Origin of the sequence: Streptomyces sp. NBC_01341 (assembly GCF_035946055.1) — a bacterium.
Classification (GTDB): domain Bacteria; phylum Actinomycetota; class Actinomycetes; order Streptomycetales; family Streptomycetaceae; genus Streptomyces.
In genome coordinates this window covers 1426528-1483366 of the sequence record NZ_CP108364.1, presented here as the reverse complement: position 1 = coordinate 1483366, position 56839 = coordinate 1426528, and the positions used below count along the sequence as shown (strand labels likewise).

The following is a 56839-nucleotide window of genomic DNA, read 5'->3' as shown; positions in this document are numbered from 1 at the left end:
TCGGTAAGCCCCGGGCGCACGCCGAGCGGTGGGTCGCCGGCTCCGACGAGCGCAACGCCCGGCTGGTCGAGCGGTACCGCGACCGCGCCGACCTCGTCGTGCGACGTCCCTGAGGCCGTGCCGCGCACTCGCGCCCATACTCGCGTCCGCCCGGGCGGACGGGCAGGATGCTGTGTGCCGCATCGCCCCGCCAGGAGGTCCCATGTCCAGCCCCGACCAGCCCGCGCCCTTCACCGCCGAGGACTACCGCGCCCGGATGGCCCGCGCGGCGGAGTCCGCCGACGCCGCCGGCCTGGCGGGTGTCCTCGTGGCCCCCGGCCCCGACATGGTCCACCTCACCGGCTACCGGCTGCCGGCCGAGACCGAGCGCCTCACCATGCTGGTCCTGCGCGCGGGACACGAGCCCGTCCTCGTCGTCCCGGCACTGGAGGCAGCGGACGCTGAGCGCGCCCCGGGCGCCCCCGCCCTCACCCTGCGGGAGTGGACCGACGCCGCCGATCCGTACGCCCTGACAGCCGCGCTGCTCGACCGCAAGGGCCGGTTCGGGATCAGCGACAACGCCTGGGCGCTCCACCTCCTGGCGCTGGGCAAGGACCTCCCCGACGCCTCCTACGCCTCGCTCACCGACGCCCTGCCGATGCTCCGCGCGGTCAAGGACGCGGCCGAGCTTGAACGGCTCGCCGCGGCCGGGGCGGCTGCCGACGCCACGTACGAGGAGATCCTGAAAGTCCGGTTCTCGGGGCGCCGGGAGAGCGAGGTGGCCACCGACCTCGCGGCCCTGCTGAAGCAGCACGGCCACGCGCAGGTCGACTTCACCGTGGTCGGCTCCGGACCGAACGGCGCGAACCCCCACCACGAGGCCGGCGACCGGACCATCGAAGCGGGCGACATGGTCGTCCTTGACTTCGGCGGGCTGAAGCACGGCTACGGCTCCGACACCTCCCGCACGGTCCACGTCGGTGAACCGACCGCCGAGGAGCAGCGCGTCCACGACGTCGTGCGGGAGGCGCAGGAGGCGGGCTGCCGCGCCGTCCGGCCGGGCGTCGCCTGCCAGGAGATCGACCGGGCGGCCCGCGCCGTCATCACGCAGTCCGGTTACGGCGAGCGTTTCATCCACCGCACCGGCCATGGCATCGGCGTCACCACCCACGAGCCGCCCTACATGATCGAGGGCGAGGAGCAGCCGCTCGTGCCCGGGATGTGCTTCTCCGTCGAGCCGGGCATCTATCTCCCGGGCCGGTTCGGCGTCCGCATCGAGGACATCGTGACCGTCACTCAGGACGGCGGCAGGCGGCTCAACACCACCTCGCGCGAGATGGCGATCGTGGAGTGACGGCCCGTCCGGCCCTACCCCGGTGCTGAGGACCGAGGTGGCGGCGCCCCCGGTTCGGTCCGGCGCGCCCCAGGGTGACGGCCCTGTTCAGTCGTCGGACAGCACCACGCAGGACTCCGGCGCAAGGTGCAGCAGCCCGTCCGGCCCCGGGGCGCCGGCCGGCTCCCACGCGGCCAGCACCCGGCCCCCACCCCGGCGCCGGCCCGCGCCGAGCGGAATCGCGGCGGGCTTGCCCGACAGGTTGACCACGACCCGCAGGTCCCCCCTTCGGCAGACGAGCCAGCGCGCCTCCTCGTCGAACGCCGTCCTGACCGAGGCGAGATCGGGGTCGGAGAGGTCGGGCAGGGCGTGGCGGAGGGCGATCAGCTCGCGGTACCAGGCCAGGAGCCTGGAGTGCGGCTCCCGCCCCGCTTCGCTCCAGTCCAGGCAGGACCGGCCCCGGGTGTCCGGGTCCTGCGGGTCCGGGATCTCCTCCTCGGCCCAGCCGTGCTCCGCGAACTCCCGCCGCCTGCCGTCCCGCACGGCGCGGGCGAGGTCCGGATCGGTGTGGTCGGTGAAGAACTGCCACGGCGTCCGGGCGCCCCACTCCTCGCCCATGAAAAGCATCGGGACGAACGGCCCGGTGAGCACCAGCGCCGCCGCACACGCCTGGAGCCCGGTCGGGAGCGTGGCGGCGAGCCGGTCGCCGAGGGCGCGGTTGCCGATCTGGTCGTGCGTCTGGGCGTAACCCACGAAGCGGTGCGCGGGTGCCCGGGTGACGTCCACGCGGCGGCCGTGCGTGCGGCCCCGGAAGCTGGAGTACGTGCCGTTGTGGAAGAACGCGCTGGTCAGCGTCTTGGCCAGGGCGGCCAGCGGGGCGGTCGCGAAGTCGGCGTAGTAGCCCTGGGATTCGCCGGTGAGAGCGGTGTGCAGGGCGTGGTGGAAGTCGTCGTTCCACTGGGCGTGCAGGCCGATGCCGCCCTCGCCGCGGGGCGTCGTCGTCCGCGGGTCGCAGAGGTCGGACTCGGCGATCAGCGCGAGCGGCCGCCCCAGCTCCGAGGCGAGCGCGTCGACGGCCGTGGACAACTCCTCCAGGAAGGTGAGCGCACGGCTGTCCGCCAGTGCGTGCACGGCGTCCAGGCGCAGGCCGTCCAGCCGGTAGTCCCGCAGCCAGGCGAGGGCGCTGCCCAGCAGGTACGCCCGGACCTCGTCCGACCCCGGTGCGTCCAGGTTGACGGCCGAGCCCCAGGGCGTGTGGTGCGTGTCCGTGAAGTACGGGCCGAAGGCCGGGAGGTAGTTGCCCGAAGGGCCCAGATGGTTATGGACCACGTCCAGGACGACGGCGAGACCCAGGCCGTGCGCCGTGTCGACAAAGCGCTTCAGTGCGCTCGGGCCTCCGTACGGCTCGTGCACCGCCCACAGTGACACTCCCTCGTACCCCCACCCGTGGGTTCCCGGGAACGGGCAGACGGGCATCACGGACACATGGGTGATGCCGAGGTCCACGAGATGGCCGAGCCGCGCGGCCGCGGCGTCGAAGGTGCCCGCGTCCGTGAAGGTGCCGACGTGGAGCTCGTACAGGACGGCGCCGGGCAGACCCCGCCCCGCCCACGTGGTCCGCCAGGCGTGGGCGTCCTGGTCGACTACCGCGCTCTCGCCGTCCGGCCCGTCCGGCTGGCGCCGCGACCGCGGATCGGGCAGCACGGGGCCGCCGTCCAGCGAGAAGCCGTACCGGTCGCCGTCCCCGGCCTCCGCCTCGGAGGTCCACCAGCCCGGCCGCAGAGGGTCGCGCTCCATCGGGCCGCGCCCGCCCGCCGTGCAGAGCGCCACGGACCCGGCCTCGGGAGCCCACACCTCGAACTGCATTCACCACTCCTCGTCCATGAACCGGATGCCGCGCCGGAGGCCCCATGATCGGCGGAATTCGCGTGCACGGCCCCGGGACACTGGAGCGAGCCCGCACCTGACGATTAGGGTCTGGTCCTGATCATTGCCCTGCCGGGTTCCGCTCATTCGCGGCGAGCCCGGGCAGTAATACAAGGTCCCTCTTACGGCTGCTGGAGGCCGAGATGACCGTGCCGACGTTCCCACCCGGATTCCTGTGGGGTGCCTCCGCCTCCGCTTTCCAGACGGAGGGGGCCTTCGACGCCGACGGGAAGGGGCCGTCCGGCTGGGACGCCTTCGCCGCGCAGCCCGGCCGCATCAAGGACGGCACCGACACCACCCGGGGCACCGGCTTCCACGAGCACTACCGCGAGGACGTCGCCCTGCTCGCCGGACTCGGCGCGGACGCCTTCCGCTTCTCCATCAGCTGGCCCCGTGTCGTCCCCGGCGGGAGCGGCTCCCTCAACCCCGCCGGGCTGGACTTCTACGACCGGCTCGTCGACGAGCTCTGCGCGCACGGCATCACCCCGGCCCCGACCCTCTACCACTGGGACACCCCGCTCCCGCTCGACGAGGCGGGCGGCTGGCTGAACCGGGACACCGCCTACCGCTTCGCGGAGTACGCGGGAATCGTCGCGGAGCGCCTCGCCGACCGGGTGCCCATGTGGATCACCATCAACGAACCGGCCGAGGTCACCATGCTGGGCTACGCGCTCGGCGAGCACGCCCCCGGCCGCACCCTCCTCTTCGACGCCCTGCCGGCCGCCCACCACCAGCTCCTCGCGCACGGCCTCGCCGTGCGGGCGCTGCGCGCCGCGGGCGCGGACAACATCGGCATCGCGCTCTCCCACTCGCCCGTCTGGACGGCGGGCGACTCGGACGAGGACCGCGTGGGCGCGGAACTCTACGACACCCTGACCAACTGGCTGTTCGCCGACCCGGTCCTCACCGGCCGCTATCCCGACGAGGGCTTCGCCGCCCTGATGCCCGGGCCGGTCGAGGACGACCTCAAGGTCATCTCGGCTCCCCTCGACTGGTACGGCGTCAACTACTACAACCCGACCCTCGTGGGCGCCCCGCGGCCCGAGGCACTCGACTCCTTCTCGGGGTACGCCATGCCCGAGGGGCTGCCGTTCGGCATCAGGGAGATCGAGGGGTACGACACCACCGACTTCGGCTGGCCCGTCGTCCCCGAAGGACTCGCCGAGACGCTCGGCCAGTTGCGTGACCGCTTCGGCGACAGGCTGCCGCCCGTCTACATCACGGAGAACGGCTGCGCCGTCGACGAGCCCGTCGCCGACGGCCGCCGCATCGCCTTCCTGGAGGGACACCTGGAAGCCCTGCGGACGGCCATCGACGCGGGTGTCGACGTACGCGGCTACTTCACCTGGTCACTGACCGACAACGTCGAGTGGACCGAGGGGGCGAGCAAACGGTTCGGCCTGGTCCACATCGACTACGAGACGCTGCGGCGCACCCCCAAGGAGTCGTACGCCTGGTACCGCGACGTGATCAGCGCGCAGCGCACCGGGAGCACGCAGGAGACGACGCTCACACCAGGTGGACACGCTCCCGCGTGACGCGGTGGCCGGCCGGGTGGGCACGTCCACCGGTCTGCCCGCGCACCGGCTCCCAGCGGCCCGCGAGCGGCAACCCTGTTTCCCGAGACGGGATTTGCGGGCTCCGGTGCAGGTCAGGAGCACTGATACCGGGGTTCTTCTGGACACCCCCGGGCTGTCGGCCCGACAATCGGCAGTGTGACGTCCTCCTTCGAGTCCCACACGTACCCCGCGCGGTTGTCCGACGCCCAGCGCGACCGTGTCCTCGGTGTGCTCAGGGACGGCGCGGCCCAGGGCAAGCTCTCCCACGACACCTTCCTGCGGCGCATGGAACTCGCCCTGGTCGCCCGGCGCCCCGAGGACCTGGCGGCGCTCACCTCCGACCTGGAGTCCGGCGGGCGCTGGACCCGTGGGCTCTTCCGTGCCGTGGGCGGCGTCTCCGCCTTCCCCGCACGGGTGCGCAGGGCCTGGCAGTCGGAGCGGCTGCCCAAGCTGATGCTGCCCGTGCCCGGCCCGCACCCCCTGCTCATCGGCCGTGATCCGGGCAACGGACTCCGGCTCAGCCACGAGACGGTGTCACGGCTGCACGCCGAACTGACCGCACACGGCAGCCGGTGGATCCTGCGCGACCTGGGCTCGACGAACGGCACCTGTGTCAACGGACAGCGGGTCGTCGGGTCGGTCGTGGTGCGCGACGGGGACCAGGTGAGCTTCGGCCGGATGACCTTCCGGCTCACCGCCTCGCTCCCGGCCCCCCCGGCCTGAGCCCGCCCCACCCCGGTCAGCCGCCCCCGGGGGTGCCAGAACCGCCCGTCCGCACGAGGAGCGCCACGGGACGCTCCGCGAAGAGTTCCGCCACCGGGACGTCAGGACCGGTGAAATCCCCGCCCGGTGACAGGAGGTCGGTCCACGGTCCCTCGCCGGGCAGCGTGAGCACGGTGTCGCGCCAGCCGCCCTCCTCGTCGAGCCGCAGCGCCAGCCGCGTCACCGCCGTGACCACCTCGCCGGACCGGCAGAACGCCAGGCAGTGGGCGGCCGCAGGACCCCGCGCGGACACCGGGGCGTAGGTGCCGGACTCGCCGAAGACCTCGGGGCGTTCCCGGCGCAGCCGCAGCGCGGCCACCGTGAGCGCCGCCTTCTCGTCACCGCCCTCCGAGGGCCTGCTGAACGGCCGCCGGTTGTCCGGGTCGACCAGTGCGATGTACTCCCGCTCCGTGCCCTGGTAGAGATCGGGGACGCCCGGCATCGTCAGGTGCACCAGCGCCGCGCCCAGGACATTGGCCCGCACGAAGGGCGCGAGTTCCTGCGCGAACCGGGTCATCAGCACCCGTGCCTCGCCGGCGTCGCTGGCCGGACCCGCCCCGACGAAGTCGGTCACCGCACGCTCGTACGCAGGATCCGGCTCGGTCCAGCTCGTGAACAGACCCGCTTCCCGCACGGACTTCAGCAGCGCGGGCTCCAGCCGCCCCGCCATCTCACCCACCGGCAGGCCCGCGCAGCCGTACGCCGACTGCCAGGCCTGCCAGGCCAGCTGCGGGTCGGGCGCCGGCACGGGCGTGGCCCTGGACAGCTGCTCCACCAGGGAGGACCACCTCTCCGGGCACTCGGACAGGACCGCGATCCGGGCCCGCACGTCCCCGCTGCGTTTGGTGTCGTGCGTGGTCAGCACGGTGCCGGTGCCGGGCCAGTCACGGCTGAGGCGGGTGCCGAAGGCATGGAACTCCTCGGGGCTCACCGCCGGCTGCCCCGGGTCGCCGCCCACCTCGGTCGCCGAGATCAGCGGGACGTACCGGTAGAACGCCGTGTCCTCCACGGACTTGGCGTGCAGGGCGGAGGCCGTCTGCGCGAACCGCGCGCAGAACGACGCGTGCTCCGGCCCGTCGCCCAGCCGACCCAGCGCCAGGCCCCGCACCACGTCCACCGCGTCCGCCTCCTGGGGGACGGAGAACGCGGCCTTGGCGTCCCGCACCGCCTCGGCCGGCAGCGTCGACTCCGCGATCTCCGTGAGCGGCCCGCCGGCCGTGACGTACGGCCGGTAGACGGGCACCCGTACCAGCAGCTCGCGCACCGCCGTGTGCAGCGCCCACGGGGCGTGGTCGCGCGTCGAGGGATCCCCGGCGCAGACCTGGACGGCGAGACGTGTCAGCCATTCCGTCTCGGCGGCCAGTTCGTGGGTGACGACGCGGTACGCCGCCCTGCGGACGGTGGCGGTCCAGTAGCCGCCGCGATCGCCCTGGGGGCCCGCGAAGTCCCGGTAGCGGCCGAGCAGGTCCGCCGCGCCCATCGGGTCGGTGAACAGGCCGTCGATCCGGTGCAGCGCGTCGTACCCGGTCGTCCCCGCGACCGCCCAGCCGGCGGGCAGGGCCTCGGCGCCGGTGAGGATCTTCTCGACCACCGTCCAGCGTCCGCCGGTGGCCTCGCCCAGCTGCCGGAGATACGCCTCGGGATCGGCCAGCCCGTCCGGGTGGTCGATGCGCAGCCCCTCGACGACCCCGTCGCGGACCAGTTCGAGGATCTTGCCGTGAGTGGCGGCGAACACCTCGGGATGCTCCACCCGGACCCCGATCAGGTCGGAGATGGTGAAGAAGCGCCGGTAGTTCAGCTCGGTCCTGGCCAGCCGCCACCAGGCGAGACGGTAGTGCTGGGCGGCCAGCAGTTCGGGCAGGGGGAGGTCCGCCGTGCCGTCGCGCAGGGGGAACTCCAGATCGGCGTAGCGGAGTACGGGCGTGCCGTCGCCCCGGGCGCCCCGCTCGAAGCGGGCGCTCTCCTCGCCGACGCGCCCCCCGAGCACCGGCAGCAGGACCTTCCCGCCTCCGGCCGCCCAGTCGATGTCGAACCAGCGGGCGTACGGGGAATCCGGACCCTCGCGCAGCACCTCCCACAGCGGCAGGTTGTGGCGGGGCGCGGCGGCCATGTGGTTCGGCACGATGTCCAGGACGAGCCCGAGGCCGTGGGCCCGCGCTGTGGCGGACAGTTCGCGCAGCCCCTCCTCACCGCCGAACTCGGCCCGCACCCTGCCGTGGTCGACGACGTCGTAGCCGTGTCCGGAGCCGGGCACGGCCTCCAGGACGGGCGAGAGGTGCAGATGGGAGACGCCGAGCTCGGCGAGATACGGCACGGCGTCCGCGGCGGCGGCGAACGGGAAGTCCGGTTGGAGCTGCAGCCGGTACGTGGCGGTGGGCGTCATGGACTCGTACGTACCCAGCCGGGCGGCTCTCTCCCCACCTTCTCGGCCACCCGGCACCCACCGGCGGGGCGCCATCGCGTCCCCGGCACCCCATCGGCCTACGCCGGACGTTTGAGCACGCTGAGACTCCGGCCGACGAGAGTCACCCGCTCACCCGCGGACACCTTGGGCCCCGCGCCCGGCGGCACCCCGTCCGGTACGGCGGTGTCCACGACGACCTGCCACTGCTTGCCGTGGTTCATCGGCACGGCGAACTCCAGGGTCTCGGCCCCCGCGTTGAACATCAGCAGGAACGAGTCGTCGGAGATCCGCTCGCCGCGGGGCCCCGGCTCGGAGATCGCGTGGCCGTTCAGGAAGACCGTCATCGCCTTGGCGTGGGCGGCCTGCCAGTCCCGCTGGGTCATCTCCTCACCCCTGGGGGTGAACCACGCGATGTCGGACAGCTCGTCGTGCGTGCCCTCCACCGGACGGCCGTGGAAGAAGCGCCTGCGCCGGAAGACCGGGTGGTCGCGCCGCAGCCAGACCATCGCCCGGGTGAACTCCAGCAGGCTCGTGTCCGTGCCGCCGCCGTCATCGTCCTTGTCCTCGGCGCGCGCGGCGGCGGCCGGGTCGGGCCAGTGGACCCAGGAGAGCTCGTTGTCCTGGCAGTAGCCGTTGTTGTTGCCCCGCTGCGTGCGTGCGAACTCGTCGCCGTGGCTCAGCATCGGCACGCCCTGGGACAGCATCAGCGTGGCGATGAAGTTGCGCATCTGACGGCTGCGCAGCTCCAGGACCTCCTTGTCCTCGGTCTCGCCCTCCGCGCCGCAGTTCCACGAGCGGTTGTGGCTCTCGCCGTCCCGGTTGCCCTCGCCGTTGGCCTCGTTGCGCTTGTCGTTGTACGAGACGAGGTCGTGCAGCGTGAAGCCGTCGTGGCAGGTCGTGAAGTTGATCGAGGCGAGCGGGCGCCGCCCGTCGTCCTGGTAGAGGTCGGACGAGCCCGTGAGGCGGCCCGCGAATTCGGCGAGCGTGCGCGGCTCGCCCCGCCAGAGGTCACGGACGGTGTCGCGGTACTTGCCGTTCCACTCGGTCCACAGAGGCGGGAAGTTACCGACCTGGTAACCGCCCTCGCCCACGTCCCACGGTTCGGCGATCAGCTTCACCTGACTCACGACCGGGTCCTGCTGGACCAGGTCGAAGAACGACGACAGCCGGTCCACCTCGTGGAACTGGCGTGCGAGCGTGGCCGCCAGATCGAAGCGGAAGCCGTCCACATGCATCTCGGTCACCCAGTACCGCAGCGAGTCCATGATCAGCTGCAGGACGTGCGGGGACCGCATGAGCAGGGAGTTCCCGGTGCCCGTGGTGTCCATGTAGTACTTCTGGTCATCGGCCAGGCGGTAGTACGAGGCGTTGTCGAGCCCCCGGAAGGAAAGCGTCGGGCCGAGGTGGTTGCCCTCCGCCGTGTGGTTGTAGACCACGTCGAGGATCACCTCGATGCCCGCTTGATGCAGTGCCTTGACCGCCTGTTTGAACTCCAGCACCTGCTCGCCCCGGTCGCCCCACGAGGCGTAGGCGTTGTGCGGCGCGAAGAAGCCGATGGTGTTGTAGCCCCAGTAGTTGGCGAGGCCCGCGTCGGCCAGCCGGTGGTCCTGGACGAACTGGTGGACCGGCATCAGTTCGATCGCCGTCACCCCCAACTCGGTCAGGTGGGCGATGATCTCCGGGTGCGCGAGTCCCGCGTACGTGCCGCGCAGTTCCTCGGGCAGGCCCGGGTGGAGCATGGTCAGGCCCTTCACGTGGGCCTCGTAGATCACCGTGCGGTGGTAGTCCGTACGGGGGCGGCGGTCGTCGCCCCAGTCGAAGTAGGGGTTGACCACGACCGAGCTCATCGTGTGCGGCGCCGAGTCGAGGTCGTTGCGCTCGTCCGGCTTCCCGAACGGATAGCCGTACACCGCCTCGCCCCACTCGATCTTTCCGGAGATCGCACGTGCGTACGGGTCGAGGAGCAGTTTCGCCGAGTTGCAGCGCTGCCCGTGCTGCGGCTCGTACGGGCCGTGCACCCGGAAGCCGTAACGCTGCCCCGGCATCACCCCGGGCAGATAGGCATGACGGACGAAGGCGTCGGTCTCGCGGAGTTCCACCGCCGTCTCCGAACCGTCGTCGTGCAGCAGGCACAACTCGATCCGGTCGGCGGCCTCGGAGAAGACCGCGAAGTTGGTTCCGGCGCCGTCGTAGGTGGCGCCGAGGGGATAGGCGTGTCCCGGCCAGACCTGCATAGATAGGACTCTTCCACTTCTGATCCGGGTGCTGGGGGTTTTCGCCCCGATACTCCCCGAAAGACGGTCCTGTACCTAGTACGTCGGCCGGTGCGGCCGGGTCCCGTCGACGCGATCCCGTCGGGCCGGTCAACCTGGGACACTTCCGTGTCGCCCGGACAGGGGGCACGGGCCGCCCGACAGCTCCTCCGTCCGGTATGCGGCATGCGAGAGGGTGCGCAATCACTATGAACCATCTCACTCCATCCGATCTCGTCGCAAGGAACAGGCCGGATTCATAGGGGAGTTGAGTGAGGAGCATGTGCATCCTGCTGCACCGGCTCCCGCTTGCGGAGTACCCTTCCTTGATCGTTGGTGGGGGAGTGGAAGGCGGTACGCGGGTGAGCTCGGGAGGATTCGAGCTGCCCCCAGGTGACGCAGGTCACGAGGGGGAATCGACCGATGCCCAGCCGGGGGCGGTCTCCCTCGCACAGCCCATGGAGATCGGCGCCGAGCTGGACTGGGGCGCGGACGCCTGGAACGAGGTGCGTACGCGCGCCCAGCGGGCGGGGCGTGCGTACATCTGGCTGAATCTGGTGGAGCAGCGGCTGCGCGCCGTGGTCTCCGCGGTGATCCGGCCGATCTACGAACCGGTGCACGGCGAGGACTGGGTGGTCGCCGCCGCGGGGCCCGCCGGGCAGGAGTGGGTGCAGCGGGCCGTGGCGGTCCGTGAGGTCTCCCGCCGCAAGGGCTATCTGCTCGACCCGGCCGACGACAACGTCCTCAGCTTCCTGACACTGCCGCAGCTGCGCGAGCTGATGGTCCAGCACTGGCCCTGTTTCGAGCCCTACTTCGACGACCGCCGCGAGGTCGAGCTCGCACTCGACGAGCTGGAGGTGGCCCGCAACGTCGTCTCCCGCAACCGCGCGCTGAACGAGGCGGTGCTCGCGCAGGCCGAGCGGGCCTCCGCCCGGCTCCTGGAGATCCTCGGCAGCGGGGCCGCCGTCCCGTCCGCCGACCGGCTGCCCGTCGACGCGGTGGAGGAGCTGGTCGGCGACCGCTACGCCGACGTGGTGTCGGTCCACCCCGACCGGGTGCGGCTGCAGCGCCAGCTGCCCGCCGAGGACCTGTTCGGCGGCGCCCGCCGGCTGGACGCGATCGGCATCGGTCTCAACCTCCTCACGCAGAACTTCTCCGGGCGCCGGCTGGTCCGCCTCGCCGAGTCCGGCTGCCGGGTCAGGCTGCTCTTCATCAACCCGGCGAGCAGCGCGGTCAAGCGCAGGGAGCGCGAACTGGGCCTCAAGAAGGCCGAGCTGAGCCGCTCGGTGGAGATGAACATCCTCCACATGCGCCGGGTCCGCTCCAAGCTCCGGGACCCCGACGCCTTCCAGATCCACGTCTTCGACGAGACGCCGCGCTTCACGGCGTACCTGGTGGACGGCGACGGTCCCGACGCCGTCGGGGTCGTCCAGCCCTATCTCCGGCGGGCACGCGGCATGGAGGCGCCCGTGCTGGTGCTGCGCGGCGGCGGGCGCGCGGTGGTCCGGGCGGGGCAGGACAGCGAGCACGGACTCTTCGAGACCTACCGCGAGGAGTTCGAGTCGGTCTGGACGGACTCCAGGCCCGTCTCCTGACGCCCCCTCCTCCCGTTGTCAGTGGCGCGTGCGAGGGTTGGTCATCACTCGGGGGAACGCACCACAGGAGGAGGCAGGGGATGAGCTGGCACCAGGAGCGCCTGGTCGGTTTCGACCTGGAGACGACGGGCACGGACCCGTCGGAGGCCCGGATCGTCACCGCCGCGGTCGTCGCGGTGGACAGCAGGCACGGCGAGCCGGTCCGCAGCGGCACCTGGCTGGCGGACCCCGGCATACGGATTCCCGAGCAGGCTTCCGCCATCCACGGCATCAGCAGCGAGCGGGCGGCGGCGGAGGGCCGCCCGGTGCGCGAGGTGGCGGACGAGATCGCGGGGACGCTCGTGGAGTACTGGCGCGAGGGTGTGCCCGTGGTGGCCTACAACGCGGCGTTCGACCTGACGCTGCTCTCCGCCGAGCTGCGGCGCCATGGTCTGCCGTCCCTGGGTGACCGGCTGGGCGGCCGGGAGGTCGGACCCGTCATCGACCCGTACACCATCGACCGCGCCGTCGACCGGTACCGCAAGGGCAAGCGCACCCTGGAGGCGGTCTGCGTGGAGTACGGCGTGGTGCACGGCGGGGCGCACGACGCGGCCGCCGACGCGCTGGCGGCGGTGCGCGTGGCCTACGCGATAGCGGAGCGGCACGGCTCGGTCGCCGCCCTGCCGACGGCCGAGCTGCACGAGCGTCAGATCGCGTGGTATGCGGACTGGGCCGCCGACTTCCAGGAGTTCCTGCGCCGCAAGGGCACGGCTGACGCGGTGATCGACGGCCGCTGGCCGCTGCGGGAGCCGGCCGCGGCGACCGCCTCCTGACGCCGCCCGCTCAGAAGGGGTACCAGCGCACCTCGGGGTCGTCCTCGCGCAGTGACGCCACCCTGCGGCGGAATTCCGTCAGTGCCCTGGGGTTCACGGCGGCGTGCTGGGAGACCCAGGCGCAGCTCGCCGTCTCGCGTGCGCCGCGCAGCACCGCGCATCCCTCCCAGGCGCGTACGTCCCAGCCGTACGCCTCGGTGAAATCGTCGTAGGCGTCGGCGGGCAGGCCGTACCGGTCCCGGGAGAGTGCGAGGACCACCAGATCGTGCTCGCGCAGATCGGCTGAGAAGGTCTCCAGGTCGACCAGGACCGGCCCGTCGGGGCCGATGTGGACGTTCCGGGGGAGGGCGTCGCCATGAATGGGGCCCGGTGCCAGGTGGGGGGCCAGGGCAGCCGCTGCCTTGGCGAAACCGTCGCGCCGGCCCCGCAGGTAGTCCGCGTCGGCGGGGTCGATCGCGTCGCCCGCCAGTCGCAGCCAGCGCTCGACCCCGCCGAGCAGCTCGCGGCGCGGAAGCGTGAAGTCCTCGGGTGCGGGCAGGGCGTGCACCTGCGTGAGCAGCGGCGCCAGATCGCGCGGCAGCGGCGGGCGTACGGCGTCCGGCAGCCGGTGCCAGAGCGTCACCGGGTGCCCCTCCACCAGCCGGGCGTCCGGTTCGGCGGCACGCACGGCCGGCACGCCGGACGCGGCCAGCCAGCGGGCCACGGCCACTTCACGCGCAGCCCGGTCCCGCAGCTCCGGGTGGTGGGTCGCGTCCCGGCCGACCTTGATCACCACGTCACCGTCGGCGAACACCGCGTTCTCGCCCAGCGCGAGGAGCTCGGCGCCGCCCGGCAGTCCGGCGGCGGTCAGAACCTCGCGTGCGCGCATCTCGTCCATGGCCGGATTTTCTCATCCCCGCAGGCCACCTTGACGAACGGGCGGCCCGTCAGCACGATGACGGAGGCCGCCCAGGCAGCCAGACGGATATGAAACCGATCCAATCGGGCAAAGGGGTCGAATTCATGGCACTGGCGACCGCAACGACGCGGTCCGGGCGCAAGGTCCCCCAGGAGGGGCCGCGCGTGCGCCGGAGGCGGGACGCGGCGACGTGGTTCCTGGTACTGCCCGCGCTGATCCCGATCCTGATCCTGAGTGTCGGCCCCCTGCTCTACGGCATCGCACTGGCCTTCACGGACGCGCAGTCGGGGCGTACCCGCTCCACGCAGTTCATCGGCGTCCTCAACTTCCAGGACCTGCTGCACGACGGCCTGTTCTGGGAGTCCTTCCGGATCGGGCTGCTGTGGGCCGTCGGCGTCACGGTGCCGCAGTTCGTCCTCGCCCTCGGCCTCGCACTGCTGCTCGACGCGAACCTCCGGATGCGCTGGCTGGCCAGGGCGCTGGCGATCATCCCGTGGGCGATGCCCGAGGTGGTCGTCGGCATCATGTGGCGTCTCGTCTACAACCCCGACGCGGGCATCCTGAACGAGACGATCCGCGATCTCGGGCTCGGGGACGGCAGGGACTGGCTGACCGGCCTCGCCACCGCCCTGCCCGCCGTGATCGTCGTCGGCGTCTGGGCCGGCATGCCCCAGACCACCGTCGCGCTCCTCGCCGGACTCCAGAACACCCCGCACGAACTCCACGAGGCGGCCGCCCTGGACGGGGCCGGCGCGTGGCGCCGTTTCCGGACCGTCACCTGGCCCGCCCTCAGACCGGTGGCGCTCGCCATCAGCGCCCTCAACTTCATCTGGAACTTCAACTCCTTCGCCCTGGTCTACGTCCTGACCAGCGGCGGCCCCGGCGGACGAACCCGGCTGCCGATGCTCTTCGCCTACGAAGAGGCGTTCCGCTACGGACAGTTCGGCTATGCCGCCGCCATGGGATGCGTGATGGTCGCCGTCATCTCGGTGATCCTCGCGGTCCACCTCGTCGGCCGGCTCAGGGGAGGCGAGGACGCATGAGCCTCCGTACGGGCAGAACCGCGCGCGCCGGCCAGTACACCGCGCTCCTGTGCTACCTCGTCTTCCTGGCGTTCCCCTTCCTGTGGCTGATCTCCACCGCCTTCAAACCGGCCCGCGAGCTGGGGTCACTGCACCCCACCTGGATCCCCCGGGACCCGACCCTGGACAACTTCCGGCAGGCCTTCGACGAGCAGCCGCTGCTCAGGGCCGCGGCCAACTCGCTCACCGCCGCGCTCTGTGCGGCGCTGATCGCCGTGGTCATCGCCACACCCATGGCCTATGTGATGGCGCGTCACCGGGGACGCATGGCCACGGCCGCCACCGGGTGGGTCGTGATCAGTCAGGCGTTCCCCTTCGTCCTGGTGATCATTCCGCTCTTCCTCGTCCTCAAGAACCTGCACCTGATCAACTCCTTGTGGGGGCTGATCCTGGTGTACGTCGTCTGGTCGCTGCCCTTCGCGCTGTGGATGCTGGCCGGCTACGTACGTGCCGTGCCGCCCGAACTCGAGGAGGCGGCGGCGGTCGACGGCGCAGGGAAGGCGCGCACCCTCCTGTCCGTCACCGCACCGTTGCTGGCCCCCGGGATCGTCGCCACGGCGCTGTTCGCGTTCATCACCGCGTGGAACGAGTTCTTCTTCGCCCTCGTCCTCCTCAAGACACCGGAGAAGCAGACCTTGCCGGTCGTACTCACCCATTTCCTCGGCGCGGAAGGGGTGGCCGACCTCGGACCCCTCGCCGCCGCCGCGTTCCTCGCCACCCTGCCCTCACTCGTCCTCTTCGCGGTCATCCAGAAGCGGATCACGGGCGGTCTGGCGGCCGGGGCGGTGAAGCACTGATGCGGCTCCCCACGACGGCCGCGGTGCTCGCCACCGCGTTCGCTCTCCTGCTCTCGGGCTGCTCCGGCGACGGCGGAGGCGGCGCGGACGCCGACGGCACGGTCCGGCTCAGCTTCCAGTCGCTCGCCTGGCAGAAGGAGTCCGTGGAGGCCAACAGGCAGCTCGTCCAGGAGTGGAACGCCGCCCACCCGGACATCCAGATCGACTACGTCCAGGGCAGCTGGGACAACGTCCACGACCAGCTGCTCACCTCCTTCGAAGGCGGCGAGGCGCCGGACATCATCCACGAAGCCTCCGACGACCTCGCGGACTTCGCGTACGGCGGCTACCTCGCCGACCTGCGCGCCCTCCTGCCCGGCAGGCTGACCGAGGACATCCCGGAGCAGTCCTGGGCGACCACCACCTTCGGCGGCGGCGTCTACGGAGTCCCGTTCCTCCAGGAACCCAAGGTCCTGATCGCGAACAAGGAGATCCTCGACTCCTCGGGCGTACGGATCCCGACCCCCGAGAAGCCGTGGTCCTGGACCGAGTTCCGGCAGGTGACCGCCGAGCTGACCGGGAAGGGGCGGTACGGCGTCGCCTGGCCGCTCAAGGAACCGGTCTCCGTCACCCTCAACCTCGGCCTGTCGGCCGGCGGGCAGCTCTTCCACCGCGGCGCGGACGGCACGGTGGAGATCCGCTTCGGCGAGGGGGACGGGGTCATGCCGCGTACGGTCCGCGACCAGGTCGGCTCCGACGGCAGCGCGGCGCGGACGGCTCTGGGCATGGGGGGCTCGGACACGCTCCCCGGATTGTTCGGCGGCAGGTACGCCATGGTCCCGCTGGGCTTCTCCTACCGCCAGCAGGTCGTCGAGCAGGCGCCCGAGGGCTTCGAGTGGACAGTCCTCCCCACACCGTCGGGCAGCGGCGGGCTCGCCCAGGGCGTCAGCCCGCAGACCCTCTCGGTCGCGCAGGACAGCCCGCACAAGAAGGAAGCCGCGCAGTTCATCGACTTCATGCTGCGCCCGGACAACATGGTGCGCCTGGCCAAGGGCGACTGGATGCTGCCGACCGGGACCCGGGCGCTCGCGGACCCGGCCCTGCACGTGGCGGAGAACGGCTGGGCGACGGGGACGGCCCTGGCCCGCGCGCTGCGCCCGGCTCCCGCGCAGTCGGTGCGCGGTTACCCCGAGTGGAAGGACAAGGTGGCCACCCCCGCGCTGCAGGAGTACTACAGCGGGGCCATCGGCGCCGAGGAGCTGAGGAAGCGCCTGGTCGAGGACGGCAACCGGGTGCTCGACCGCTACCAGCGCTGATCCGAGGCCGAGGCGCTGCCGGTACTGATCCGAGGCCGGCGGTGATTTCCGGCATCGCGGGTTCGGCCGAACCGCTGGACCCGAACCAACTGGACGAGACGTATCGTCTCGTTTATCGTCGATGGCATGACGCCGACGCCGCGTGCCCACATCGCCATGTTCTCCATCGCCGCCCATGGGCACGTGAACCCGAGCCTCGAAGTGATCCGTGAACTCGTCGCCCGTGGGCACCGTGTCAGCTACGCCATCCCCGCCTCCTTCGCCGACGCGATCGCCGCAACCGGCGCGGAGCCGGTGATCTACACCTCCGTGCTGCCCACCTCGCCCGAGGGCTGGGGCAGCGAACTCATCGATCATCTCGAGCCGTTCCTCACCGATGCCGTCCAGGCCCTGCCGCGGCTGGCCGAGGCGTTCGAGGGCGACGAGCCGGATCTCGTCCTGCACGACATCACCGCGTACCCGGCCCGGGTGCTCGCCCACCGATGGGGCGTGCCCGCCGTCCAGCTGTGGCCCAACCTGGTCCCGTGGGAGGGGTACGCCGAGGAGGTGGGGGACCCTGCGACCGCCGGGCTGAAGCAGACGGAGCGGGGCCGCGCGTACTACGCGCGCTTCGCGGCCTGGCTCGCCGGAAACGGCCTCGGCGGCCTCTCGTCCGACGACTTCGTGGCCCGGCCGCGCCGGGGCCTGGTGCTGATCCCGGAAGTGCTCCAGCCGAACGCCGACCGCGTGGACCACGACAGGTTCACCTTCGTCGGGGCCTGCCAGGGCGACCGTGCCGACCAGGGGGAGTGGGAGCGGCCTGCCGACGCCGGCAAGGTCCTGCTCGTCTCGCTCGGCTCGTCGTTCACGGGCGAGCCGGCGTTCTACCGTGCGTGCGTCGAGGCCTTCGGTGACCTGCCGGGCTGGCACGTCGTGCTGCAGATCGGCGCCCACGTCGACCCCGCCGAACTCGGGCGCGTACCGGGGAACGTCGAAGTGCACCCCTGGGTACCGCAGTTGTCCGTGCTGAAGCAGGCGGACGCCTTCGTCACCCACGCGGGTGCGGGCGGCAGCCAGGAAGGACTCGCCACCGGTACACCGATGGTGGCCGTCCCGCAGGCCGTCGACCAGTTCGGCAACGCGGACATGCTGCAGTCGCTCGGAGTCGCCAGGCGCCTGCCGAAGGAGGAGGCGGACGCCGCGGCCCTGCGCGCCGCCGTCCTCGCTTTGGTGGACGACCCCGAGGTCGCCGGGAGGCTCGCGCGCATCGGGGAGCGGATGCGGGGTGAGGGCGGCACGCGGCGGGCGGCCGACCTCATCGAGGCCGAACTCGCCCGGTAGGTACGCGCCCGGCGCTGCGGCGCTGCCCGGCGTGTGCCTTTCCCGGACCGCTTCCGGCGGACGCCGGAAGCGCCGTCAACGAGGTGAGGCGGGGGTGGACCGCCCCGGCCGCCTTGAAGTGCCGGGCCCGGGGAGCGCCGGGAGTTCGCGGGAGGCTTCGGGGCGCGGCAGCCATCGCCCGAAGGGCCGCCGGAACTCGTCGGTGCACGACCTGAAAGGGTGCAGGGGTGTTGGCCGACGACCGGACCGAGGCTCCGGACGTCCCCGTTCCAGGTGCCCCCATGGGCGAGCGCAAGCCGGGCTTCAGTGTCCGATAACGCCTGGTGTGCGGCAGTTTTCTGTGGCGAAAGCTTGCCGACTGCGTGACGGCTGCATGAAGGTCTTGATCTGCGCGCGTCAATCGAGCAGTGTTTCGACCCAACCCCCGGAGATCTTCCGGCCGAGGGTCAATCCCCCCACAAAGAATGACGAGGAGACCCCTCTTCATGGCAACTCACAAGCGCACTCGCTCGCTCAAGCTCACCGCGTCGATAACAGCCGTGGCGGCTGCCGCCGGCGTCACCCTCTTCACCACCCAGTTCGCGGGAGCCGCTCCGGCTCCCGCGACGGGCACCGTCTACGGCGCCGACGCGGCCTCGGCCGTCTCCGGCAGCTACATCGTGATGCTGGACGAGAAGGCCGACAAGGCCGAGCTCGCTCAGGAGTACGGCGGCAAGCTGAGGCGCACCTACAGTTCCGCCATCAACGGGTTCTCCGCCAGCGGCCTTTCGGACACCGAGGCCAAGCGCCTCGCCGCCGACCCGGCGGTGGCCAAGGTCGTCCAGAACAAGAAGTTCCACATCGACGCCACGCAGGACAACCCGCCGTCCTGGGGTCTGGACCGGATCGACCAGGCCGAGACCGCCGGGGACGGCGCCTATACCTATCCGGACGCCGCCGGTGACGGCGTCACCGCCTATGTCATCGACACCGGTGTCCGTGTCACCCACACCGACTTCGAGGGCCGGGCCACCTCGGGCTTCGACGCCGTGGACAACGACGACGACGCCAACGACGGAAACGGACACGGCACACACGTGGCCGGGACCATCGCCGGTGCCGCGCACGGCGTCGCCAAGAAGGCCGAGATCGTGGCCGTCAGGGTGCTGGACGACGCGGGCTCGGGAACGACCGAGCAGGTCGTCGCCGGCATCGACTGGGTCACCGCGAACCACAAGGGGCCGTCCGTCGCCAACATGAGCCTGGGCGGGGGCGCCGACCCGGCACTCGACGCCGCGGTGCAGAAGGCCGTCGCCTCCGGTGTCACCTTCGCGGTGGCCGCCGGCAACGAGTCGAGCGACGCGGGGGAGGGTTCGCCCTCCCGGGTCCCGGAGGCCATCACGGTCGCCTCGTCCACGAAGGACGACGAGCAGTCGTCGTTCTCCAACTTCGGCTCCGTCGTGGACATCTATGCCCCCGGCTCGGACATCACGTCCGCCTGGAACGAGAGCGACGACGCCACCAACACCATCTCCGGGACGTCCATGGCGACCCCGCACGTCGTCGGCGCGGCCGCCGTGTACCTGGGCGGACACCCGGACGCGACTCCCCAGGCGGTAGCCACCGCGCTCACCGGGGGCGCCACCTCGGACGCCATCAGCAACGCGACCGAGGGCACGGCCAACAAGCTCCTGAAGATCGTCGAGTAGCGAGACGCGACGGCCGCCGTGCCCTCCCCCACGGGGCGCGGCGGCCGTCGGCAGGGCCTTCCGGCCCGACGCGGACCGGACGCCCTAGGGTGGGGACATGAGCACGATGTACGCGGCGCTGCTGCGCGGGGTCAACGTCAGCGGCCACCGGCGGGTCCCCATGGCGGAACTCCGCACGCTGCTCGGCGAACTGGGCCACGAGGACGTCGCGACGTACCTGCAGAGCGGCAACGCCGTGTTCCGCAGCGCGACGGGCGACGAGAACACCCTGGCCGCCGGGCTCCAGCGGGCGATCGAGGAACGGTTCGGCTTTCCTGTCGACTGCCTCGTGCGCTCGGGCGCCTATCTCGCGGCGGTCGCGGACGGCTGTCCCTTTCCCGCCGCCGAGCTGGAACCCAAGCAGCTGCACGTCACCTACTTCGACCAGCCCGTCGACGCCGCCCGTTACGCCCCGCTCGACGCCGAGGCGTTCCTCCCCGAGGAGTTCCGGGTGGGTGAGCGGGCCCTGTATCTGTACGCACCCGAAGGGCTCGGCCGCTCCAAGCTGGCCGTCGCGCTGGGCCGCCCCGCGCTCAACCGGGGCCTCGTGGCGACCAGCCGCAACTGGAACACCGTGGTCAGGCTTGTGGAGATGACGCGTGACTGAGCCCTCGCCCGTCGTGGCCGCGGCCGTGGCGGGCGAGCCGCGATGCTCACGGATCCCGGCGCGTCGCGTCCCGGACCCCTCACCGCGTCCCGTGTGAGGGCGACCGGCTCGCTTCCGGTCTGGTGCACCTCACCTTCGACACAGAGTCCAGGGGCCCGCCCTCGCACCGCAGTTCGTCGCGGCGGCTGACGACGCACGGCTGGCTCCTCTCCTTCCATCAGGCCACGCCGTTCGTCGACGATCCGTTCGCCGAGGTCTGAGCGTCCGCTCCCGGAGCCTTCCGGCCACCTCCTCAGCACAGGCCGTGCTCGCCTCGCAAGAGTGCGCGTCCGGTCCGATTCGCGCGCCGGGCGCGGCCGGTTCTCGCCGGAAAGTCTGATTCAGGCCAACTGGGATGCCTGGGCAAAACGCTGGTAAAGAGCCTGAACGGACAGGGTGCCGAAGGCTCCGCTCCGGGCTGCCGAGTGCCTCGTGCGCCCGGCTCCCGGGCCCTCGTGGTGTGTGTGAACGCGATGCGCGTAGACAGCAACCGACGTCCGCTCGCCGCTTCACGCTTTGCTGCAATTCGCTGGCCCGCTCCGTTCGATGAGCGGACGCCGGCGTTCGGAAGGCACCTCCACGCATCGCGGGGTTCACGGTCCGTTCTCCGCCACGGTCCGGAAGGGGGCCTTGCCACCGGCCCAACCGGAGCCGAGGATTCGGGGCGTGCGGTTGGCAGGTCCACGACCAGACCCACCTGGCCGCGGAGAACCGCACAGCACTCGGTCCGCCCACCCAGCTGACCGGACACCCCCCAATACGGAGGATCCTGTGACCTTCAAGCGCTTCGCCCCCCTCGGTTCGCTCTCCAGACGCGCTCGCCTCATCGCCGCGACCTCAGGTCTGGTCACCGCCGTGGCGCTTGCGGCCCCCACCGCCGTGGCCCAGGCCGCATCGGACACCGTGACGAAGGCGGAACTCAGCTCGGCCAGCTCGGCCGTGCGCGGCGCCGACATCGCCGGCACCGCCTGGTACACCGACGCGAGCACCGGCAAGGTCGTCGTGACCGTCGACAGCACGGTCAGCGCCGCCGAGATCGCCACGATCAAGAAGTCGGTCGCCGACTCGGGCGCGAAGGCCGACGTCAAGCACACGGACGGCACGTTCAACAAGCTCATCGCGGGCGGCCAGGCCATCTACGCCGGCGGCGGACGCTGCTCGCTGGGCTTCAACGTCCGCAGCGGCAGCACCTACTACGCGCTGACCGCCGGGCACTGCACCGAGATAGGCAGCACCTGGTACACCAACTCGGGCCAGACCACCCTGCTCGGCACCCGGGCCGGCACCAGCTTCCCGGGCAACGACTACGGGCTGATCCGGCACTCGAACTCGGCTGCCGCCGACGGCCGTGTCTACCTCTACAACGGCAGCTACCAGGACATCACCTCCGCCGGCAATCCCAGCGTGGGGCAGTCCGTCAGGCGCAGCGGTTCCACCACCGGTGTCCACAGCGGCACGGTCACCGGTCTCAACGCGACGGTCAACTACGGTGGCGGTGACATCGTCTCCGGTCTGATCCAGACCAACGTCTGCGCCGAGCCCGGCGACAGCGGCGGCCCGCTCTTCTCCGGTAGCACGGCACTCGGCCTCACCTCGGGCGGCAGCGGCAACTGCAGCTCGGGCGGCACCACGTTCTTCCAGCCCGTCACCGAGGCGCTGAGCGCCTACGGCGTCAGCGTCTTCTAGGCACCACCCCTCCCCGACGGGCCGCGCTCCCCGAGCGCGGCCCGTTGCCGTTCCCGCTCCCGCTTCCCGGGGGCGCCGGCACTGTGCGAGGCTCGTCCGCATGCGCTACATCATCGTGGGAACGGGAGCCGTGGGCGGCGCCATCGGCGGACGGCTGGCCGAGGCGGGCCACGAGGTGGTACTCGTCGCGCGCGGGACGCAGTACGCCGCTCTGCGGGACGGCGGGCTCAGCCTCACCACACCCGAGGGAACACGTACGCACCGTCTCCCCGTCGTCGACGGGCCGGCCGGGCTGCGCCTGGAGAGCCACGACGTCCTCGTCCTCGCGGTGAAGACTCAGGACGCCACCGACGCGCTCGACGCCTGGAGCGCCGCCCCGGTGGAGGGCGGCGGGACCGCGGGGGAGCGCCTGCCCCTGATCTGCGCGCAGAACGGTGTCGAGAGCGAGCGGCTGGCCCTGCGCCGCTTCCGCCGTGTCTACGGCTGCTGCGTCTACCTTCCCGCGAGCTTCGTCGAGCCCGGCAGGGTCGTCGCCGCCGGAGCCCCGCTCACCGGCATCCTGCACCTCGGCCGCTATCCGTCCGGCACCGACGACACCGTGCGAGCGGTCGCCGCTGACTGGGAGAAGGCCAGGCTGGAGGCGCCGGTCGTCCCCGACGTGATGCGCTGGAAGTACGCCAAGCTGCTGTCCAACCTCGCCAACGCGATCGAGGCAGCCACCGGTGTGCTCGACAGTCCCGAGGGACGCGCCCTGTTCGGCCGCGCGCGGGCGGAGGGGCGGGCGGTGCTCCGGGCCGCCGGTATCGAGGCCACCGGGAGCGAGGAGCAGGAGGCGGCGCGCGGCGGCAGGATCCGCTTCGACCCCTTCGACGGCTCCGAACGGCGCGGCGGGTCGTCCTGGCAGAGCCTCACCCGGGGCACGGGGACGATCGAGGCCGACTACCTCAACGGTGAGATCGCCCTCCTCGGGCGGCTGCACGGTGTCCCGACGCCCGTCAACGACGTCCTGCGGCGCACCGCCAACACCTTCGCCCGCGAGCGGCGCCCGGCCGGGTCCATGACCGTCGCGGAACTCACCGCGCTGGCCGACGCGGAGTCCTGAGCCCGAGGGGAGCCGGGTGTCGCGTTCCTTCAAGACCGGCGGTCCCGTGCGGACCGAGGATGAGCGGCACGAAGAACGCGTACGCCTGTGCGGGCACCCCGGCCCGGACCGGGACAGCCCTTAGGCGCTCATCGACCCCTGCACCGCGACGCGCGCCTCGTCGTACCGGGCGAGCAACAGCCGGGCGAGCGCGGGGGACGGTCCCAGTACTCCGGCCAGCACATCGGCCCCCGTCTCCTCCGCGCCCGCGGCGATCCGGTCCGGAAGACGGCCGGGGGCGATCACGTACGGGGCCACAGCGACCCGGCCGACGCCGTCGGCCCGGAGCGAGCGCACCACGTCGGCGGTACCCGAGAAGCCCTCGGCAGTCACAGCGGAGGCGAACGCAGGCCGCACGGCGCACCAACCGGTGTGCCGCAGCTCCCGCGCGATTTCAGCGATCACTGCGCTCGCCTCCGGGTCCGTGGAACCCGCCGACGCCAGGACGAGCCCGGTCGTGGACCTGTCGGCGGGCGAAAGTCCCGCTTCGGCGAGCCGCTGCTCCAGCGCCGCGTTCAGCAGGGGGGACGGGCCGAGGACACCCGCCTGGGTGATCCGCAGCCTCGGGAGCCGGGTCCGTGCCTCGTGCAGCACGGCGGGAATGTCCGTCTTGGCGTGGAAGGCGCGGGTCAGCAGCAGCGGGAGCGCGACGACCTCGTCCGCCCCCTCCGAGGCCATACGCTCCAGGACCCGGGGCACGGACGGGGCGTTGAACTCCAGGAAGCCCGTCTCCACACGCAGACCGGGCCGCAGCGACCGTACCCGCGCGGTGAGCGCGTGCACGGTCGCCGCGTGCCGCGGGTCACGGCTGCCGTGGGCGACGACGAGGAGCACGGGTGAAGGCATCGTCGCTCAGCTCTTGACCAGGAGACCGCGGCTGCGCAGGACGCGCCGCTCCAGCGGGCTGAAGATCAGCAGGTCGATCGCGATGCCGACGAACAGGATGAGGAGGATGGCCAGGAAGATCCCCGGCATGTCGAAGTTGTTCCGGCCGTTCTCCAGCAACTGGCCGAGCCCCAGGCCCAGGTCGGGCGAGGAAGCGATGATCTCGGCGGCCATGAGGGAACGCCAGGAGAACGCCCAGCCCTGCTTGAGGCCCGCCAGATAGCCGGGCAGCGCGGCCGGCAGCACGATGTGGATCGTCCCCCGGAGTCCCGTCGCCCCGATCGTGCGGCCCGCGCGCAGGAACAGCGGCGGCACCTGGTCGACACCCGAGACCAGACCGTTGGCCACGGACGGGACGGCACCGAGCAGGATCACCGCGTACATCGTCTTGTCGTCCAGGCCCAGCCAGATGATGGCCGGGGCCACCCACGCCACCGACGGCAGGGACTGCAGCCCGGACAGGATCGGGCCGATCGCCGCCCGGACCACCCTCACCCGGGCCACGAGCAGACCGAGCGGTGTACCGATCGCGACAGCCATCACGAAGCCGAGCAGACCACGCGACACGCTGGTCCAGATGACCTCCAGGAGTGTGCCCTGCGCCCACATGTCGGTCAGGCTGTCCCAGACCGCAGCCGGCGGCGGGAGCTTGTAGTCGTCGGTGACCTTCGCCCAGACGAGCAACTGCCAGACCAGGACCACGAGGACGACCGCGGTGACCGGCGGCAGGACCTTGTTGAGCAGGATCTCGCGGGCCGGCGTCCTGCGCACCTGCACGGCGTCGAGCGCGTCGAGGCCCGCTTCGAGACCTGCCAGGTCGTCGGCCTTCGTATCAGTGCTGGCCATGTCGGCGGATCTCCCCACGCAGTTGTTCGGTGATCTCGACGGACAGCTCCGCGACGGCGGTGTCCTCGATGCGGCGCGGCTGCTCGATGTCCACCGTCCACTCGCGTGCGATCCGGCCGGGGCGCGACGACAGCAGGATGACGCGCTGCGCGAGCCGTACGGCCTCGCGGACGTTGTGGGTGACGAAGAGGACCGACGCGTTCGTCTCGTGCCAGATCCTCGTCAGCTCGTCGTGCAGCACGTCCCGGGTGATGGCGTCCAGGGCCGCGAACGGCTCGTCCATCAGCAGCAGTTGACTGTCCTGGGCGAGCGCGCGGGCCATCGCCACCCGCTGGCGCATGCCGCCGGAGAGTTCGTGCACCCGCTTTCCGTACGCCCCGCTCAGGCGCACGAGTTCGAGCAGCCGTTCGGCCTCCGGGCGGCGGTCCGCCTTGGGCACCCCGCGCAGCCGCAGGGCCAGTTCGATGTTCTTGCCCGCGGTCAGCCACGGGAAGAGGGCGTGCTCCTGGAACATCAGGGCCGGTCGTCCGCCGGGGGTCTCGATGGACCCCGCGGTCGGGCGGTCGAGTCCCGCGACGAGGTTGAGCAGGGTGGACTTACCGCACCCGGAGGCTCCCAGGAGGGTGACGAACTCGCCCGGAGCGACATCGAGCGTGATGTCGTCCAGGACGAGCTGCTGCCCCGAGGGTCCGGCGAAGGACTTGGAGACGTGCGTGATACGAGCGGCGTAGTCGACCGCTGCACGGTCCTCGGCCTTGGTGAGGGTGGTGGTCGCCATGGTCGTCACCTCCTGGGAAACGTCAGGAATCCTGGTGCGGTCGGGTGGACTACTTGGCGCCGAGACCGGCGTCGGCGACCTCGGGCCGGCCCGCGGCCTTGAGGATCTTGTTCAGCGGCCTCAGGTCGTAGATGCCGGCGAGGTCGGGCTTCTCCAGCAGGCCGGCCTTCACCGCGTGGTCCGCCTGCGCCTGGAGGGTCGCGGCCAGCGGGTCGTCGGTGATCTGGATGGACTTCCACGCCGGGTCGAGGACCTCGGCGGGGAGCGCCTTGCCGCTGAGCTTCTCCAGGGCGCTGTTGGCCGAGGCCTTCGCCTTGTCCGGGTTGGCGTTGATCCACTCGTTGGTGTTCACCGTGCCGCGCAGCACCGCGTCCACGACGTCGGCGTGCTCGGAGAGGAACTTCTGCGACACGATGATGTTCGTGATGACGAACTTGTCGTCCGGCCACAGCTTCGACTCGTCGAGCAGGACCTTGCCGCCCTCGGCGACCAGCTTGGACGCGGTCGGTTCGGGAACCCAGGCGCCGTCCAGGGAACCCGACTTGAAGGCGTCCGGGGTGACCTTGTTGTCCGAGCGGACGACCGAGACGTCGCCCTTGCCGCTCTGGGCGTCGACCTTCCAGCCCTTCTCGCCGATCCAGTTGAGGAAGGCCACGTCCTGCGTGTTGCCGAGCTGCGGGGTGGCGATCTTCTTGCCCTTGAGGTCGTCCAGGGTCTTGATCTTCTTCGGGTCGACGACCAGCTTCACGCCGCCCGACGCCGAACCGCCGATGATGCGCAGGCTCTGGCCCTTGGACTTGCTGTAGCCGTTGATCGAGGGGGAGGGGCCGATGAAACCGATGTCGATCGAACCCGCGTTGAGCGCCTCGATCTCGGAGGGCCCGGCGTTGAACGTCGAGGGCTTGACCGTGGTACCGCCCAGTTCCTTGGCGATGAGGCCCTCCTGGATGCCGACCAGGGCGGTGGCGTGCGTGAGGTTCGGGAAGTACCCGATCTTCACGGTGTCCGTGGAGAGCTTCTTCCCGTCGGCGGAGACGTTCGACTTCTCACCGTCGTCGTCCTTCGCCTCGGAGCCGTAGCCGCAGGCGGTGAGCGCCACGGCGAGCAGCGGCAGTGCGGCGGCAGCGGTGAGGCTGCGGCGGATCGTGGTACGGGTGGCAGGCACGGGAGGCTTTCCTCTCGTTGGCCCGGTTCTCACATCCCCCGGAAACCGGGTGGCGCGGCCGGGCGGTCGGCAGGTCTTCGTCTGAACTGGCGGTGCGGGCGGTACGAGCGGGCGCGCGGGCAGTGCGCGTACGTCATCACGCACATCGCCCGACCCCGCCCAGTCCTCCCCCGAGCTCTCGGCTTCGCTCGACCAGGGGGCACCCCCACCCGAGGGCGCCGCTGCCGACACGGCCGCCCTCCTTCGCGAAGGTCGAGAAGAAGTCGTTGATCATCAGAAGTCCCACTCCGCGTCCTGGGCGGCCGAGTCCGCGTCCGCCTCGGTGACGGCGCCGAACGACGCGCCCGCCATGCCGGCCGACAGCGTCGTGCCGTCGGCGGGGTCGATCAGCAGGAAGGAGCCGGTGCGCCGCGAGTCCGCGTAGGCGTCGAGCGCGAGGGGCTCGGCGGTACGGACCACGACCCGGCCGATGTCGTTGGCCACCAGCTGCCCGGGTGCCGGGTGCTGGGACAGGTCATCCAGCGTCAGGCGCGAGGGGATGTCCTTCACGATCGCCTTGACCGTGCGCGTGGTGTGCTTGAGCAGCACGCGCTGGCCCACGGCGAGCGGGCGGTCGGCCACGTGGCAGACCGTCGCCTCCACGTCCTGGGTGACGGCGGGGGCGTCGCCCACCGGGGCGATCAGGTCACCCCGCGAGACGTCGATGTCGTCGGCCAGCCGGATCGTCACCGACTGCGGCGCCCAGGCGGCGTCGACGCTCTCCCCGAGCGCGTCGATCCCCTCGATCGTCGTCGTGCGTCCGGACGGCAGCACGGAGACGCTCTCCCCCACCCGGAACACCCCGGCCGCGATCTGACCGGCGTATCCCCGGTAGTCGCGGTGCTCCGCGGTCTGCGGGCGGATCACGTACTGCACCGGGAAACGCGCGTGGCACTCGGTGAGGTCGTGGCTGACGGGTACCGTCTCCAGGTGCTCCAGCACCGTCGGGCCGCCGTACCAGTCCATGTGGGCGGACGGCTCCACGACGTTGTCCCCCGCCAGCGCCGAGATCGGGATCGCGGTGATCTCCGGGACGCCCAGGGAGGCGGCGTACGCGGTGAACTCCTCGGCTATCGCGGCGAACACGGGCTCCGCGTAGTCCACGAGGTCCATCTTGTTCACGGCGAGGACGACGTGCGGGACGCGCAGCAGGGCGGCGACCGCCGCGTGCCGGCGGGTCTGCTCGACCACGCCGTTCCGGGCGTCGACCAGGACGACGGCCAGCTCGGCGGTGGACGCGCCCGTCACCATGTTGCGGGTGTACTGCACGTGCCCCGGGGTGTCGGCCAGGATGAAGCGGCGCCGCGGGGTGGCGAAGTAGCGGTAGGCCACGTCGATCGTGATGCCCTGCTCGCGCTCCGCGCGCAGGCCGTCGGTCAGCAGAGCCAGGTCGGGTGCTTCCTGGCCGCGGTTGGAGGAGGCCAGCGCGACGGCTTCCAGCTGATCGGTGAGGACCGACTTGGAGTCGTGCAGCAGACGTCCGACGAGGGTGGACTTGCCGTCGTCGACCGAACCGGCCGTGGCGAACCGCAGCAGGGTGGTGTCCGACAACTGCTCTGTGGTGGTGGTCATGTCTAGAAGTACCCCTCGCGCTTGCGGTCTTCCATCGCCGCCTCGGACATCTTGTCGTCGGCGCGGGTCGCGCCCCGCTCGGTGAGCCGGGACGCGGCGATCTCGGTGATCACGGCGTCCAGGGTCGTGGCGTCGGAGTCGACGGCGCCGGTGCAGGACATGTCGCCGACGGTGCGGTAGCGCACCTGACGCGTCTCCACCTTCTCGTGGTCCTTGGGCCCGCCCCAGTCGCCGGCGGTCAGCCACATGCCGGACCGGCTGAAGACCTCGCGCTCGTGGGCGAAGTAGATCTCCGGGAGTTCGATGCCCTCACGCTCGATGTACTGCCAGACGTCGAGCTCGGTCCAGTTCGAGATCGGGAAGACCCGGACGTGCTCACCGGGGGCGTGGCGGCCGTTGTAGAGCTGCCACAGCTCGGGGCGCTGGCGGCGCGGGTCCCACTGGGAGAACTCGTCGCGCAGCGAGAAGACCCGCTCCTTGGCCCGTGCCTTCTCCTCGTCGCGGCGGCCGCCGCCGAACACGGCGTCGAAGCGGTGCTGCTGGATGGCCTCGGTGAGCGGGACCGTCTGCAGCGGGTTGCGCGTGCCGTCGGGCCGCTCGCGGAGCTTGCCCGCGTCGATGTACTCCTGGACGGAGGCGACGTGCAGGCGCAGCCCGTGTTTCTCGACGGTGCGGTCGCGGTAGTCCAGGACCTCGGGGAAGTTGTGCCCGGTGTCCACGTGGAGCAGCGTGAACGGGACGGGAGCCGGGGCGAACGCCTTCAGCGCCAGGTGGAGCATCAGGATCGAGTCCTTGCCGCCGGAGAAGAGGATCACCGGCCGCTCGAACTCACCCGCCACCTCACGGAAGATGTGCACGGCCTCCGACTCCAGGGAGTCCAGGTGGCTCAGCGCGTACGGGTTGACGGTGCCTTCCGGCACGGTGGCGACGCTGCTCACGCCAGGCCCCTCTCGGTGAGCAGCGCGCGGAGCGCCGCTGCGGACTCCTGCACGGTCTGCTGGTGCGACTCGATCCGCAGGTCCGGGGACTCAGGGGCCTCGTAGGGGTCGTCGACCCCGGTGAGTCCACTGAGTTCGCCCGCTGCCTGCTTGGCGTACAGCCCCTTCACATCGCGCACGGAGCACACCTCGACGGGTGTCGCGACGTGCACCTCCAGGTAGGCGGTGCCCTCCTGCTGATGACGCTTGCGCACCGCGTCACGGCTGTCGGCGTAGGGCGCGATGACCGGAACGAGGGCCTTCACACCGTTGGCGGCCAGCAGTTCGGCGACGAAACCGATGCGCTGCACGTTCGTGTGCCGGTCCTCGCGGGAGAATCCGAGTCCGGCGGAGAGGAACTCCCGGATCTCGTCGCCGTCGAGCACCTCGACCCGGTGCCCGTCCGCGCGCAGCCGGCCCGCCAGTTCATACGCGATGGTGGTCTTGCCGGCGCTCGGCAGACCGGTGAGCCAGACGGTGGCTCCCGTCTCCGTCACGCTCATCGATATCTCCTGATCAGTCGTCATCAGCCGTGCAGCCCGCATTCGGTCTTGCCGCGCCCGGCCCAGCGGCCGGCCCGGGCGTCCTCGCCCTCCAGCACCCTGCGGGTGCAGGGCGCGCAGCCGACGGAGGCATAGCCGTCGTCGAGCAACGGGTTCGTCAGCACGCCGTGTTCGGCGACGTACGCGTCCACGTCGTCCTGTGTCCACCGGGCGATGGGTGAGACCTTGACCTTGCGGCGCTTCTCGTCCCAGCCCACGACCGGCGTGCCGGCCCGGGTGGGGGACTCGTCGCGGCGTAGTCCGGTCGCCCAGGCCGCGTACCCGGTAAGTCCTTCCTCGAGCGGCTTCACCTTGCGGAGCGCGCAGCAGAGGTCGGGGTCCCGGTCGTGCAGCCGCGGGCCGTACTCGGCGTCCTGTTCGGCGACCGACTGACGCGGGGTCAGCGTGATGAGGTTGACGTCCATCACGGCGCCGACCGCGTCCCGCGTGCCGATGGTCTCCTCGAAGTGGTAGCCGGTGTCCAGGAAGACGACGTCCACGCCGGGCAGGACCCCGGAGGCCAGGTGGGCGACGACAGCGTCCTCCATGGAGGAGGTGACACAGAAGGCCGTGCCGAAGGTGCCGGCGGCCCACTTCAGGATGTCGCTCGCGGAGGCGTCCTCGAGGTCGCGCCCCGCCTGTTCGGCCAGTTCCCTCAGGGCCTCGTCGGTGAACCGGCCTGCTCGCAGAGTGTCCGTCATGTCCCCTCCCCTTCAACGTCGTCGCGCCGCAGCCCCTGGGCCAGGAGGCCCAGGAACTTCAGCTGGAACGCGCGGTTGCAGGAAGCACATTCCCAGGCGCCGTGCCCCGCCTCGTGGGGACGCAGGTCCTCGTCCCCGCAGTACGGGCAGTAGAAGGGTGCCGCTCGCTCGCTCATGACAGCGACTCCGCACTGGCGCGGGCCGCCCAGGTCGCGAAGCGCTCGCCCTCCTCGCGCTCCGCCTGGAAGTTGCCGAGCACCCGCTCGACGTAATCCGGCAGTTCGTCCGACGTGACCTTCAGGCCACGGACCTTGCGGCCGAATCCGGCTTCCAGGCCGAGGGCCCCGCCCAGGTGCACCTGGTAGCCCTCCACCTGGTTGCCGTCACCGTCGAGCATGAGCTGGCCCTTGAGGCCGATGTCCGCGGTCTGGATGCGGGCGCAGGCGTTGGGGCAGCCGTTGATGTTGATGGTGAGCGGCTCCTCGAAGTCCGGCATGCGGCGCTCCAGTTCGTCGATGAGCGCGGCGCCCCGCGCCTTCGTCTCGACGATCGCCAGCTTGCAGAACTCGATGCCGGTGCAGGCCATCGTGCCGCGCCGGAAGGGGGAGGCGTGCACCTGGAAGTCCAGCGCCTCGAGCCCTGCGGTCAGGGACGCGACCCGGTCCTGCTCGACGTCGAGGATGAGCATCTTCTGCTCGACCGTGGTGCGCACCCGGCCCGAGCCGTGCGCCTCGGCCAGATCGGCGATCTTCGCCAGGGTGGAGCCGTCGACCCGGCCGACGCGCGGCGCGAAACCGACGTAGAAGCGGCCGTCCTGCTGGGGGTGCACACCGATGTGGTCACGCCAGCGCGACGAGGGCTGTGCCGGGGCCGGCCCGTCCAGCAGTGGGCGTTTGAGGTACTCGTCCTCGAGGATCTGCCGGAACTTCTCCGGACCCCAGTCGGCCATCAGGAACTTCAGGCGGGCACGGGTCCGCAGCCGGCGGTAGCCGTAGTCGCGGAAGATGCCGACCACACCGGCCCAGACGTCGGGGACCTCGTCCAGCGGCACCCAGGCGCCCAGGCGCTCGGCGAAGCGCGGATTGGTGGAGAGACCGCCGCCGACCCACAGGTCGAAACCGGGGCCGTGCTCGGGGTGGTCGACGCCGACGAAGGCGATGTCGTTGATCTCGTGCACCACGTCCTGGACCGGCGAGCCGGAGATGGCGGTCTTGAACTTGCGTGGCAGGTTGGAGAATTCCTTGCTGCCGATGTAGCGCTCGTGGATCTCGTCGACCGCGGGTGTGCCGTCGATGATCTCGTCCGCGGCGATGCCGGCCACCGGCGAACCGATGATCACACGGGGGCAGTCGCCGCACGCCTCCGTGGTCGAGAGGCCCACGGCCTCGAGCTTCGCCCAGATGGCCGGGACGTCCTCGATGCGGATCCAGTGCAGCTGGACGTTCTGCCGGTCGGTGATGTCGGCGGTGCCGCGGGCGTACTCCTCGGAGATCTCACCGATGACCCGCAGCTGTGCGGTCGTCAGTCTGCCGCCGTCGATGCGCACCCGGAGCATGAAGTAGCGGTCGTCGAGCTCCTCCGGCTCCAGCACGGCGGTCTTGCCGCCATCGATGCCGGGGCGCCGCTGCGTGTACAGGCCCCACCAGCGCATACGCCCGCGCAGGTCGTTCGGATCGATGGAGTCGAAACCGCGCTTGGAGTAGATCGTCTCGATACGTGTCCGCACATTGAGACTGTCGTCGTCCTTCTTGAACTGCTCGTTCCCGTTGAGCGGCGTGAAGTGACCCATGGCCCACTGACCTTCACCACGGTGACGTCCGGCCTTGCGGCGGGGCGTGGCGGTAGCAGGCTTCTCGGGGATGGCGGCCATGGCTATACGTCCTTCGGGACTGCAGGAGGGCGGCTCTGAACTGCACACCCGCGTGAGGCGCGGCGGTGCGCAGGGATGGAGCGGAATCAGGAGATCGCGGTGCTGGAGACTCTCAGCGGACCGGACAGATGGCGCTGGACATGCGGCCGAGGTCGACGTGCCGCCGACTCACCAAGGCAATTCCAGTTCCGGACATGACGGAAGCGTGTCACGCGGATCTCGGGCCAGTCCACCACGATCCACCATGTGGACGAGATGGTCCCGGGATGCGAGACGTCGTGGTTGGGGCCACGCGGCCGTGTCCGCACAGTGCTTTGCCGGACGCGCGGTCAGGCGTGCGCACCGGGCCAGGGACCCGGGTTCGCCACGTCGGCCTCCCGCTCGGTCCGCGTCTCCGCCAGCCGGAACCCGCGCCTGAGGTAGTTGTCCATCGCGTGCGGGCCGTCGTCCGAGCACGTGTGCAGCCACACCCGTTCGGTGGGCTTCCGTCCCGGGTGCCGCTCCACCAGGTCCCACGCGCGCGCCACGCCGTACGACAGAAGGTGTCCGCCGATCCGGCGGCCCCGGAAGGCCGGGATCAGCCCGAAGTAGGCGATCTCCACCACACCGCCCTCCTGCGCGTCGAGCTCGATGAACCCCGCCGGGGTCCCGTTCTCGTACGCCACCCAGGTCTCCGCCCCCGGACGTTCCAGGATCTCCCGCCACCCCGCGTACGAGAGGCCGAGCCGGTCCGTCCACCGGACGTCCCCTCCCACCGCCGTGTAGAGGAACCGGCTGAACTCCGGCAGCGGCGTCTCCGAACGCGTGACCGTCACCCCTGCCGCCGGGGCGGCCGAGGGCTTCAGATCGGCGGGCGAGGTCTGTTCCAGATACCAGACGGTGACGTCACGGAGTGGGGCTGCGGAGTCGCTCATGGCCGTCAGGGAACCACGGCCGGGGCCCCGCCCCCAAACCCGGCGGTTTCAGGCCGCCCCCGCCGGCGCACGCGCCCCGACCACCACCGGAGCCGTCGAACGGGGCAGCAGGTCGGCGGGCACCTCCGGGAGCACCACCTCCACCTCCACGCCCTCGCCGAAGCGGTACGGACGGTGGCACAGCACCTCCGCGAGATGCCGCCGCATCCGCGATATCTCGGCCCGCACCGTCACCGTCCGGGTCGCGTCGCCGAACACGTCCTGAGCCAGCTCCGCGGCGGTACGCCCCTCACGCCGCAGGGCGAGGGCGTACAGCAGCTCGGCGTGGCGGGGCGAGAGCCGACGCGTCCACGTGCCCACGGGACCCGTCACGTGGACCGTGAGCCCCCGCTCCCGGCTCAGGTCCAGCACCACCCGGCGGGGCGGGCCGTCCTGCGTGCCCTCCGCGACCTGGACCAGCCAGCCGCCCGGCAGGGGCTCCACCCGGCACATCCCGAGCGCTGCCAGCCACACCGGCCCCGGGCGCAACGACTTCGGCAGCGGCAGCCGGTCCACGGGCGGCATGCCGCTCACGGCGGCCAGCCAGCCGTGGGTGTCCACGACCAGGGCGCGGCCGCCCAGCCGGCACAGGATAGGGGCGGCCACGGACCGCAGCCGCTCGATCGCGACAAGATGCCTGCCGCGCAGCTCGCTCTCCGCGAGCGCCGCCACCGAGCCGACCAGGGCCAGCGTCGCCGGATGGAAGGTGGACGCGGGGCCGCTGACGTCGACGATGCCCATCAGCCGCCCGTCCCGGGGGTCCCGCACCGGAGCGGCGGCGCACGTCCAGCCGTGCAGGGCGCGGATGAAGTGCTCGGCGGAGTGGACCTGCACCGGGGTGCGGACGGCGAGGGCCGTGCCGATCGCGTTCGTCCCGGTCGCCGACTCCGACCAGGCCGCGCCCTCCTCCAGGCAGATGTCCTTGGCGCGGCGCATCACCGCCGGGTGACCCTGACGCCACAGGACCCGGCCCTCGGTGTCGGTGACCACCATGATCTGCTGCGCCGCGTCCGCGATGCCGGCCAGCCCCTCGCGCAGCAGGGGCATGACCTCGCCGAGTGCCGAACAGGTGCGCCGGTGCTCGATCTCCCCCGTCTCCAGGAGTCTGCTCTCCGGCGACTGCTCGGGATCGATCCCGCTGCGCATCACCCGGTCCCAGGACGCGTCGATCTCCGCGCGCGGGGCCGCCACCGGGCGGGCGCCCGTCAGCCGGGCCTCCCGCGCGAGGTGCACCGACCGCTCGGTGAGCGCGGGACACGGGGCGTCCCCCGGCCCCGGCGGTGCGACGGGCCTTGCGTCCATGAGCGTCCCCCAGCACAACGTGGGTCCCGCCCGGAAGGGAGAGGAACCCGGAGGACCCATCCTGCCGTGCCGCAGGCACCGCCACCCCGGACTCCGCACAATGTTGCAACCCCTTGCAACTCTGGTGACCGGACGCTGACCGTACGACCATGGCGGAACGCCGCCCGACGCGTCCTCGACCCGCCGTGCGGTCAGCACAAGCGTGGGGGTGGTGCCGTGTCGGCGCAGCACCACCCCCGTCGTTTGCGTCCTCAGCCGGTTCCGACCCGCGCCCGTTCCACGACCGAGGCCAGGTCGAGGCTGTGCGGCAGCGTCCCGAAGGCCGCCCCCCAGTCCCGGCCGAGCCGTGAGGCGCAGAACGCGTCGGCGACCTCCGGCGGCGCCCAGCGCAGCAGCAGCGATCCCTGGAGCACGAGGGCCATCCGCTCCACCAGCCGCCTGGCCCCCGCCTCGGCACCCTCCAGGTCGGCCAGCCCCGTCAGCAGGTCCTTGATCGCCGCGTCGAGCCTGTGGTCCGCGCCGCGCGCCTTCCCGACCTCCCGCAGGAAGGCGTCCAGTGCCTGAGGCTCCCGCCGAAGCGCCCGCAGCACGTCGAGGGCCTGCACATTGCCCGAGCCCTCCCAGATCGAGTTGAGCGGTGCCTCGCGCAGCAGCCGGGGCATGCCGGACTCCTCGACGTAACCGTTGCCGCCGAGGCATTCCAGGGCCTCGCCGACCACCGCGGTGCACCGCTTCGTCACCCAGTACTTGGCGGTCGGCACCGCGATGCGCAGGAAGGCCCGCTCCGCCTCCGTGTCCGCGTCGTACGCCGCGGCCAGCCGCAGCGCGAGCGTCGTGGCCGCCTCGGACTCGAGCGCCAGATCGGCCAGGACGTTGCGCATCAGGGGCTTCTCGATCAGCGGCCCGCCGAACGCGCTGCGATGGGCACTGTGGTGCGCGGCCTGCGCCACCGCCTGGCGCATCAGCGCCGCCGAGCCCACCACGCAGTCCAGCCTCGTCGCCGCGACCATCTCGATGATGGTGCGGACCCCGCGACCCTCCTCGCCGACCCGGCGGGCCCACGTCCCGTCGAACTCGACCTCACCCGAGGCGTTGGACCTGTTGCCCAGCTTGTCCTTCAGCCGCTGGATCGCGAACACGTTGCGCACGCCGTCCGGCAGGACCCGCGGCACGAGGAAACAGCTCAGTCCGCCGGGCGCCTGCGCCAGCACGAGGAACCCGTCGGACATCGGGGCCGAACAGAACCACTTGTGTCCGGTGAGCAGGTACTCCCCGTCGCCGGCCAGCGGCTCGGCCCGGGTGGTGTTGGACCGTACGTCGGTGCCGCCCTGCTTCTCGGTCATGCCCATCCCGAACAGCGCGCCCGCCTTCTGCGACGCGGGCCGCAGACCCTCCTCGTACACGTGCGAGGTCAGCAGGGGCTCCCACTCGGCGGCGAGTGCCGGATCGGTCCGCAGCGCGGGTACCGCCGCGTGCGTCATCGACAGCGGGCAGCCGTGGCCCGCCTCCGCCTGCGTCCAGACCAGGAAGCCGGCCGCGCGCCGCACGTGGCCGCCCGGTCTCCCCCAGGCGTCCGTCAGCCCGGCAGAGACGGCGTGCCCCAGCAGCCGGTGCCAGGACGGATGGAAGTCCACCTCGTCGACGCGGTTCCCGTAGCGGTCGTGCGTCCGCAGCGTCGGCGGGTTCTCGTTCGCCCGCGCACCCCACGCCTGCGCCTGGACGGAGCCGGCGGACCGGCCGAGCTCACCGAGTTCCCGGCGCGCCTCGTCGAGGACCCCGGGGTCCAGATGCCGTTCCACGGCCTCCGTCAGCGCGAGGTCGGCCGAGAAGACGTCGTAGCCGGCCAGTGGCGGAACCTGGTTGGTCACTGTGTGGGTGCTTGCTGCCATGCCGATACGGTAAGGACGTGCAGGCAGCAAATGAAACACCCGAGCGGCCACCGGGGCGGCTCCACCGGGCCCGAGTCCTCTACCGCAACGTCTCGAAGCGGCAGATGGCGTGGCAGTTGCTCAAGGACACGGTCAATTCGTGCATCGAGTACCGCATCCTCGGTCTCGCGGCGGAGGCGGCGTTCTTCACCCTGCTGTCACTGCCCCCGCTGCTGCTCGGACTGATCGGCCTGCTCGGTTACGTCGACGACTGGACGGACACCACCACGGTCGCCTCCATCGAGCGCAACATCCTCGGTGCCGTGCAGACGGTGCTGTCCCAGCGGGGTGTCAACGACATCGCCAAACCGCTCATAGCCGACGTCACCACCGGCGCGCGCCCCGACGTCATCTCCATCGGCTTCGCGATCGCCCTCTGGTCGGGGTCACGCGCGGTCAACGTCTTCATCGACACCATCACCGTGATGTACGGCCTCGACGGCCACCGCGGCATCGTCAAGACCCGGCTGCTCGCCTTCCTGCTGTACGTGGTCGCGCTGCTGCTGGGCGCGGTGGTGCTGCCGCTGCTGGTGGTGGGTCCCGACCGGGTGGTGCACTTCGTCCCGTGGGGGACCGAGGTGCTCGCGGTCATGTACTGGCCGCTGGTGATACTCCTGTCCATCGCGTTCCTCACGACGCTCTACCACGTGTCCGTACCCGTGCGTTCGCCGTGGATAGAGGACGTGCCGGGGGCCCTGGTCGCCCTCGGGATGTGGGTGCTGGGGAGTTTCCTGCTGCGGATCTACCTCACCAGCACGGTCGAAGGCCCCACCATCTACGGCTCGTTGGCCGCGCCCATCGCCGTCCTGCTCTGGATAGGCATCTCCGCCTTCGCGGTACTCGTCGGCGCCGCCGTGAACGCCGCGATCGACCGCGTGTGGCCCTCGCTCGCCACCGCCGCGGCCCGCGCCGCCAGCGACCGGATCAAGGCCGCCCAGGCGGCGGAGCTCGTCGCCCGTACGCAGGCGGCCAACTGGGACGCGTACGCGGACGACGAGGACGAGGACGTGTGCATGCCGTCGGAGTTCCCGGAGCGCTGGTCACGCTTCCTGCCCCCGGACGACGTGAAGTCCCGGCTGCACGGCAACCGGGACAAGGACGCCCCGTAGCCTGGTAGGCATGGGCGCACGGTACGAGGAGCGGCTGTCCCGCTTCGGCGGCGCGGTCCTCTGGACCTGGACCGGGCGGCGGGACCCGGCACGCCCCGTGCTGCCCGACGGCTGCATGGACCTGCTCTGGACCGGGGGGCGGCTGCTGGTCGCAGGCCCCGACACCCACGCGTTCACGCCCGCCGAGGCACTGTCCGGCACCTGCGTGGGCATCCGATTCGCCCCCGGCACGGCCCCCGCCCTCCTCGGCGTGCCCGCGCACGAGCTGCGCGACCGGCGGGTCGCACTGGACGCGCTCTGGCCCGGCGGGGAGGTACGCCGGCTCACCGAGCGGACCGCCGAGGCCGACGACCCCGCAAGCGCGCTGGAGGGCATCGCCCTCGGCAGGGCTGCCGTCGCCGGGCAGGCGGACCCGCTCACCGCCGCCGTCGCCTCACAGCTGCGGCAGGGACGCTCCGTCGCCGCCACGGCGCAGGCCGTCGGCCTCGGGGCCCGCCAGCTGCACCGGCGCTCCCTGGCCGCGTTCGGTTACGGCCCCAAGACGCTCGCCCGGGTGCTCCGGCTGCAACGCGCCCTGGCCCTCGTACGCGCGGGAACGCCGTACGCCGAGGCCGCCTGCGCGGCGGGCTGCGCCGACCAGGCGCATCTGGCCCGGGAGATGCGGGACCTGGCCGGTACGACGCTCGGCGGCTACCTGGCCGCCACGGGTCACGACGGGTCGGCGGCGAACAGCGACACCGCGCAGCCGTCGGGGTCCAGGACGACGGCGTAGCGCTGCCCCCAGACCGCGTCCCAGGGCTTGAGATGGCCCCGGTATCCGGCGCCGGTCAGATCCGCGAACACGGAGTCGACCTCGGCAGGGCTGTCGCAGAGGAAGGCGAGCCCGAGGCGTTCGCCGCCCTCGGAGCCCTTCCACCCGGGATCGAAGGAGCGGACGACGTCCTCGGTGTCCCAGAGCAGGCGCTGCCCGCCGGGGAGGGCCACTTCGACGTGCGGGGCCGATTCGGCTCCGGCGGGGATGTCGAGACCGAGCCGGCGGTAGAACGTCAGAGAAGCGGCCAGGTCGGAGGTGGTGACGGACAAGGCGTCGAGTCGTGGAGTCATGGAACGACCGTATGCGCGGGGCCGTGACCGGGTCTTGTACGAAACGGTCACGGGCCCGCGCGGCGGCGGTCATCGGGAGGCGCGGGCCCCGTCGCGCGGCGGCTCAGCCGTGGACGCAGGCGTCGGGTGACGTGCCCGGATCCGTCAGGGGCAGGCCCAGCTGGGCGCGCTCGGTGAGCCACCGCGTCGGCCGGTACCGCGGGTCGCCGGTCGTGGCGTGCAGGGCCCGCTGGAGTTCCAGCACGCGCCCGGCCCCGACCCGGTCGCCCCAGGCCAGTGGCCCCACCGGGTAGCCGAGACCGGTTGTGACGGCGAGGTCGATGTCGGCGGGGGTGGCCAGCGAGCGCTCGGCGATCGAGGTGGCGACCGACACCACCGAGGCGAGCAGCCGCTGCGCGACCGAACCCGCGGTGTCCCGCACCACGGACACCGCGAAGGGCTCGCCGCCGTCCGCCGCCCGGGCAAGGACCGCCCGCGCGTCCCGCGCCGCTGCCGGGTCGGCCGCGGGGGTCACCGCGAGCACCCGGCGGCGGCCGGCGGGCGGCAGCGGGTCCGCCCCGAAGGCGCGCTCGGCGGGCAGCCCCAGCGACGCCACGGCGGCCGCCACCGTGGTGCCCCACACCGGCACGAGGACGACGGCTTCCGCCGAGGGCGCGAAGCCGCTCTCGACCGTGGCCCCCGCCGCGCTCAGCGCGCTCCGCAGCGCCTCGCCGTCCTCGCCGGCCACGAATACCGGCCGGTCCGCGTCCCCCGTCACCGGCGGTTCCGGGGTCTGCGCGGGCGCGTCCGGGCCGTACGCGAACCAGCCCCGGCCGGTCTTGCGGCCGTGCAGCCCGGCCGTCACACGGTTGGGGGTGAGGGAGGAGGGGCGGAGCCGGTCCTCGTGGCGGAAGCCCTGCCAGATCGAGTCGATGACCGCCGCCGTGACGTCGAGTCCGGTCAGGTCCATGAGTTCGAACGGGCCCATGCGCAGCCCCAGCACGTCCCGGGCGATGCGGTCGATGCCCGCGGGGTCGGCGACCGACTCCTCCAGCAGCGCCAGCGCCTCCGTCACGAGGCCCCGGCCGGCGTGGTTGACCAGGAAGCCGGGGGCGTCGGCGACGGTGACCGCACGGTGTCCGCAGCTCTCCACCAGCGCGGTCAGGGCCGGCGGGATCTCCGGCCGGGTGGCGGCGCCCGGCACGACCTCGACGATCTTCATCAGCGGGACGGGGTTGAAGAAATGCAGCCCCGCCAGCCGCCCCGGGTCCCGGAGCGACGACGCGATCCGCGTCACCGACAGGGAGGAGGTGTTGGTGGCGAACACCGCGGAGGCGGGCAGGGCCGCCTCCAGCTTCCCGAAGACCTCCGCCTTGGTGCCGAGGTCCTCCCGCACGGCCTCGACGACCAGACCGACCTCGGGGCCCGGCGCCCACGGATCGTCCAGCGGGACGAGCCTGGCCAGAGCAGCGGCGGAGTCCCCGGCCGGCATCCGGCCCTTCTCCACGGCCCGGTCCAGCATGGACCGTACGAAGTCCACGGCCGCTGTCACCGCCTCGGGCCGTACGTCGCAGAGCTCGACGGTGTGCCCGCCCGTGACGGCCCACTGGGCGATGCCGCGGCCCATGGCTCCGGCTCCGACGATCCTGATACGCATGGCGGTGACGTCCTCTCGGCAGGTGCGGTCGACAACAGCGAAGGTAGACGCCGGCCGCCCGGCGGGTGCGGGCGGCCGGCGGGAAGCGGGGGAGGTCAGCGGAGGTAGACGCGGTCGGGGTCGACGTCCTCGCGCAGGAGCCGCAGTTCCGCCCCGGTCGGCGGGGGCACGGTGTCCACCGAGTCGGCCACCGCCAGGTCCCAGCCCGTCGCAGCGCGGACCTGTTCGACCGTCACCCCCGGGTGCACGGCGACGAGTCGCAGCTCCTCGCCGACGCCCGAGCGGGCCAGGATGCCCAGTTCGGTGATGACCCGGGTGACCCCGGCACCCAGTGGGCGGATGCCCTCGGCGAGCGCCCGGTCAGGACCCGGGGTCGTGCAGAAGTCCAGCTCGGCCGTGAAGGAGCGGGGGTCGTGGCGGCGCATCACCACGAACACCTCGCGGGAATTGGCCATCACCTCGATCCCGCCCCCGGAGCCGGGGAGCCGCACCTCGGGCCTCTCCCAGTCGCCGATGACGGAGGTGTTGAGGTTGCCCCACCGGTCGATCTGCGCGGCGCCGAGGAAGCCCACGTCGATGTGGCCGCCCTGCAGCACGCAGCCGAACAGCGCGGGCATCGACAGGACGGCCTCCGCGCCCGAGATGAGCACGGCGTCGGCGATGGTCTCGGGCAGATGCGAGGGATGCGCCCCGCAGACCCCGGACTCGTACACCACCTCGATCCGGGGCGCGACCGTCAGATGGGCCAGTTCGGTCGCCAGCGTGGGCAGTCCGATACCCGCGAACACCGTCCGCCGAGCTGCCAGTTCGCGCGAGGCGACGACGGAGAGCAGCTCCGAGGAGGTCGGGGTGCCCGTCGCTGTGGTGGTCATGGCCGACTCCTCGTCGAAGGGCGCGTTCACAGACGCCGCCCGTAGTTCACCGGTTCGCTGAGTGCCTCGCCGACCGCCAGGCCGGCCCAGAACTCCTCGCCCTGCCGTGCGGTGTACTCGGCGTGGTCCGCCGTTCCGTACACCCACTCCGCCAGCCACTCCCGCAGCCGCTCCGGGTCCTTGCTGATGTGCGACCACGCCCGGTAGAAGGCGTTGTCACGGTCGTAGTAGCCCTGCGCGAAGGACGGGTGCGCGCCGCGCGGGCAGACGACGACCGCGTCCACGGCATGGGCCGGGACGAGCGTGCGGTTGGGGTCCGAGCGGATCACCTCGTCGTCGACGACCTCCTCCACCACGACGACCGCCCGGTCCGCCGCGTACACCGCCTCCGCCTGAACACCCGTCAGTCCCCAGATCTGGGTGTTTCCCCGGCGGTCGGCCCGCTGGGCGTGGATGACCGTCACATCGGGGTTCACCGGCGGCACGACGTAGATCTGCTCCGGCTCCCCGTCAGGGCCCGGGTACGGCGACGTCACCTTGCGCAGATCACTGTTGACCGCGGGCAGGTCGCTGCCGCCGTAACTGCGCAGGGGATAGAAGGGCAGCCGCTGCGAACCGGCGAGGTAGCGGCAGATCATCCCGTAGTGGCTGTACTCCTCGAAGGCGAGCGGCGCCGGATCGGCGTGCTCGATCCGGCGCCGGAGCTCACCGAGTGAACCCGCCGAGGAGTTGCCCACGAAGGAGGACACCAGCCTCGACACGCAGCCGGCGGCGATCATCTGGTCCACCACGATGTCCGCCGTCATCCGTACGACGGTGAGGTCCTTGCGGCCCTGGCGGATGATCTCGTGCCCGGCGGCGGTGGGGATGAGATGGGTGAAGCCCTCCAGACAGACGGTCGCCCCGTCGTGCACGAAGGCGGCGATCGCCTCCCTCATCGACATGACCTTGCTGGGCCCGTCGGCCGTATCCGTCCGCTCCACGGTGCTCCTCGGCGAGTGCGTGTTGGTCGATCCACCGTCTCAGCGCCCATTGATTGCTGTCCAATATCAAATTAAGGTCGAACCGAGACCGCTGATTAATGAATGGATGACCTCGTGGAGCTGCGCCATCTGACCGCCTTCACCGCCGTGGCCGAGGAACTGCACTTCGGCCGGGCCGCCAAGCGGCTCCAGATGGCTCAGCCACCGCTCAGCCAGCAGATCCGCCGGCTGGAGAAGGAACTCGGTGTCGCGCTCTTCGAACGCAACACCCGGTCGGTGCGGCTGACCAGCGCGGGGGAGTCCTTCCTCGAGCCTGTCCGCACGGTGCTGGAGGACCTCGACACCGCCGTCCGTGCCGCGCGGGCCGCAGGGCGCGGAGAGTACGGGCGCGTCACCATCGGCTTCGCGGGCGCCTCCAGCCACGGGACGCTGCCCCTGCTCACCCGGGCCGTGCGGGCCGCCCATCCCGCGCTCGAACTGGTCATGAAGGGGCAGACCTATGCCAACGTCGCCCTCTCCGGGGTCGCCGACGGCACCCTCGACCTCGGCTTCGTCCGCCTCCCGGTCACCCGGCCGGGAGTGTCCTTCCGGGTGATCGACGAGGAGGAACTGCTGTGCGCGCTGCCCTCGGACCACCGGCTGGCCGGTCTGGAGAGCATCCCGATCGGGATCCTCGCCGACGAACCCTTCGTCTCCTTCCCCGCCAACGCGGGCTCCACCGTGCGTGACGCCATGGTCCAGGCGTGCGAGGCCACCGGCTTCAACCCCCGTGTCGTGCAGGAGGCCCCGGACTCCTACACCATCCTGGCCCTCGTCGCCGCCGGGGTCGGGGTGACACTCACCGTCTCCTCCGTCCAGCACATCCAGCAGACCGGGCTGGTCTACCGCCCCCTCGCCGGTCCGCCCATCCGTCGCCAGGCCGCGCTGGCCTGGCGCGCGGACAACCCGTCGGCGGCGCTGCGGACGGTGCTCGCGGTCGCCGAGGAGGCCCTGCCGACACCCGGGGCCGATTGAGACGCCTGGCGTCCTGAACACCCGCCAACTCGATATTGGACCGACTCGGCGGTCCAGTGCGAAGGTCACCCCACACACCCGAACCCGCCGAAAGGTGTTCCGCCGTGCCCGACCCGACCGATGTCGTCATCTGCGAGCCGCTGCGCACACCCATCGGGCGATTCGGCGGCGCCTTCGCCCGGCAGACGCCCGCCGCGCTCGCCGCACGCGTCATCGCCGAGGTCGTCGCCCGCACGGGCATCGACCCCGAGCGGATCGACGAGGTGATCCTCGGACACGCCTACCCCACGTCCGACGCCCCGGCGATCGGCCGGGTCGCCGCCCTCGACGCCGGGCTTCCCGAGACCGTCACCGGCGCCCAGACCGACCGGCGCTGCGGATCGGGGCTGCAGGCCGTCCTCGACGCGGCGATGCAGATCCGGGCCGGTTTCAGCGAGGTCGTCATCGCGGGCGGCGTCGACGTCATGAGCGCCGCCCCCTACTACACGCACGACGGACGCTGGGGCATCACGGGCCCCGGCCTCCAGCTCCACGACTCGCTGGCCCGGGGCCGCGTCACCGCCGGAGGCGTCAACCACCCCGTGCCCGGCGGCATGATCGAGACCGCGGAGAACCTGCGCCGCGCCTACTCCATCAGCCGGGCCGACCAGGACGCCCTCGCGCTGCGCTCCCAGGCACGGGCCGCCCGCGCCGCGCAGGAGGGGCGTTACGACGCGGAGACGGTCCCCGTCACCGTACGCACCCGCAAGGGCGAGACGGTCGTCACCGCCGACGAGCACCCCCGTCCCGACACGACCGCCGAGCAACTCGCCGCGCTGCGGCCCATCATGGGCGAGTCCGACCCGGAGGCGACCGTCACCGCGGGCAACGCCAGCGGCCAGAACGACGCGGCCGCAGCCTGTCTCGTGACCAGCGCCGCCACCGCCGAACGGCTCGGGCTCACCCCGCTCGTCCGTCTCGTCTCCTTCGCCCGCGCCGGTGTCCCCGCCGCGACGATGGGCATCGGCCCCGTCCCGGCCACCCACGCGGCCCTCGGCCGCGCCGGGCTCACCCTCGCCGACCTCGACCTGATCGAGATCAACGAGGCGTTCGCCGCTCAGGTCCTGGCCTGCACCCGGGAGCTGGGGCTCGGTGAGAAGGACCACGAACAGCGGATCAACGTCAACGGATCCGGTGTCTCGCTCGGCCACCCGGTCGGCGCCACGGGCGCCCGCATCCTCGCCACGCTCAGCCACGAGATGCACCGCAGCGAGGCGCGCTACGGCCTGGAGACGATGTGTATCGGCGGCGGTCAGGGCCTCGCCGCAGTCTTCGAGCGCATCACCGTCTGACCCCCGCCGGTGTCACCCGCACGCACGGAAGGGCCGTCCCGGCAGCGCCACGCTGCCGGAACGGCCCTTCCCGCTCGTTCCGCTAGTTGCGCGAACCGCGGGTACGGCGCATGAGCACCGTGCCACCCAGCAGCAGCGCCGCACTCGCACCGGCGGCCAGGCCGATGTCGCCGGCGCCGGTCTGTGCCAGCTGCGAACCGGGTGTGTTCGGACCGGGGTTACCGGCCGGCGGCTGGTCCACCGGGGGCTTGGAGGTCGGCGGCACCGACGTGGGCGGCTCCTCGGACGGCGGCTCCTCCGCCGGGGGCTCCTCCGTGGGCGGCTCCTCGGTGGGCGGCTCCTCGGTCGGGGGCTCGTCGACCGGCGGCTCGTCGGTCGGGGGCTCGTCGACCGGCGGCTCGTCGGTCGGGGGCTCGTCGACCGGCGGCTCGTCGACCGGCGGGTGCCCGTGGTCGTGACCACTGTGGTTGGCGCAGGAGTTGCCGAACGCCGGGTTGAGCGCACCGACGACGTCGATGGTGTTGCCGCAGGCGTTCAGCGGGATCTCGACGGGAACCTGGGCGAGGTTGCCGGACGCGACACCGGGGGAGCCGACCGCGTGGCCGTCCGCGCTCGCGCCGGAGGACCCGCCGCCGTGCTCGCCGCCCGAGCTGACGTTCGCACAGGTGTTGCCGAAGGCCGGGTTCAGCAGAGCGATCACATTGACGGTGTTGCCGCAGAGGTTGACCGGGACGTGAACCGGGACCTGTACGGCGTTGCCCGAGCCGACACCGGGCGAATTGGCGGCGACACCGTCCGCCGACGCATCGGCGTGCGCATAACCGCCCGCGGCGGTCAGGATGCCCGACGCCGCCGCCATGACGATCATGCTTTTATTCAGAACCTGTCGCATTAAATGCCCTTCTCCGGTGAAATTCGCGCGGGCGGTGACCCTGATGGAACTCATTCCATCGACGCGGACGACTCCATAACGACGCAGCGGTTGCGGGGGAAACTTGGAGAGCGGTGCATATTGTGTAACCACCCGAAAGGGTCACGTACGGGTGTTCGCTTTCGGGGTGGACTTCTGGCATTCGGGTGAACGAGGGCCGATGGGGGGAACCAAACGCCCGGCGCCGAGTTGATCAGTGCGCTCCGTCTCGGGGCACTCGGTACGAGAAGGGTTCATCGTGATCAAGAAGGTTCTGGCTACGGGTGCCGTCGCCGCCTCCATCCTCGGTCTCTCGGCGACCAGCGCCATGGCGATCGGCGACGACACGGGCACGACGTCGGTCAACGGCAACGGCGCCGAGTCGGAGTTCGGCAACAGCGAGACCAAGGGTGACCAGAGCCCGCAGCTCAGCCTCGTCCAGGGCTCGCTGAACAAGCCCTGCATCGCCCTCCCGGTCAAGGCCAACGCCGGTGCGCTCGTCGGCATTCTCGCCGCCGTCGCGGTCCAGGACGTCAACGTCCTGTCCAACCCGCAGAACCAGCAGTGCACGGACAACTCCACCCAGGCCAAGGGCGACGAGCCGCTGTCGCACATCCTGTCGGACATTCCGGTTCTCTCCGGCAACGGTGCCGGCAACAGCTGACCGGGCCGCACGAACCGGTCCGGGTCGCCGACACTCCTCCATCGTGCGGCCCGGGCCTGCAGCATTCGGGCGGTTTCCCGAGAAACTTCGCGCATAGCGTTTCGATGCCGCCCGCCGATCGTTATGGATAACAGCTTCGGAGTCACGAGTGCGTCGGGAAAAGCGCTCGTGCGGCACGAAAGACGTGTCCGCTCAGGACTCCGCTGCAGAAAGGGATGAAAGTGAAGTACACCAAGGTCGCCGCCGTCGCCGCCGGAACCCTCATGGCGCTCGGCGCCGCTGCCCCGGCCATGGCCGACTCCGGCGCCGAGGCTGCTGCCGTCGGTTCCCCGGGCGTCCTGTCGGGCAACATCGTGCAGGTCCCGATCCACATCCCGGTGAACGTCTGCGGCAACACCGTCAACGTCGTCGGCCTGCTCAACCCGGCGTTCGGCAACGTCTGCATCAACGACTGAGCTTTTGCCGACCGAGCCGACGGCTCGTCATGAGAAGGCCCTGGACCGTGCATACCGGTCCGGGGCCTTCTTCGTTGTCGCCGGGTGAAATTCCGCTGGTGCGCAGTTTCCCCCCGTACGGCTTGATCGTTGTCCCGTCCAGAGGCGGCGGATGCCGCCCGAGAAGGGATCTGAGAAAGTGAAGTACGCGAAGACCGTCGCCCTCGTCGCGGGTTCCGTGGCCACCCTCGGAGCGGCCGCGCCCGCCTCCGCGGCGGTGGCCACCCCCACCGCCCCCCGGATCAGCCTCACCACCGGCGTGAACCAGCTGACGTCGGCCGTGCCGCAGATCCCTGACCAGGTGGTGAACCCCCTGGTCGACACGGTCGGCCGGAGCGCCGGGTCCGCCCGGGAGGACGTGGACTCCACCGCGGACACCGTGACGGGTGTGGCTGACGCCGCCGCGCCGCTCCTGGGTGGGCTTCCGCTCGGCGGCTGACCGGAATCGGGGTCCCGCTCCCGCATCGTCCCGCAGGCCCGGTTCCTTCTCTTTTTCCACGGAAATGGGACACGGGAAATCGTTCGAGTGAAATGACGCAACCGGATCCCACCGGGCGCAGTTGTTCAGAATGCTCCGGACAGGCGGGCAACAGATTAATCAGAAGGGCACGTTCATGATGAAGAAGATCCTGGCGACCGCGGCGGTCGCCGCCTCCGTCGCCGGTGTTTCCGCCGCCGCGGCCCCCTCGGCCATGGCGATCGGCAACGACAACGGCACGACGTCGGTCAACGGCAACGGCGCCGACCAGTACTACGGCAACAGCAGCACGCACGGCGACATGAGCCCGCAGATCGGCCTCATCCAGGGTTCGTTCAACAAGCCCTGCATCGCGCTCCCGGCGAAGGCCAACGTCGGATCGCTCCTCGGGCTCGTCCCGATCTCGGTCCAGGACGTCAACGTCCTGTCCTCCCCGCAGAACCAGCAGTGCACCGAGAACTCCACCCAGGCCAAGGGTGACGAGGCGCTGTCGCACATCCTCAGCGACATCCCCGTCCTCTCGGGCAACGGTGCGGGCAACAACTGATTAGGCGTCACATCGGCGGCCCCCGTGCATGTTCAGGCCGGGGTCTGCCGCTTCCCGCCTCGTCGTAGTCCGTGAGGGTGCGTGGGGCCAGTGTGTCCGGGGCACGACCGAACTGTTGGGTCGTGAACCCCGGATGTCCTGGCCCCACACGTCTGTTGCGGGCGGGGAGAGCCGTCCGCAGGTCGGGTAGCCCGATAGTGCGGATATTGGGCCGGTTGCCGCAGCAGTCGCCGAGGCATCCCGCGCGGCCGGGTAGGTGCGCCCCATGGACCTGTACGACAGTCATCATTCCCCCGGCCCCGGTCACCCGCCGGAGAGCTCCACGCCCATCTATGACCGCCTGCTCGCCGAATGGCACGCGAGGTCGCAGGGCGAGGCCGGGCGGAGCCCCGCCGAGGCGCCCTGCGCTCCGCCGGCCCCGGGGGTGCCGGGGCGTCGCGGACAAGGAGCCTTCGTCCCCGCCGCACGCGGTGCGAGGGCGAGCGGAGCCAGGTAGCGGACGTCGACGTGGAAACCGGTCCAACCCGTTCGAGTGGTGTAGCGGAACCAAACCGTCCGGTCTGAGTTAATCAGGACGTTCCACAACGGGACGCTCCGAAAGGTGAAGCGCAATGAAGAAGATGATGGCCGGCGCCGCTGTGGCTGTGTCCCTGATCGGTCTCTCCGCCGCCGCGGCCCCCTCGGCCATGGCGATCGGTGACGACCACGGCACCACCACGGTGAACGGCAACGGTGCCGAGTCCGAGTTCGGCAACAGCGCGACCAAGGGTGACCAGAGCCCGCAGCTCAGCCTGGTCCAGGGCTCGCTGAACAAGCCTTGCATCGCTCTGCCGGTCAAGGCCAACGTCGGTTCGCTGATCGGTCTCGTCCCGATCGCGGTCCAGGACATCAACGTCCTGTCCAACCCGCAGAACCAGCAGTGCGCCGACAACTCCACCCAGGCCAAGGGTGACGAGCCGCTGTCGCACATCCTGAACGACATCCCGGTTCTCTCGGGCAACGGCGCCGGCAACAGCTGAAGCAACTGAGACGCGGGCGGTCCGGGGCGCAGGCCCGCGGGACCGCCCGCGTTTCGCTGTGCGGCACGCATACACGGCGATGCCCACCACTCGACGGGGGGTGGTGGGCATCGCCGCGTGCACGTGCCGTGTACGGGGGTGGATCAGCCCAGGCTGCGCACCGGCAGGAGGCAGTGGGCGGACGTCCCCACGACGTCCGGGTCGGCCACGAAGGAGCGAAGCAGGTCCTCGCCGACCGGCTGCCCCGGGACCGCCGCCGGCCACGGGCGCGTGGCGAACATCCCGTGGACCACGCCGGCCGACCGTGCCACGGCGAGCCACTCGGCGGGCACGGTGTACTGCGCCTTGAAGTGCGGCAGGGTCAGGACGACCTGACCGGCCTGGATGAGCAGCTTCACCGGAAGGTTCGGCAGTTCCGAGGCGTCCAGTGTCTCGCCCCCCACCCTCAGCCCGCTGCGCTCCAGGGCCGTGTGCATCGCCCTTGCGCCGACTTCGGGCCCCTCCGGGCCGTCGCCCAGCGAGTAGGTCAGCAGGAAGGCGGTCTCGCTGCCCGTGGCAGGGTTCGAACCGCTCCAGGCGATGAGGATCTGGGTCCCCAACTGGGCAGGTGAGTAAGGGGTGGTGACGGAGTTCGATGAGCTCATGTCCGGCACCCTAACGGCCCGATACCGGTACGTGTGCACGCGTATCACCCGATCGGGGGCCGCCGTACCGAACCGGACGGCCCGTCGCAGGCCGGCGGCTCGTGGGAAAACCTGTTGACGGCTCCCGGAGGTCCGAGGCTAGGCTGTGCGCAGTTCCAGGAACCAGGAGGTGAGGACATTGATGACTGTCGTAGCGGTGGGCACTGCCCACGACCCGAAGAGCATCGTTCCCACCCCTGTGGCCACCGGCTGAACTCTCACCGCCACACCCGCGCCCGAGCGCGCGGTGCCGGGGCCGCCCTTGTGAAGGGTTTCCCTTGTCTTTCTCTCATTCTCAGGCTTCCTCCCTGTCGCACGCGCTGACTCCGTACGGCTGGGACGACGACTGGGCCGCCGCCTTCGCGCCGTTCGCCGAGCAGGGGCTCCTGCCGGGACGTGTCGTGCGGGTGGACCGCGGACAGTGCGACGTCGTCACGCCCGACGGCACCGTCAGGGCGGACACCGCGTTCGTGGTGCCCCGTGACCCCATGCGGATCGTCTGCACGGGCGACTGGGTGGCCGTCGATCCCGACGGCGACCCGCAGTTCGTCCGCACGCTTCTGCCCCGCCGGACCGCCTTCGTACGCTCGACGTCCTCGCAGCGTTCCGAGGGCCAGGTGCTCGCCACCAACATCGATCACATCGTCATCTGCGTCTCGCTCGCCGTCGAGCTGGACCTCGGACGGCTGGAACGCTTCCTCGCGCTCGCCATGTCCAGCACGGCGGGCGCCGCCCTGCTCGACGACGGGGCGGGTGCCCGGCAGTACGAGGCGCACCCCCTCGTACTGCTCACCAAGGCGGACCTCGTACCGGATCCCGCCACGCTCGGCCACCTCGTCGAGGACATCGAACGCATCGCTCCCGGGGTGCAGGTGCTGCCCGTCAGCTCCGCGACGGGGGAGGGCGTCGACGTCTTCGGCGCGATCGTCGGCTCCGGTACGAGTGTCCTGCTCGGGACCTCGGGCGCCGGCAAGTCGACCCTCGCCAACGCGCTCCTCGGAGAGGACGTGATGGACGTGCGCGCGGCCCGCGACGTGGACGGCAAGGGCCGGCACACCACCACCACCCGCAATCTCCTCGTGCTGCCCGGTGGCGGCGTCCTGATCGACACCCCCGGTCTGCGCGGGGTGGGCCTCTGGGACGCGGAGCGCGGCGTGGGCCAGGTCTTCTCCGAGATCGAGGACCTCGCAGGGCGGTGCCGCTTCCAGGACTGCGGCCACGAGTCGGAACCCGGCTGCGCCGTACTCGGCGCGATCGAGGACGGCTCGTTGCCGGAACGGCGCCTTGCCAGCTACCGCAAGCTGCTCCGTGAGAACCACCGCATCGCGGCCAAGACCGACGCCCGGCTGCGGAGCGAGACCCTGCGCGAGTGGAAGCGCAGGGGCGCCGAGGGCAGGGCCGCGATGGAGATGAAGCGGGGCCGGATCCGATAGCGGTACCGGCCGGGTGTCCGGGCCGTCGTCCCGCGCCGCCCCGGACACCCGGCTCCACCCGGCACTCAGCCCCAGACGAGTGCTCCCAGCCACGCCCCGGTCACCAGGAGACAGCAGAAGAGCTCGACCAGCACGGAGTACCCCGTCGCGCGCATCACGGATTTGAGTGAGGCCCAGCCCGCGGCCCTGCTGCCGAGCCTCATGCGTTCCGCTCCGTAGACCGCTGCCACGTATCCCAGGACCCCACCGACCACCGGAATCACGAAGAATCCCGCGATGGCCGCGATCCCCCCGGCCATGAGCGTCCCGCGCGGTGCTCCGGACTCGCGCGGGCGTCGGGTGGGCAGGAGCGCCTTCAGCGCCTGGTTCAGCAGCAGCACGCACGTCGCGCCGATGAGCACGCCCCAGGCGACCGGGGTCGGGTCCGTCAGCGCCCACCACAGAACAGCGGCCCACACGATCGCCTGCCCGGGCACGCCGGGCACCAGCACGCCGACCAGGCCGAGCAACATCACCGCGCCCACGGCGACGAGCTGCCACACACTCATCCGACCAGCGTGCCGGACACCGCCGGGTCCCGCCCGTCAGGCCCGCGGGCCGACCGCCGGAGGTACCGCTCGTCCACCGCTCCGGCCACGGGCGGGGCGCTACCGGGGAAGCGTGCCTGTCAGCGGGGGGCCCGGGCCACCCAGCCGCGCTCGTAGGCGTGCCAGCCCAGCTGCAGCCGTGTCGTGACCCCGGTGAGTTCCATGAGCCCCTTCACCCGGCGCTGGACCGTGCGCAGGCCCAGATCCAGCTGCTTCGCCACGCTGGCGTCGGTCAGGCCGGCCAGCAGCAGCGAGAGGATCTCCAGATCGGTCGGATCCGCACCCGGGCCGTTCTCCTCACCGATCCCGTCGACGCCCAGCCGCAGAGGCATCGCGTCACGCCACACGGCTTCGAAGAGGCCCATCAGGGACTCCAGCAGTCCGCTGGCGTGGATCACCAGGGCCGCGGGCTCGGCGCCCCGGCCGGTGAGGGGAACCATGGCCAGTGAGGCGTCGGCGACGACCAGTTTCGTCGGCACCCGGTCGACGACCCGGCACTGTTCGTCGCGGCTCAGCGCCGCGGTCAGCTCCACGATCCCGGTCGGCAGGTGCAGCACGTCGCGCTCGACGACGACGCGGTAGGCCACGCCCCGCATCGACGCCCGTTCCTCCGACTCGTTCTCCATGCCCGTGACGGCGATCGGTTTCCCGGTGACCAGCGCGCAGACTTCGGACTGGGCGCCCAGCTGGAGTTGATGGAACCGGTGGGCGACGGCGCTCGCCCCCGTCACCACCTCCACCAGATCGTGCACCGCGGGTTCGGCCGCCTCGGCCCGGTACTCCTCGGCGAGCAGCACCGACGCGAGCTCCGCCTGCTCCAGCTCGTGCCGTTGCTGGGTCAGCAGAGCCCCCAGCGCGACACCGGGCGGTGCGGCCACCCAGCGGTCCGCCCGCGACGAAGACTGGGCGACGAGTCCCTGCTGCTCCAGCCGGCGCAGCGCACGCTCGGTGTCCGCCTCCGACAGGGACAGCCGCCGCGCGAGGTCGGACACCTCCGCGGCCCCGGCCGCGACCAGCGCCCGGTAGGCCGCTTCCTGTCTCTCGTCCAGACCTATCGCTGCCAGCATCCTCGGCCCTCCCCGCAGTGGTCGTCGTATGTCGCCGCGCCCGTCGGCCGGTTCGCGCGGTGGCGGGAAACGGCCACGGCGCAAACCCGCCGGGCCCATCATGCCCCTCCCTCCCGCACCTCTGGCAGTGTGGCGCCTCTTCGGTATCAGCCACCCCACCGGCGCTGGACCGAACCCTCGAACCGGCCCGCCGGGCGACCTTCCCGTGGGGGGTGGGGACGCCCGGCGGGCCCCGCTCACGTGCCACTTCCGGGCCGTTTTTCCGGATGCCCCGTTTTCGTACGGCCCGTGCGGTGGACACTAGGGGCATGAGCCAGCAGGGGGAGAAGCCCGCCGCCGACGAGGACGACTGGTGGCGGAAGCTGTACGACGACACCGCGCGGGACATCGGGCCGAGCAGCGCGGCCGACAGCCTCGACGACCGCTTCGACTCCGCGTCGGACGCCGTGGGCTCGGGGACTACGGGGGGCGCGGACCATCCGGTCACCGTGATCCCGCTGCCCGACCCGCGCCTGCCGGAGGCGGCCCCGCCGTCGGAGAGGCGCCCGCCGAGGCACGCCGCACCGAGGCCGGACCCCGCGCCGGAGCCCCCCGCCTCCGCGCCCGGGCCCCCGCCCGCAGCGGCGACGCCTCCGCCCGAGCCGCCTCCCGTGCCCCCCGCACCGCACCGTCCGCCGGCGGGCGTCGACGAGCGTGCGCCCTGGGAGGCTCCGGCCGGGCGGCAGGGACCGCGTACCTTCGCGGCCCCCCCGCCGCCTCCCGCACCGCCGGCCGTGGCCGAGGCCCCCGAACCGCCGGTGCGCCCCGTCGTGGGCCACGTCGGCGACCGACCGCCGACCTACGACGCCGAACCCGCGGCCCTGCCCCTCTCCGGGCCCGACCACCTCGACGGCATCGTGCCCGACACCGTCCTGGACGGCGCGCGGTACGGGACGTACACGCTGCGCGCCGCGTCCGTACGCGGGGACTCCGCCCGCTTCCGCGGAGAGCGCCGGCGCGACGCCCTGCTCACCGCCCGCTTCGGGGCCGGCGACGCGGCACTCGTCCTGGTCGCGGTGGCCGGCGGTGCCCGGGGCGCCGACGGGGCGCATCTCGCCGCGGCCGACGCCTGCCGCTGGATCGGCGGCGCCGTCGCCCGCAGCCACGCCCGGCTCTCGGACGACATAAGAGCGGGGCGCCGGGGTGACCTCAAGTCCGGTCTGCACCGCCTCACCGACCGTACGTACGGCAGGCTGCGCGCCCGCGCCGCGGAACTGGGCCTCGATCCGTCCGCCTACAGCGCCGGACTGGGCTGCCTGCTGCTGTCCGCCGACCCGGACTGTCGCACCCGGGTCTTCTTCGGCACGGGCCGCGGCGGCCTCTTCAGGCTCCGTGACGGCGCCTGGCAGGACCTCGACCCGGTGCTCCCCGCCCCGGTGGGCGCCGCCGAGGAGGAGGGCCCCGGCGGGGACCGGCTCACGATGGACCTGCAGATCACCACGCCCCCCTCTCCGTACGAGGAGAGCCCGCCGCAGCGGCCCGCCGAGCCCTTCCACTTCCGTGCCTCCGTCGCCCGTCCGGGCGACACGCTGCTGCTCTGCGGAAGCGGCATGGCCGAGCCGATGCGCGGAGAACCCGCGCTCGCCGGGGAACTCGCCCGGCGCTGGGCGTCGGACGCGCCGCCGGGACTGCCCGCCTATCTCGCCGACGTACAGCTCCGGACCAAGGGGTACGCGGACGACCGTACGTGCGTGGCGGTCTGGGAGGCGTAACGGAGCGCGGCATGGGTTGATGGAGACACGGACAGCCTGAGGCAGAGAGGGCGCGCACCCATGGCCAAGCAGAACGTGTCGGAACAGTTCGTCGACATCCTGGTCCGGGCGGGGGTCAAGCGGCTGTACGGCGTCGTCGGCGACAGCCTCAACCCGGTGGTCGACGCCGTCCGCCGCAACGCCGCCATCGAGTGGATCCAGGTCAGGCACGAGGAGACCGCCGCGTTCGCCGCGGGAGCCGAGGCACAGGTCACCGGAACCCTCGCCGCCTGCGCGGGTTCCTGCGGCCCCGGCAACCTGCACCTGATCAACGGCCTGTACGACGCCCACCGGTCCATGGCCCCGGTGCTCGCGCTCGCCTCGCACATCCCGTCGAGCGAGATCGGCCTCGGCTACTTCCAGGAGACGCATCCCGAGCTGCTCTTCCAGGAGTGCAGCCACTACAACGAGATGATCTCCAACCCGCAGCAGATGCCGCGCCTGCTCCAGACGGCCATCCAGCACGCCATCGGCCGCGGTGGTGTCAGCGTCGTGTCGATGCCCGGTGACATCGCCTCGCAGCCGGCCCCCGACAAGTCCGTCGAGCACGCCCTGGTCACCTCGCGGCCGTCCGTGCGGCCCGGGGACGAGGAGATCGAGAAGCTCTGCCGGATGATCGACGAGGCCAAGCGGGTGACGCTGTTCTGCGGAAGCGGAACGGCGGGCGCGCACGCCGAGGTCATGGAACTGGCCGAACGGGTGAAGGCCCCGGTCGGCCACGCGCTGCGCGGCAAGGAGTGGATCCAGTACGACAATCCGTACGACGTGGGCATGAGCGGGCTGCTCGGCTACGGCGCCGCCTACGAGGCCACGCACGAGTGCGATCTGCTGATCCTGCTGGGCACGGACTTCCCGTACAACGCGTTCCTCCCGACCGACGTGAAGATCGTCCAGGTCGACGTGCGCCCCGAACACCTGGGCCGGCGGTCGAAGCTCGACCTGGCGGTCTGGGGCGACGTACGCGAGACGCTGCGGTGCCTGACCCCGCGCGTGAAGACCAAGACGAACCGCAGGTTCCTCGACCGGATGCTGAAGAAGCACGCGGACGCGCTCGAGGGCGTGGTCAAGGCGTACACCCGCAAGGTCGAGAAGCACGTGCCGATCCACCCCGAGTACGTCGCCTCGGTCCTCGACGAGATCGCCGACGACGACGCCGTGTTCACCGTCGACACCGGCATGTGCAACGTCTGGGCGGCGCGCTACCTCACACCCAACGGCAAGCGCCGGGTGATCGGTTCGTTCAGCCACGGTTCGATGGCGAACGCACTGCCCCAGGCGATCGGGGCCCAGTTCACCGACCGGAACCGCCAGGTCGTGTCCATGTCCGGCGACGGCGGTTTCACCATGCTGATGGGTGACTTCCTCACGCTCGTCCAGTACAACCTGCCGGTGAAGGTGGTCCTCTTCAACAACTCCGCGCTCGGCATGGTCGAGCTGGAGATGCTGGTGGCGGGCCTGCCGTCGTTCGGTACGACCAACAAGAACCCCGACTTCGCGGCCGTCGCGAGGGCCGCAGGCGCCTACGGGGTGCGCGTGGAGAAGCCCAAGCAGCTGGAGGGCGCGCTCAAGGAGGCCTTCAGGCACAAGGGGCCGGCGCTCGTCGACGTGGTCACCGACCCGAACGCACTCTCCATCCCGCCCAAGATCAGCGCGGACATGGTCACCGGCTTCGCGCTCTCGGCCAGCAAGATCGTCCTGGACGGCGGAGTCGGCCGCATGCTCCAGATGGCCCGCTCCAACATCCGCAACGTGCCGCGTCCCTGAGCGCCTTCGGTCCGCCCCTGTCTCCGGGGCGGGGCCGCGACCGATGAGTTCTCCCCGTGCGCGCAGTCAGAGAACCGGTTGGTGCGCCGCGGCCGAGAGGTGTTCGCAGCGTGCGCCGCCCTGATCCGCAGAGCACCGGACACGAGACACCGAGGACACCAGATGCGCACTCTGATCAGCACCGCCTTCGTCTCCCTCGACGGGGTCGTGGAGGCACCCGGCGGCGAACCCGGCTACCGCAACTCCGGATGGACCTTCAAGGACGTGGAGTTCCTTCCCGAGGCGTTCGAGATCAAGGGACGCGAGCAGAAGGAGGCCGCGGCGATGCTGATGGGCCGCGTCAGTTACGAGGCGTTCAGCCCCGTCTGGCCGGACATGGAGGACTTCGCCGACTACAGGGTGATGCCGAAGTACGTCGTGTCGACCACGCTCACCGAGGACGAGCTGGTCCCGGCCTGGGGCGAGACCACCATCCTGCGTTCCCTCGACGGCGTCGCCGCGCTGAAGGAGACCGAGGGCGGTCCGATCATCGTCCACGGCAGCGCCGCGCTGAACCGGAGTCTTTCGGACGCCGGTCTCATC

Annotated in this window: 52 protein-coding genes and 2 pseudogenes (2 of these 54 running past the window's edge); 28 read left to right on the top strand and 26 right to left on the bottom strand. The window is 71.6% G+C overall.

Going from position 1 to position 56839, the window contains the following annotated elements:
- Together OG206_RS06615 and OG206_RS06610 are read left to right on the top strand one after the other, a co-directional pair.
- Positions 1–113: the final stretch of a nucleoside/nucleotide kinase family protein gene (locus OG206_RS06615; protein ID WP_327113201.1), read on the top strand. 514 nt of this gene lie to the left of the window's left edge; 113 of the gene's 627 nt are visible here — the last part of the coding sequence; the start codon falls outside the window, past its left edge; it ends in the stop codon at positions 111–113.
- 89 nt (positions 114–202) lie between these two features.
- Positions 203–1333: an aminopeptidase P family protein gene (locus OG206_RS06610; protein WP_327113199.1), complete on the top strand. Its 1131-nt coding sequence runs from the start codon at positions 203–205 to the stop codon at positions 1331–1333.
- Between the two features lie 87 nt (positions 1334–1420).
- On the opposite strand, the gene treZ is transcribed toward OG206_RS06610, so the two are convergent.
- A complete protein-coding gene (gene treZ, locus OG206_RS06605; protein ID WP_327113197.1) occupies positions 1421–3178 on the bottom strand; it encodes a malto-oligosyltrehalose trehalohydrolase in 1758 nt (585 codons plus the stop codon).
- A gap of 203 nt (positions 3179–3381) precedes the next feature.
- On the opposite strand from treZ, the gene OG206_RS06600 reads away from it, so the two are divergent.
- Both OG206_RS06600 and OG206_RS06595 read left to right on the top strand, forming a co-directional pair.
- Positions 3382–4776, top strand: coding sequence for a GH1 family beta-glucosidase (locus OG206_RS06600; protein ID WP_327113195.1), 1395 nt, complete (start codon positions 3382–3384; stop codon positions 4774–4776).
- A 177-nt stretch (positions 4777–4953) separates the two neighbouring features.
- The gene (locus tag OG206_RS06595; protein ID WP_327113193.1) at positions 4954–5520 is read left to right on the top strand and encodes a DUF1707 and FHA domain-containing protein; all 567 of its coding nucleotides are present in this window, start codon (positions 4954–4956) and stop codon (positions 5518–5520) included.
- A 16-nt stretch (positions 5521–5536) separates the two neighbouring features.
- On the opposite strand, the gene treY is transcribed toward OG206_RS06595, so the two are convergent.
- Together treY and glgX are read right to left on the bottom strand one after the other, a co-directional pair.
- Complete coding sequence (treY, locus tag OG206_RS06590; RefSeq protein ID WP_327113191.1) at positions 5537–7942, bottom strand: malto-oligosyltrehalose synthase; 2406 nt, start codon at positions 7940–7942, stop codon at positions 5537–5539.
- Positions 7943–8040: 98 nt separating this feature from the next.
- Positions 8041–10197: a glycogen debranching protein GlgX gene (gene glgX / locus OG206_RS06585; protein ID WP_327113189.1), complete on the bottom strand. Its 2157-nt coding sequence runs from the start codon at positions 10195–10197 to the stop codon at positions 8041–8043.
- 380 nt (positions 10198–10577) lie between these two features.
- Here glgX and OG206_RS06580 point away from each other — a divergent pair, with 380 nt between their 5' ends.
- Entirely contained in the window at positions 10578–11810 is a 1233-nt protein-coding gene (locus OG206_RS06580; RefSeq protein WP_327113187.1) for an SAV2148 family HEPN domain-containing protein, read from the top strand.
- An 80-nt stretch (positions 11811–11890) separates the two neighbouring features.
- Positions 11891–12622 carry a 3'-5' exonuclease gene (locus OG206_RS06575; RefSeq protein WP_327113185.1) on the top strand — a complete coding sequence of 244 codons (732 nt, stop codon included), beginning with the start codon at positions 11891–11893 and terminating at the stop codon, positions 12620–12622.
- Positions 12623–12632: 10 nt separating this feature from the next.
- Here OG206_RS06575 and OG206_RS06570 read toward each other — a convergent pair whose 3' ends face one another.
- Positions 12633–13499, bottom strand: a complete 867-nt coding sequence (locus OG206_RS06570) for an aminoglycoside phosphotransferase family protein (protein WP_327113183.1) — start codon at positions 13497–13499, stop codon at positions 12633–12635.
- Positions 13500–13624: 125 nt separating this feature from the next.
- On the opposite strand from OG206_RS06570, the gene OG206_RS06565 reads away from it, so the two are divergent.
- The 9 genes and pseudogenes from OG206_RS06565 (at position 13625) to OG206_RS06525 (ending at position 23175) form a co-directional block, all read left to right on the top strand.
- The gene (locus OG206_RS06565; RefSeq protein WP_327113181.1) at positions 13625–14563 is read left to right on the top strand and encodes a carbohydrate ABC transporter permease; all 939 of its coding nucleotides are present in this window, start codon (positions 13625–13627) and stop codon (positions 14561–14563) included.
- Complete coding sequence (locus OG206_RS06560) at positions 14560–15399, top strand: carbohydrate ABC transporter permease (protein WP_327113179.1); 840 nt, start codon at positions 14560–14562, stop codon at positions 15397–15399. The genes OG206_RS06565 and OG206_RS06560 overlap by 4 nt, the downstream gene beginning before the upstream one ends.
- The gene (locus tag OG206_RS06555) at positions 15399–16694 is read left to right on the top strand and encodes an ABC transporter substrate-binding protein (RefSeq protein WP_327113177.1); all 1296 of its coding nucleotides are present in this window, start codon (positions 15399–15401) and stop codon (positions 16692–16694) included. Before OG206_RS06560 ends, OG206_RS06555 begins: the two co-directional genes overlap by 1 nt.
- Positions 16695–16768: 74 nt before the next feature.
- Positions 16769–18014 (top strand): annotated as a pseudogene (mgt, locus tag OG206_RS06550) (macrolide-inactivating glycosyltransferase).
- Positions 18015–18499: 485 nt separating this feature from the next.
- Entirely contained in the window at positions 18500–19702 is a 1203-nt protein-coding gene (locus OG206_RS06545; RefSeq protein ID WP_327113172.1) for a S8 family peptidase, read from the top strand.
- A gap of 97 nt (positions 19703–19799) precedes the next feature.
- The gene (locus tag OG206_RS06540) at positions 19800–20348 is read left to right on the top strand and encodes a DUF1697 domain-containing protein (RefSeq protein ID WP_327113170.1); all 549 of its coding nucleotides are present in this window, start codon (positions 19800–19802) and stop codon (positions 20346–20348) included.
- Between the two features lie 39 nt (positions 20349–20387).
- Positions 20388–20608 (top strand): annotated as a pseudogene (locus tag OG206_RS06535) (DUF4440 domain-containing protein); the annotation flags it as partial.
- Positions 20609–21158: 550 nt separating this feature from the next.
- Positions 21159–22073, top strand: coding sequence for a S1 family peptidase (locus OG206_RS06530; protein ID WP_327113168.1), 915 nt, complete (start codon positions 21159–21161; stop codon positions 22071–22073).
- A 100-nt stretch (positions 22074–22173) separates the two neighbouring features.
- Positions 22174–23175, top strand: coding sequence for a ketopantoate reductase family protein (locus OG206_RS06525; protein ID WP_327113166.1), 1002 nt, complete (start codon positions 22174–22176; stop codon positions 23173–23175).
- A gap of 120 nt (positions 23176–23295) precedes the next feature.
- Here OG206_RS06525 and OG206_RS06520 read toward each other — a convergent pair whose 3' ends face one another.
- The 14 genes from OG206_RS06520 to OG206_RS06460 all read right to left on the bottom strand — a co-directional run bounded on the left by OG206_RS06520 (position 23296) and on the right by OG206_RS06460 (position 36733).
- On the bottom strand, positions 23296–24060 hold the full coding sequence (locus OG206_RS06520) for a sirohydrochlorin chelatase (RefSeq protein ID WP_327113164.1): 765 nt from the start codon (positions 24058–24060) through the stop codon (positions 23296–23298).
- Positions 24061–24066: 6 nt separating this feature from the next.
- The gene (locus OG206_RS06515; RefSeq protein ID WP_327113162.1) at positions 24067–24945 is read right to left on the bottom strand and encodes an ABC transporter permease; all 879 of its coding nucleotides are present in this window, start codon (positions 24943–24945) and stop codon (positions 24067–24069) included.
- Positions 24932–25723 (bottom strand): ABC transporter ATP-binding protein, encoded by a 792-nt coding sequence (locus OG206_RS06510; protein WP_327113160.1) that lies wholly within the window; start codon positions 25721–25723, stop codon positions 24932–24934. The genes OG206_RS06515 and OG206_RS06510 overlap by 14 nt, the downstream gene beginning before the upstream one ends.
- A gap of 49 nt (positions 25724–25772) precedes the next feature.
- A complete protein-coding gene (locus OG206_RS06505) occupies positions 25773–26888 on the bottom strand; it encodes an aliphatic sulfonate ABC transporter substrate-binding protein (protein WP_327113158.1) in 1116 nt (371 codons plus the stop codon).
- Positions 26889–27161: 273 nt separating this feature from the next.
- Positions 27162–28499: a sulfate adenylyltransferase subunit 1 gene (locus tag OG206_RS06500; protein WP_327113156.1), complete on the bottom strand. Its 1338-nt coding sequence runs from the start codon at positions 28497–28499 to the stop codon at positions 27162–27164.
- A gap of 2 nt (positions 28500–28501) precedes the next feature.
- Complete coding sequence (gene cysD, locus OG206_RS06495) at positions 28502–29437, bottom strand: sulfate adenylyltransferase subunit CysD (protein WP_327113154.1); 936 nt, start codon at positions 29435–29437, stop codon at positions 28502–28504.
- Positions 29434–30003, bottom strand: a complete 570-nt coding sequence (cysC, locus tag OG206_RS06490; protein WP_327113152.1) for an adenylyl-sulfate kinase — start codon at positions 30001–30003, stop codon at positions 29434–29436. Before cysC ends, cysD begins: the two co-directional genes overlap by 4 nt.
- Entirely contained in the window at positions 30003–30719 is a 717-nt protein-coding gene (locus OG206_RS06485) for a phosphoadenylyl-sulfate reductase (RefSeq protein ID WP_327113150.1), read from the bottom strand. The genes cysC and OG206_RS06485 overlap by 1 nt, the downstream gene beginning before the upstream one ends.
- Positions 30716–30895, bottom strand: a complete 180-nt coding sequence (locus tag OG206_RS06480; RefSeq protein WP_327113148.1) for a hypothetical protein — start codon at positions 30893–30895, stop codon at positions 30716–30718. Before OG206_RS06480 ends, OG206_RS06485 begins: the two co-directional genes overlap by 4 nt.
- On the bottom strand, positions 30892–32589 hold the full coding sequence (locus OG206_RS06475) for a nitrite/sulfite reductase (protein ID WP_327113146.1): 1698 nt from the start codon (positions 32587–32589) through the stop codon (positions 30892–30894). The genes OG206_RS06480 and OG206_RS06475 overlap by 4 nt, the downstream gene beginning before the upstream one ends.
- Before the next feature lie 112 nt (positions 32590–32701).
- A complete protein-coding gene (locus tag OG206_RS32585) occupies positions 32702–32785 on the bottom strand; it encodes a putative leader peptide (protein ID WP_349817346.1) in 84 nt (27 codons plus the stop codon).
- 133 nt (positions 32786–32918) lie between these two features.
- Positions 32919–33503, bottom strand: coding sequence for a GNAT family N-acetyltransferase (locus OG206_RS06470; RefSeq protein ID WP_327113144.1), 585 nt, complete (start codon positions 33501–33503; stop codon positions 32919–32921).
- Positions 33504–33551: 48 nt separating this feature from the next.
- Positions 33552–34844 (bottom strand): helix-turn-helix domain-containing protein, encoded by a 1293-nt coding sequence (locus tag OG206_RS06465; RefSeq protein ID WP_327113142.1) that lies wholly within the window; start codon positions 34842–34844, stop codon positions 33552–33554.
- Between the two features lie 251 nt (positions 34845–35095).
- Positions 35096–36733, bottom strand: a complete 1638-nt coding sequence (locus OG206_RS06460; protein ID WP_327113140.1) for an acyl-CoA dehydrogenase family protein — start codon at positions 36731–36733, stop codon at positions 35096–35098.
- Between the two features lie 17 nt (positions 36734–36750).
- Between OG206_RS06460 and OG206_RS06455 the strand changes: the two genes are divergently transcribed.
- Together OG206_RS06455 and OG206_RS06450 are read left to right on the top strand one after the other, a co-directional pair.
- On the top strand, positions 36751–37881 hold the full coding sequence (locus OG206_RS06455; protein WP_327113138.1) for a YihY/virulence factor BrkB family protein: 1131 nt from the start codon (positions 36751–36753) through the stop codon (positions 37879–37881).
- Positions 37882–37891: 10 nt separating this feature from the next.
- On the top strand, positions 37892–38653 hold the full coding sequence (locus tag OG206_RS06450) for a DUF6597 domain-containing transcriptional factor (protein ID WP_327113136.1): 762 nt from the start codon (positions 37892–37894) through the stop codon (positions 38651–38653).
- On the opposite strand, the gene OG206_RS06445 is transcribed toward OG206_RS06450, so the two are convergent.
- The 4 genes from OG206_RS06445 to OG206_RS06430 form a co-directional block, all read right to left on the bottom strand.
- Positions 38590–38985: a VOC family protein gene (locus tag OG206_RS06445; RefSeq protein ID WP_327113134.1), complete on the bottom strand. Its 396-nt coding sequence runs from the start codon at positions 38983–38985 to the stop codon at positions 38590–38592. The two genes, OG206_RS06450 and OG206_RS06445, sit on opposite strands and share 64 nt — an antisense overlap.
- A gap of 103 nt (positions 38986–39088) precedes the next feature.
- Positions 39089–40621: a 3-hydroxyacyl-CoA dehydrogenase gene (locus tag OG206_RS06440; protein WP_327113132.1), complete on the bottom strand. Its 1533-nt coding sequence runs from the start codon at positions 40619–40621 to the stop codon at positions 39089–39091.
- A 95-nt stretch (positions 40622–40716) separates the two neighbouring features.
- Positions 40717–41493 (bottom strand): CoA-transferase subunit beta, encoded by a 777-nt coding sequence (locus OG206_RS06435; protein WP_327113130.1) that lies wholly within the window; start codon positions 41491–41493, stop codon positions 40717–40719.
- Between the two features lie 26 nt (positions 41494–41519).
- Positions 41520–42437 (bottom strand): CoA transferase subunit A, encoded by a 918-nt coding sequence (locus OG206_RS06430; RefSeq protein WP_327122199.1) that lies wholly within the window; start codon positions 42435–42437, stop codon positions 41520–41522.
- 153 nt (positions 42438–42590) lie between these two features.
- On the opposite strand from OG206_RS06430, the gene OG206_RS06425 reads away from it, so the two are divergent.
- The gene (locus OG206_RS06425) at positions 42591–43490 is read left to right on the top strand and encodes a LysR family transcriptional regulator (RefSeq protein WP_327122198.1); all 900 of its coding nucleotides are present in this window, start codon (positions 42591–42593) and stop codon (positions 43488–43490) included.
- Between the two features lie 104 nt (positions 43491–43594).
- A complete protein-coding gene (locus OG206_RS06420; RefSeq protein WP_327113128.1) occupies positions 43595–44821 on the top strand; it encodes an acetyl-CoA C-acetyltransferase in 1227 nt (408 codons plus the stop codon).
- 82 nt (positions 44822–44903) lie between these two features.
- Here the strand turns inward: OG206_RS06420 and OG206_RS06415 are convergent, their stop codons facing one another.
- On the bottom strand, positions 44904–45713 hold the full coding sequence (locus tag OG206_RS06415) for a chaplin (RefSeq protein ID WP_327113126.1): 810 nt from the start codon (positions 45711–45713) through the stop codon (positions 44904–44906).
- A 277-nt stretch (positions 45714–45990) separates the two neighbouring features.
- On the opposite strand from OG206_RS06415, the gene OG206_RS06410 reads away from it, so the two are divergent.
- The 5 genes from OG206_RS06410 (at position 45991) to OG206_RS06390 (ending at position 48933) form a co-directional block, all read left to right on the top strand.
- Complete coding sequence (locus OG206_RS06410) at positions 45991–46395, top strand: rodlin (protein WP_327113124.1); 405 nt, start codon at positions 45991–45993, stop codon at positions 46393–46395.
- A 221-nt stretch (positions 46396–46616) separates the two neighbouring features.
- A complete protein-coding gene (locus OG206_RS06405; RefSeq protein WP_327113122.1) occupies positions 46617–46850 on the top strand; it encodes a chaplin in 234 nt (77 codons plus the stop codon).
- Positions 46851–47028: 178 nt separating this feature from the next.
- Positions 47029–47328 carry a hypothetical protein gene (locus OG206_RS06400; protein WP_327113120.1) on the top strand — a complete coding sequence of 100 codons (300 nt, stop codon included), beginning with the start codon at positions 47029–47031 and terminating at the stop codon, positions 47326–47328.
- Positions 47329–47503: 175 nt separating this feature from the next.
- Complete coding sequence (locus OG206_RS06395) at positions 47504–47914, top strand: rodlin (RefSeq protein ID WP_327113118.1); 411 nt, start codon at positions 47504–47506, stop codon at positions 47912–47914.
- Between the two features lie 611 nt (positions 47915–48525).
- On the top strand, positions 48526–48933 hold the full coding sequence (locus OG206_RS06390) for a rodlin (RefSeq protein ID WP_327113116.1): 408 nt from the start codon (positions 48526–48528) through the stop codon (positions 48931–48933).
- Positions 48934–49076: 143 nt separating this feature from the next.
- Here the strand turns inward: OG206_RS06390 and OG206_RS06385 are convergent, their stop codons facing one another.
- Positions 49077–49577 carry a DUF5949 family protein gene (locus tag OG206_RS06385; RefSeq protein WP_327113114.1) on the bottom strand — a complete coding sequence of 167 codons (501 nt, stop codon included), beginning with the start codon at positions 49575–49577 and terminating at the stop codon, positions 49077–49079.
- A gap of 317 nt (positions 49578–49894) precedes the next feature.
- Between OG206_RS06385 and rsgA the strand changes: the two genes are divergently transcribed.
- Positions 49895–51049: a ribosome small subunit-dependent GTPase A gene (rsgA, locus tag OG206_RS06380; RefSeq protein ID WP_327113112.1), complete on the top strand. Its 1155-nt coding sequence runs from the start codon at positions 49895–49897 to the stop codon at positions 51047–51049.
- A 65-nt stretch (positions 51050–51114) separates the two neighbouring features.
- Here the strand turns inward: rsgA and OG206_RS06375 are convergent, their stop codons facing one another.
- The gene (locus OG206_RS06375; protein WP_327113110.1) at positions 51115–51597 is read right to left on the bottom strand and encodes a DUF456 domain-containing protein; all 483 of its coding nucleotides are present in this window, start codon (positions 51595–51597) and stop codon (positions 51115–51117) included.
- A gap of 119 nt (positions 51598–51716) precedes the next feature.
- Positions 51717–52703 (bottom strand): helix-turn-helix domain-containing protein, encoded by a 987-nt coding sequence (locus tag OG206_RS06370; RefSeq protein ID WP_327113107.1) that lies wholly within the window; start codon positions 52701–52703, stop codon positions 51717–51719.
- A gap of 308 nt (positions 52704–53011) precedes the next feature.
- On the opposite strand from OG206_RS06370, the gene OG206_RS06365 reads away from it, so the two are divergent.
- The 3 genes from OG206_RS06365 to OG206_RS06355 form a co-directional block, all read left to right on the top strand.
- Complete coding sequence (locus tag OG206_RS06365) at positions 53012–54454, top strand: protein phosphatase 2C domain-containing protein (protein ID WP_327113105.1); 1443 nt, start codon at positions 53012–53014, stop codon at positions 54452–54454.
- A gap of 60 nt (positions 54455–54514) precedes the next feature.
- Positions 54515–56257 carry a pyruvate dehydrogenase gene (locus tag OG206_RS06360; protein ID WP_327113103.1) on the top strand — a complete coding sequence of 581 codons (1743 nt, stop codon included), beginning with the start codon at positions 54515–54517 and terminating at the stop codon, positions 56255–56257.
- A 162-nt stretch (positions 56258–56419) separates the two neighbouring features.
- A protein-coding gene (locus tag OG206_RS06355) for a dihydrofolate reductase family protein (RefSeq protein ID WP_327113101.1) crosses the window boundary here: on the top strand, positions 56420–56839 show its 5' portion. It continues 153 nt past the right edge of the window; the window shows 420 of its 573 coding nt (coding positions 1–420); it begins with the start codon at positions 56420–56422; the stop codon falls past the right edge of the window.

Coding starts and splice junctions, on each gene's coding strand:
- OG206_RS06610 (WP_327113199.1), top strand. CDS start 203: ATGTCCAGCCCCGACCAGCCCGCGCCCTTCACCGCCGAGGACTACCGC.
- treZ (WP_327113197.1), bottom strand. CDS start 3,178: ATGCAGTTCGAGGTGTGGGCTCCCGAGGCCGGGTCCGTGGCGCTCTGC.
- OG206_RS06600 (WP_327113195.1), top strand. CDS start 3,382: ATGACCGTGCCGACGTTCCCACCCGGATTCCTGTGGGGTGCCTCCGCC.
- treY (WP_327113191.1), bottom strand. CDS start 7,942: ATGACGCCCACCGCCACGTACCGGCTGCAGCTCCAACCGGACTTCCCG.
- glgX (WP_327113189.1), bottom strand. CDS start 10,197: ATGCAGGTCTGGCCGGGACACGCCTATCCCCTCGGCGCCACCTACGAC.
- OG206_RS06575 (WP_327113185.1), top strand. CDS start 11,891: ATGAGCTGGCACCAGGAGCGCCTGGTCGGTTTCGACCTGGAGACGACG.
- OG206_RS06570 (WP_327113183.1), bottom strand. CDS start 13,499: ATGGACGAGATGCGCGCACGCGAGGTTCTGACCGCCGCCGGACTGCCG.
- OG206_RS06565 (WP_327113181.1), top strand. CDS start 13,625: ATGGCACTGGCGACCGCAACGACGCGGTCCGGGCGCAAGGTCCCCCAG.
- OG206_RS06560 (WP_327113179.1), top strand. CDS start 14,560: ATGAGCCTCCGTACGGGCAGAACCGCGCGCGCCGGCCAGTACACCGCG.
- OG206_RS06555 (WP_327113177.1), top strand. CDS start 15,399: ATGCGGCTCCCCACGACGGCCGCGGTGCTCGCCACCGCGTTCGCTCTC.
- OG206_RS06545 (WP_327113172.1), top strand. CDS start 18,500: ATGGCAACTCACAAGCGCACTCGCTCGCTCAAGCTCACCGCGTCGATA.
- OG206_RS06540 (WP_327113170.1), top strand. CDS start 19,800: ATGAGCACGATGTACGCGGCGCTGCTGCGCGGGGTCAACGTCAGCGGC.
- OG206_RS06525 (WP_327113166.1), top strand. CDS start 22,174: ATGCGCTACATCATCGTGGGAACGGGAGCCGTGGGCGGCGCCATCGGC.
- OG206_RS06520 (WP_327113164.1), bottom strand. CDS start 24,060: ATGCCTTCACCCGTGCTCCTCGTCGTCGCCCACGGCAGCCGTGACCCG.
- OG206_RS06515 (WP_327113162.1), bottom strand. CDS start 24,945: ATGGCCAGCACTGATACGAAGGCCGACGACCTGGCAGGTCTCGAAGCG.
- OG206_RS06510 (WP_327113160.1), bottom strand. CDS start 25,723: ATGGCGACCACCACCCTCACCAAGGCCGAGGACCGTGCAGCGGTCGAC.
- OG206_RS06500 (WP_327113156.1), bottom strand. CDS start 28,499: ATGACCACCACCACAGAGCAGTTGTCGGACACCACCCTGCTGCGGTTC.
- cysC (WP_327113152.1), bottom strand. CDS start 30,003: ATGACGACTGATCAGGAGATATCGATGAGCGTGACGGAGACGGGAGCC.
- OG206_RS06485 (WP_327113150.1), bottom strand. CDS start 30,719: ATGACGGACACTCTGCGAGCAGGCCGGTTCACCGACGAGGCCCTGAGG.
- OG206_RS06480 (WP_327113148.1), bottom strand. CDS start 30,895: ATGAGCGAGCGAGCGGCACCCTTCTACTGCCCGTACTGCGGGGACGAG.
- OG206_RS06475 (WP_327113146.1), bottom strand. CDS start 32,589: ATGGCCGCCATCCCCGAGAAGCCTGCTACCGCCACGCCCCGCCGCAAG.
- OG206_RS32585 (WP_349817346.1), bottom strand. CDS start 32,785: ATGTCCGGAACTGGAATTGCCTTGGTGAGTCGGCGGCACGTCGACCTC.
- OG206_RS06470 (WP_327113144.1), bottom strand. CDS start 33,503: ATGAGCGACTCCGCAGCCCCACTCCGTGACGTCACCGTCTGGTATCTG.
- OG206_RS06465 (WP_327113142.1), bottom strand. CDS start 34,844: ATGGACGCAAGGCCCGTCGCACCGCCGGGGCCGGGGGACGCCCCGTGT.
- OG206_RS06460 (WP_327113140.1), bottom strand. CDS start 36,733: ATGGCAGCAAGCACCCACACAGTGACCAACCAGGTTCCGCCACTGGCC.
- OG206_RS06450 (WP_327113136.1), top strand. CDS start 37,892: ATGGGCGCACGGTACGAGGAGCGGCTGTCCCGCTTCGGCGGCGCGGTC.
- OG206_RS06445 (WP_327113134.1), bottom strand. CDS start 38,985: ATGACTCCACGACTCGACGCCTTGTCCGTCACCACCTCCGACCTGGCC.
- OG206_RS06440 (WP_327113132.1), bottom strand. CDS start 40,621: ATGCGTATCAGGATCGTCGGAGCCGGAGCCATGGGCCGCGGCATCGCC.
- OG206_RS06435 (WP_327113130.1), bottom strand. CDS start 41,493: ATGACCACCACAGCGACGGGCACCCCGACCTCCTCGGAGCTGCTCTCC.
- OG206_RS06430 (WP_327122199.1), bottom strand. CDS start 42,437: ATGTCGATGAGGGAGGCGATCGCCGCCTTCGTGCACGACGGGGCGACC.
- OG206_RS06415 (WP_327113126.1), bottom strand. CDS start 45,713: ATGCGACAGGTTCTGAATAAAAGCATGATCGTCATGGCGGCGGCGTCG.
- OG206_RS06395 (WP_327113118.1), top strand. CDS start 47,504: ATGATGAAGAAGATCCTGGCGACCGCGGCGGTCGCCGCCTCCGTCGCC.
- OG206_RS06390 (WP_327113116.1), top strand. CDS start 48,526: ATGAAGAAGATGATGGCCGGCGCCGCTGTGGCTGTGTCCCTGATCGGT.
- OG206_RS06385 (WP_327113114.1), bottom strand. CDS start 49,577: ATGAGCTCATCGAACTCCGTCACCACCCCTTACTCACCTGCCCAGTTG.
- OG206_RS06375 (WP_327113110.1), bottom strand. CDS start 51,597: ATGAGTGTGTGGCAGCTCGTCGCCGTGGGCGCGGTGATGTTGCTCGGC.
- OG206_RS06370 (WP_327113107.1), bottom strand. CDS start 52,703: ATGCTGGCAGCGATAGGTCTGGACGAGAGACAGGAAGCGGCCTACCGG.
- OG206_RS06365 (WP_327113105.1), top strand. CDS start 53,012: ATGAGCCAGCAGGGGGAGAAGCCCGCCGCCGACGAGGACGACTGGTGG.
- OG206_RS06360 (WP_327113103.1), top strand. CDS start 54,515: ATGGCCAAGCAGAACGTGTCGGAACAGTTCGTCGACATCCTGGTCCGG.